This window comes from Rhabdobacter roseus (genome assembly GCF_014202275.1).
GTDB classification, from domain to species: domain Bacteria; phylum Bacteroidota; class Bacteroidia; order Cytophagales; family Spirosomataceae; genus Rhabdobacter; species Rhabdobacter roseus.
This window is the reverse complement of sequence record NZ_JACHGF010000009.1, coordinates 230686-272555: the sequence shown is the minus strand read 5'-3', so window position 1 is coordinate 272555 and position 41870 is coordinate 230686. Positions and strand designations below refer to the sequence as shown.

The window sequence follows — 41870 nt, the reverse complement described above, 5'->3', positions numbered from 1 at the left end:
CTCTTCGACTGAAAATTTTCTCCTTGACATAATCCTACTAATTTAAGGGGTTTAATTAGTAGAATCCAGTTCCAGGTTTTTAGGGGGCTAGTACACATTGACGGAGTTGCATAAAAGACACTGAATGGCTGTCTCCCACCGGGACTTTTATTTCAAACTGACACGTAACTAAAAAATATTGTTCTTTCAAAATTTATGTTCGACATCGGGGAACAGTAATTCAGGTCTAAAAGGACTTGCTAACAGGCTGATAATTATCCTACAGCCTTACAACTAACGATTATTTTTTTAAAATAGATGAGTAACAACAGACAAGTAATTCTTTACATCGCAATGAGTTTAGATGGTTACATCGCCAAACCAAATGACGACCTGAGTTTTCTATCAATAGTTGAGAAAGAAGGAGAAGATTACGGTTATGCAGACTTCGTTTCGACCATTGATACTGTAATACTCGGACGGAAAACGTATGATTGGGTAATGAAACAAGTTTGTGAGTTTCCACACGCTGACAAAAACGCCTACATCATTACCAGGACAGCAAGACCAACAATCGGCAAGACAGTTTTTTACACAGGTGACCTGACAGAGTTGGTAAGACAATTAAAAAGCGAAAACGGAAAAAATATTTTCTGTGACGGTGGAGCAGAGATTGTAAACGAACTTTTGAAAAACAACTTGCTTGACGAGCTAATGATTTCGGTAATTCCAGTATTGATTGGTAATGGAACTAGACTTTTCAAAGACGATAGACCTGAACAAAAAATTAAACTTATCAACGTAAAAACATTTGACACAGGGCTAACTCAACTTCATTACAAACGTGCAAACAACTAAAACAAAGCTGACGAAAGACAGGTAGCACGTTGCTAAGAGCGGTTTGCCGCAAGCGAGGGTTCACTGCTTCGATTGACAGTTTTTCGAATAATTGAAGTGAGGTTTTCCAAAGGAACGGTAGTACTGAAAACCCCGGCTGCGGCAAGCCGCCAACCGTTCAAGGTACCTCTCCTACATGCATTTGTACCACTAGGCGGGCGATGGTCGCCTGATACACGTTTGTGGCAGCTACATACTTATATTACCAGGTACCTGTAAAGTACCTGGCTGCTGGCTACCGCAGGCCGCCGGTGATTTCTTGGAGTAAATTAAAAAACTGCTTCTTCCGCTCTGAATTAATGCCCCAATCGACGGGGACGGTCTGGTAGCCCTGCGTCATGGGCTCCTCTTTGCCGCGGAAATCAAAGTACCCCCAGGAGGTGTAGCTCTGCACGGCGGCGGTGAAGTTGTTGGTTTCCTGCTCGAAGTTGAAGTGATCGTCCTCGTTGAAGAGGATCGGTTTGGGCGTGTAGCCTTCCACGGCGCGGGTACGTTGCACCATGCTGGTGATCTTGGCGGGATCAGAGACGCCATTGCCGTGCAGCAGGATGAAATCCGAAGCCCGCACCACGTTGGGCAGCGGAATGAAGCCACCGCCGTAGCTGGTACCGACCAGGTACCTATGGCCGTTTTGCTCCTTTTTCTTCACGAGCTCGATGAGCTCATGCACGCGGGCGGGCTTAAGGATGTCGTGGTCGTAGCGAACGTTGGATTCGTTGTTGACCTCAATGAGCACGTGCCGGTAGTTTTTGGCGTGCAGCCAGTCTACCATGCTGCTGACGGCCCGCACCACGGCGGCCTCGTCGCGCAGGCGTTCGTCTTGCCCGAAATAGAATAGCCCCAGCATCGGTACCATCCCCAGGGCGTCGGCGCGGTCCAGGATGCGCGCCAGTCGGGCCAGGTACTCGGGGCGCGGGGTGCCGTCGGGCGTGTAGCCGGCGTTGTCCCAGGGCTGCTGCGACGAGTAGCCATAGGGGCTCCCGCCCTGCATGTTGATGGTAAAAGACAGCAAGCCGTAGCGGCGCCAGGTTTCCATTTGGGCCACAAACTCGTCGGTATTGCGGTCGGCGTCCCACTTTTTGGTGTCGGGGTAGGCCCAGTTGGCGGCGGTTTCGGGGTTGAGGTCGTCGAAGATACCCTGCACCATGCGCGAGTTCATGAGCAGTCCCTCTATGTTGTGGCCTTTCCAGCGGCGGTTGGGGTAGGTTGGTTTTCCGTTGATAAAAAATTGCTCGCCCCGGATCGTCACCTGCGTGCGCGGGGTAGTTTGGGCAAAAGCAGAGAAGCTGGCCAGTAGCGCAAGCCCCAGAAAAATACGGCGGTTGAAGTTCATAACCCAGGTAATTGATAACGATAAGTACCCCACTAAAGGGACCAGGCGCGCGATCCTACTCCTGGGTACTTTGGGCGCTGCCTTAAGGCCGCTTTTACAAACCATAACAACTCCTTCACATTGGCTTCACACGCCCAAGGTACCTTCGCGGGTACTTCCTTGGCTTTCAACTACCCTATTATTGAGGTTTATTTTAAAATGAAAAGACGCGATTTTTTTAGAAATTCTTCCCTGAGCCTGCTGGGTACTTCGTTGCTCTCGTCCCGAAGTGAAGCCTGGTCGGAGCCACTTCGAAAAGACAAAGTGGCCCGAAACGTTATTTTTATGGTGAGCGACGGCATGAGTGTCGGTACGCTGACGATGGCCGATCTACTGCTGCGCCGCCGGGAGGGCCGGGCCAGTACTTGGGTGGGTTTATACCAGGACAAACGTGTGCGACGCGCGCTGATGGACACCGCCTCGGCCAATGCCCTGGTGACGGACTCGGCGGCGGCCAGCTCAGCCTGGGGCGGTGGACGTAGAGTACCTAACGGCTCCTTGAATGTAAACGCGGACGGAAGCGCCAATAAACCCATTCTGCAAAAATTCAAGGCAGCGGGCAAGGCCGTGGGCTGCGTGACGTCGGTGCCCATTACGCACGCCACCCCGGCGGGTTTTTGTATCAACAACCGCTCGCGCGGCGACCAGGCCGAGATCGCTGAGCAGTACCTGGGGCTGAAGTTTGACGTGATGCTGGGCGGCGGTCGGGAGTTTTTTGACAAAACCAAAAGAAAAGACGGCCGGGACCTGCTAGCAGAATATGAGCAGGCGGGCTACGGGGTATTGCTGGACCGCGCCGCCCTGCTGGGCCTGGACGCGCTGCCCGCCAAGCCGCTCCTGGGGGTCTTTGCGGACAACGCCCTGCCCTACGCGCTGGATGCCGCGCAGGATGCGGAGCTCCAGAAGGGGGTACCTTCGCTGGCCGAAATGACCAAGGCGGCGATTAACCGGCTGCGTAAAAACAAGAACGGCTTTGTGCTTCAGGTGGAAGGCGGTAAGGTAGACTGGGCCGCGCACGCCAACGATACGGCGGGCCTGCTCTACGACCAGCTCGCGTTTGATGAGGCCGTGCGCGAGGTACTTTCGTTTGCCCAGGCCGATCAGGAAACGCTGGTGATCATCACCACTGACCACGGCAATGCCAATCCGGGCCTGTTCTCGGACCGCCACTTCGACCGGATTCAACACTTCAAACATACCAACGACTGGATTCTAAACGGCATCGATGCCCACACTACTCCCGCGCAGCTCATCGAGCGGGTGGAGGCGGCGCAGGGCTACGCAATCCGAAAAGAGGAGTCCGAGACGTTGCTTAGCTTCTACCGCCAGCGCGACGAAAGTGGGCTGTATAATCCGGCCAAACTACCCTTTAAACCGCTGGGGGTGATCCAGTCGGCCTATACCGGTGTGGGTTGGGCCGGTACCGACCACTCTGCCGACTACGTGGAGCTAACGATGCTTGGCCCTGGCAGCGAGCTGCTGAAGCCTTTTGTGAAAAATGACGAACTGCACGACCTGATGCTGTTGGCTACGGCGGTAGCTTCGCGGCTGTAGCCCAGGTAGTTTAGTCTTAGCGGGTGCGCGCGTTTGAAACGCGCGCCTCGGCGAAATTCGCGTTTCAAACGCGAAAGAGCTTGCCATTGCCAAAAAGTTTGCTCAATATCGGGGTAGCGAACTGTGCAAGCGTAAAGCATCCTTACCCCAGCTAGCGACAAGACTTTTTGGCCATGAAAAAGAAAGAATGCCCTTCCTGCGCCATGCAGATCGACGACCAAAGTACCACCTGCCCCATTTGTAGTTACGAGTTTCCCCGGCAGAGCCGCTGGGTGCAGTGGGTGGCGATTCTGCTGGTCCTTTTAATGCTGCTTTCGCTGCTCAGGTAGGGTACTTGCCGTGATGCCTAACGGATGCTTAAAGTACCCGCTCCCGGCTATTTTTACCACTTTGGGTACTAAAAGTACCACCTGCGGGACGGAGCGCCGCCCCAATTTAGCTCGTTTGGGTGGTGGTATCTTTTTTGTGCTTGGCTGAACTATGAAATTTCATCCAACAAACCAAAAAAGAGCCATGAAAACTAAATCACCATACATAGCCATGCTGGCCCTGGGACTACTCATCGCCACCGGCTGTTCGCGCCAGGCCGCTAAACGGGCAGATCGGGCCAATGCAGCCAACGAGGAAACGGTTAATAAAACCGAAGGGTACTTTTACCACGACAACAATACCCAAACCGCGCCCGGCGATACAACCCAAAAGAATAATTAGGGGCGCTTAGACTGTAGCGTAGGGGTAAAGAAGGGCGTCTGGCGTCATGGCCTTGCATTCAGTAAATTATATAACTAATTTGCTGGTTCAATAGTATCATCCACAAGCCTGGACACGCATGACCCAATCTTTACCCTTTTAATCGGATCACCCCCCATGCCTCAGTTGATTGAGCTAAGTACCTTTAGTTCGGAATCAGGTAATCTTACGGTTTTTGAAAAAATAATTCCCGGCGCGATTAAGCGCGTTTTTTACATCTACGGAGCCAACAATTTGCAGCGGGGCGGGCACAGGCATCACAAAGCCTGGAACGCCCTGATCTGCGTGCACGGCAGTTGCCGGGTGTACTCGCACGATGGCGAAGAGGAAACCTACTACGTCCTGGACAGTCCTACTACCTGCCTCATTCTGGAGCCTAAAGATTGGCACATCATGGATTCGTTTTCCGAAGATGCCATTTTGCTGGTACTTTCCAACGAGTACTACGACCAGGCCGATTACATCGATGAGCCGTACCCGCTGCAATCCAAGCTCGCCCAATGATCCCCTTCCTGGATTTACGTCAGATCAATGCGCCCTATCAGGAGGCCATTGAAGAAGCGTCGCTGCGCGTGCTGCGGTCGGGCTGGTACGTCTTGGGACAGGAGCTGAAAGCCTTCGAAGAAGCCTTTGCTACCTACTGCGAAGCGGACTTTTGCGTCGGGGTAGCCAACGGCCTGGATGCTATCCAGCTCATCCTGCAAGCCTACGGTTTCCCGGACGGGAGCGAAATCCTTGTCCCGGCCAATACCTACATTGCCACGGTACTTCCCGTTAGCTACCTACAGCTGGTACCCGTGCTGGTGGAGCCCGATCCGGCTACGATGCTGATCGACCCGGCCCGCATCGAGGCGCACCTCACGTCGCGTACCAAGGCCATCCTGACCACCGACCTCTACGGGCGCAGCTGCGACCTGGAGCCGATCCGGGCGCTGGCCGATAAGCACGGCCTGAAGGTAATTACCGACGCCGCCCAGGCCCACGGTGCCCGCTACCAGGGCCGGAAAGTAGGCGGCCTGGCGGACGCCACGGCGTTCAGTTTTTACCCTACCAAAAACCTGGGTGCCCTGGGCGACGCTGGAGCCGTAACGACCTCCGACCCCGCGCTGGCGGAGCGCATTACCTACCTGCGAAACTACGGCTCCCGCGAGCGCTATAAGAACGACTACCAGGGTGTCAACAGCCGAATGGACGAGCTCCAGGCGGCCATTCTGAACGCCAAACTACCCTTCCTGGACCGCGACAACGACCGTCGGCGCGCCTTAGCTCAAAGGTACCTGCGCGAGCTACGGGTTTCTGAGCTGGTACTTCCGCCCGCGGACGCGGTACATGACGACGCCTGGCATTTGTTTGTGGTGCGGCATCCGCGGCGCGCCGAGCTCGTCAAGTACCTATCTCAGTATGGCATCCAGACGCAAATTCACTACCCCGTGCCCATCCACAGGCAGGTGGCCTACACGTCGCTGAGCCACCTCCGGCTCCCCATTACCGAGCAGATTCACGAGCAAGTAGTGAGCTTGCCGTTGCATCCGGTCCTGACCGACGCCGACCTGACCTACATCATCGACACCATCAACCAGTTCGAGGCCCAGCCATGAAGCTATCCGTCATTATTCCGGTCTATAATAGCGAACATACGCTGGGTACCTTGGTGGAGCGCTTGCAGCAGACGCTGGCGTTGATTCCGTTTGAAATCGTGCTGGTCAACGACGGGAGCCGGGACCGCTCCGAGGCTGTAGGGTTTCAACTGGCTCAAAAGTACCCCAACGTCCGGTTTCTGTCACTGCGCCGCAACTACGGCGAATTCAACGCCGTGATGTGCGGCCTCAACTGGGCCTACGGACAGTACTGCGTCATCATCGACGACGATTTCCAGAATCCGCCGGAGGAGATCCTGAAGCTGGTGGAGACCGCCGAAACGGGCCGCTACGATGTGGTGTACAGCCACTACGCCAAAAAGGAACACGCCACCTACCGAAACCTGGGCAGCAAGGCCGTCAATTGGCTCACGAGCTATCTCCTTCAGAAGCCCAAGGATCTTTATTTGTCCAGCTTTAAATTAATAAGGCAGGAGGTAGTACAAGAAGTGATCAAGTACCAGGGCCCGTACCCCTACATTGACGGGCTGCTACTGCGGATCACTCGTCATATCGGAACCGTACAGGTGGCGCACCAAAAACGCGAAGAAGGTACCTCCAACTATACCTGGCGGAAGCTCATCTCGCTATTCCTGAATATCCTTTTTTGCTATTCGTCCCTTCCCATTCGGCTGTTTATGCCCGTGGGGTTGGGTTTGTTTGGGCTGGGATCTTTGCTCCTGCTCTTTTTATTTTTTCAGTGGGTCATCGGTCCCGATCCCAAAGGCTGGCAGGTGGTCACGGCCACGCTGATCTTCATCGGAGGCATTCAATGTACCCTACTGAGCGTGCTGGGCGAGTACATTGGCAAGAGCTTCATGGCGCAAAGTGGCCAGCCGCAGTACGTGATCAAATACAACAGCTCCGACAAACCACTATGATCGAGAACCGACTGGAATACCAGCGCATGTACGACGTGGAGCGAAAGCTCTGGTGGTACCAGGTACTTCACCGAAAGGTACTTCGCCACCTTCAGAAACACTTCCAGCAGGAAGCGTCCCGATTGAAGGTACTTGACGCAGCCTGTGGTACCGGTGGCCTGCTCTCGTTTCTGCGCGAAAAAGGCTTTCAGCAGCTCACGGGTTTCGATTATTCCCAACACGCCATTGACTTCTCGCGCGAGCGCCAGCTGGACGTCCACTTTGGCGACCTACGCGCGGTGGAAGATTTCCGGCCGGGCGAAACCTACGACGTCATCTGCTGCAACGACGCCCTGTACTTCCTTACTGATGAGGAGATTATCCGGGCTTTGGGAGCTTTCAAAGAGCGCCTCAATCCCGGCGGGCTGCTTCTGATCAACATCCACGCCTTTGAGACCTTCGCCGGTACCCACGACCTCGCCGTAGGTAGTTCGCGGCGGTTTCGGTTTGAAGATTTTCGGCGTTACAGCCAGGCGGCGGGTCTCACCGTTCGGTACCGTACCTACTGGCCGTTTGGACTTTCGGTACCGATCTGGGCCGTGCGCCAGTGGCAGCGCTACCAGTTGCGTCGGCACGCTCCCGATCCGGCCCAGCTCGACTCAGACGTAAGCTACCCCGGCGATGTACTCAATGCGCTGCTAAAAGGAATTACCCGAGCCGAGGAGATACTGCTGCCCCGAGCCCCGTTCGGGAGCTCGCTTTTTATGGTACTTCGTAAATGAAAGTACCCTGGTTGATACACATTTAACCCGCTGGTTCGCGTTTGCAACGCGAACTGGTTAGTAGGACCGTAGATGGATGAACCAAAGTCACTCCGTTAGTAAATGAAGTACCCTGGTTAATTTGCAAGTGCAAATCAACCAGGGTACTTTAAGACCAAGGTACCTCCCTACTTCTTCTGCTGCGAAAGGAAAGTAATCAACGACGCCAATTCTTCGTAAGAGAGAGAATTGGCGAGCCCGGCGGGCATCATGGAGGTTTCCATTTCCTCCCGCTTCACGACGTCCGACGCCTTGATGCGGTATACCTGTCCGGTGATGTCGCGAAGTACCAGGCGGTCGGCGGCCTCCTCCGTCACAAAGCCGACGTAGGTTTTGTTGCCTTTGGCCGTGATTTGTACCGTAGCAAAGCCCTGTGAAATGGACGCATTGGGTTTAAGAATGGATTCGGCGATCTGCTCGCGGTTCATGATGGAGCCAATCTGGCCCATGAAGGGACCCTTCATGGTTTCGCCCCGGTCGATGCTGTGGCAGGCGGGGCAGCCCTGGCTCACGAAAAGCTTTTTGCCCAGCGCCGGGTCGCCCGGAATTTTGGCCATGGCCAGCATCACGTCTTCGATGGAAGCCTCGCCCACCTGGCCCTTTTTATTTTTGATTTTTTCCAAATCTACCTTAACTTCCTCCTTGGCCGCTACCACGGGCTCGTCGGTACCTAGTTCCGGAATGCCCAGGCGCAGGCGGCTATTGAGCTCCCGGAAAAACGGCGCGTCGGTGGAATTCTTCGCCTCTTGCACCAGTAGGTTGCGGATCTGAGGCGACGACGCCCACGTAATCCCCTTGTAGTAGGGGCCGTGCGTGTCGGGTCGGGTGCTCCACCACCAGGAGCCGTCGTAGGGCGCTTCTTGCTGGTAGAGCCGGGCGAGGGTAGCTAAAATTTGTTTTTTTAGGGGTTCCGCCTGGGTACTTTGGTAGGCACGCATCAGGCCCTCTACTGCTCTGGAAGAATGCATATAGCGCAGCGCCCACAGGGCTAGCGCAGAATTTTGGGTACCTATGGCTTGCACACATGCGTCAACAGCCTGGAGGTTCACGAGGGCCTTGACGGCCAGGTGGGGCAGGATAATGGCCGCATTGGGCGTGGCGTGGGGGCCTTCGGTGCCCGGCGCCGGAGAAACGAACGAAGCCGGGACGGGGGTACTTAGCAGGGCCTGAACGGCCTCCTGGCGTCCTAGCCGCCCCAGTCCGATGATAGCAGCGCTTTGTACGCGCGGCGAAGAATCGTTCAGGGCTTTGAGGAATGGCTCCACAGGTACCGACGCCGCGACGGACTGGCGGTCGGCCAGGGCGCGCAGGGCGTGTTCGCGCATGGCGGGTTCCTCGGTGAGTTGGGCGAGGTTTTTGATCCCGCCCGCGCCGGTTAGTTGCGTGTAGGTATACAGAGCCGCCACGCGCACGGCTAGCGGTTGAGTACGGTCGGCGGTAAGTTTCCAGGCGGCTGCCGAGGCCGATTTGGCCGGGCGGGTGAGGAGCTCCTGCTGGGCCGCCAGGCGCGCCGCGCCACTACCCGATTGCAGGGCGGCTGTGAGCTGCTTGATCGAGGCTTTTTTAAGATCCGGGAAAGCCTGGTACTTCCAGTTTTTGGGTACGGCCCGCACCACAAAGCCCTTGCTTGGATTGCCCGAGTACCCGGCCCCGTCCCAGGCTGAAAGGTACATGCGGCCCGAGGCGTCGATGTCGACGTCCGTGATCTGCGCCAGCTTAATAAACTCCTCTTCCTGCTGGGTATAGCTGGGACCGTTGGGCTGAACGCGGTGAATGTACAGCTGGCTGCGGCCCCAGTCGGCCATAACGGGTACCTGGTTGTATTTCTCGGGCCAGGTGGGATCGTCCAGGAAGAGCGCGCCCGTACCCGAGCCGCCGCCGACGTCCACGAGGGCGGGGATTATTTCTTCGGTAAAATGCTTGAAAAGAACCGGATAGCCGTACTCGCCTGACTGGATCTGGTGGCTAAATCGGATATTCCAGCCACCGCCGTCGTTGGTATTGCCGCGCGTAAATATATTCATGAAGGGGTCGATGGCCACGTCGTAGATGTTGCGCAGGCCATGGGTGTATACCTCCATCTCGGTACCGTCGGGGCGTACGCGCACAATCCCCCCTCCCAGTTGGGTTAGCTTTTTGCCCGAACGATCCACGGCATCGTGAAAGCCGAAGTCGCCCACGGCAATGTAGATCCAGCCGTCGATGCCCATCCGGATGCCGTTGGTGGCGTGGTCGGTACCGCGGCTTTGCAGAAACTTCGGCGAGCTGATGTTCTGAATCAGGGGTTTGGAAGGTCCGTCGGCCACGCCATCCCGATTTTTATCCTCAAAAACCACCAGATCCATGCCCGAAGCAATGCCCGTTTCGGTCGAAAAGGTCGTATGCAGCACAAAGAGCTGGTCGCCCCGGACGATGATGCCGCGCGGGTTGTCGACCAGCGCGAAGGTACTGTGCGTATCGAGTTTACCGTCGTTATTAGAATCCACCAGCTTCACGATGCGCCCCAGTCCCGGTTTTTTGCCCAAAGACCCCATCATATCCACGCCCACGTACACCTCACCGGTGGGAGCCACGGCCAAACAGGCCGGACTGGGCGTAAGGTCCGGACCGGCAAAGTGCGTTACTGCGAGTTCGGCGGGCCATTTGGCGGCGTTGGGCAGGGAGTCGACCGGGGTGATGGGTACTTTGCCAGAGGTACTTTGGTAGGAGGTGTTTCCTCCAATGGGAAGCAGGTAAAAAAGCAGCGCAAAGAGCAGACTTAGGGAGAGTTTTAACATACCAAAAAATAGCTAAGAACGGGGATTAAGGTACCTTGAAGGAAGTGCAAGACCAGCCCCCCCTTCTTTAGAAAAGCAAAGAAAGCACAAAACTACCTTTTAGAAGGAGTTTCCCGGTAAAACGCACTACTGATTATTTTACGCGGAAGCGTCACAATTTCCGAATCTGGATGGGTACTTCCGGTTGGGTATCGACCGCCAGGGTATTTCTCAGAGCCCGACCCATGCCTTCCCACTGTACCATCATCACATCCTGCGCCCGAAGTGCGATATTCTCCCCAAAACTAAAGGCATCTGCGCCTAAGAAATGTACGTGCAGGTCGAGCGGAAGGCGGTGGTTGGGGTACTTGAAGTGGTGGTACTCCAGGTTTTGGAGGCTGTGCGCCATGTTGTTTTCGCCGGTTTTGATGGCTTTTTCCCAGAGCGTTTGGCCGTTCCGTTCGATGGCTACTTGGCCGGAAAGGTCCGCGATGGCGTCGGTCAGGACCAGCTCGGGGCCGATGGCGCAGTTCCGGATTTTGGAGGGGGCCAGGTACAGGTAGTTTTGCTTCTCCATGATGTGGTCGGAGAACTCGTTGGCCGTGGCGAAGCCCAGGCGGTAGGGGGTACCTTCGCGGCTGTTGAGGTAGATCGCGGCCAGCTCGGGCTCTTCGCCGCCGTCCTGGCCGTAGCAAGGTACCTTCAGCGTGGCATTGTGGGCTTTCAGCACGCTGCCATTGCCCTTATAAAACCACTCGGGCTGCGTGCCGATCTGCCCCGGCGCGGGCTTGCCGCCTTCGACGCCCCATTGGTAAATCTTCATGCTATCGGTCAGCTGACTTTCGGCCTGAGCGTCGTGCATTTTCTGGCGGTTCTCGGCGCTGGCTTGGTGCGTGAGGCCGGTCCCCGAAACCATGCAAAAGCGCGGGTCGAGCGGGTGGTCGGCGGCGGGCAGAAGCTGCCAGTCGGAAGTGCCTGCGTACACCTCGTCGTAGGGCAAGCGCTCGTGGGAGGTACTTTCCCGGATCAAGTTTTCAAGCGAAGTACCCTGGTCAAGGGACGCCACGGCCAGGGCGTACACACTTTCAAAACCATGGACAAGCAGCAGGTCGGGTTCCTGCACGACGGCCACGCGGCGGCCGTACCGGGTATTCATGAGCTGGACAATACGCATGGGGGTACTTTTTCTTCTGAAAAGCGATTTTATGGCGAAATCTACGGGTTTTTATCTTGCGAATGAATCCAAGCGGGCGCTGAACAGGTACCTTTAGCCTTGTTGATGAATGAGTAAGTCAGAAACTATATTCTTATAAATGGGGTACTTGCGCTCTGTACACGCGCGCGGCGGGAAAGATTTATGAACTCATTCACCCGCTATACTCATGAGCCGAATCAATGCCGTAGGCACGCGATGTTTATAGCTAAAAGGCCCTCCCAAGTCCGTACGCGTGCCGCTAGGTATGCAACGAGCGGCTGAGGATCAAGTACCTAGCGGCACGCGGATTCCCTACCTAAGTCCTCTTCTACCTACCTTTGACCGCCACGCGGCCACGAATTCTGCAAAAAAAAAGAATACGGGTTAGAAGTTTTAGATTTATAGCCTGGGTTGAAAATCCTTTTAGCCTATTCCTGGCTTACTTCCCTTGTCGCCTTATACTCCGAGGGAAGCATATTGAACTTTGATTTAAAGGATTTCGAGAAATAATTCGGGGTGGCAAAGCCGGACGCGAACGCGATTTGGGATATATTCATATCACTTTTCTCAAGTAGGATAGCGGCCTTTTCTAGCTTTATAGCCCGTATAAATTCAATGGGTGTTTGCCCGGTAATCTCCAAAAGTTTACTGTAGAGCGTTCCCCGACTCATCCCCAGATGCTTGCTTAATTTTTCAACGCTGATCGGGGCATTGTTGATAAGGTTTTCGTCTATGTACAGCACGATGTCTTTTACCAGTTTCTCATCCGCCAAAATAATGGATGGCTCGGTGCATGTAATCTCGATGTGTTTGGAATAGGTACTTTTCAGGAGTCTATTGAGCAAGAGCAAATTGCCGATTTTGGCATTTAAGATGTCAAAGTTAAACGGCTTGGTGAGGTAGTCATTCGCTCCCGAGTTCAATCCGCGGAGTTCCTGTTCTTCACCCGATGAGGCTGTTAAAAGAATGATGGGTATATGCGCAGTCCGCTTATCAGACTTAATTTTGTGGCAGAGCTGTATTCCATCCATTTCGGGCATCGCAATGTCGCTCACAATTATTTTCGGATGGTGGCTGAGGGCCTTTTGCCAACCTACTTTGCCATTTGCCGCTTCAATTACGTGGTAGAAGGGGACAAGGTTATTGCGCAAATGGTGTCGGAATTCTTCATTGTCTTCAATGACCAGGATCTCGGCCGAAAGATCCTGACGCGTTTCCTTAGAAGGTAGATATTCTTCGGTATTCGTGGGTTTGCCGTATACATTTCCTTCGGGAGGTAGGGATGAGCTGGCTACCTGGGCGTTCAACATGGCGGATGATGGATTAGGAAGGCCCACGGTAAAGGTACTTCCACTTCCGGGTATGCTATCCACCTTTATAAAGCCCTGATGCATCTGCACGAATTCTTTTACAATGGAAAGGCCAATCCCACTGCCTTGGTTCAATACGAAGGGAGCGGAATCATGCTGAAAAAAGCGTTCGAAAATATGTTCACGCTTGTCCGCCGGAATGCCTACGCCCGTATCGGACACCTGGATGTATAGCCATTCGCGAGGCTGGGAAGAATCGGACCTGGATAGGGAAAGCGTAACCATGCCTGCCTTGGGAGTAAACTTAAAAGCGTTTGAGAGCAGATTGAAGACAATCCGTTCCAGCTTGTTGGCATCAAAGTCCATATATAGGCTGTCGACCTGGCTGTTGACCACGAATGTAACCCCATTTCGTTGGGATAAGTACCGGAAAGATTCGGCCGATTCTTTTATAAAAGACACAATCTCGCCACGTGACGGGTCTAGTTTTGATTCTTGCTCCAGAAGGTTCTTAAAATCTAGCAGTTGGTCAACCAGGTTGAGCAACCGTTTGGCGTTGCGCTTGATGCCCTGTAGATAGGTCGTATTTTCGGAGCTGGTGGCAGGACTTACGTGGTCCAGTGGGGCTAAAATCAAGGCAATAGGTGTTCTCAACTCATGGCTTAAATTAGTAAGAAACTTGATCTTCATGGCATCCATTTCCCGCTTTCGCTGCTTCTCTCTTTCGTGTTGCTCCTGTTTGAAGGTCGCTTTGAGTTTTTGGATACCCCGGTGCCGGATGAAGAATAAAAGGCCGAAAAGGGCGATGCCATAGAAGAGGTAGGCGTAAACGGTCATGTAAAAGGGAGGGCTTACAATGACTTGAATATAGGCACGCTGCTCGGGCCAGTTGCTATGGTACTCTTTGGCCTGAACTTCAAATTGATAACTCCCTGGGCTGAGGTTGGTATAACTGGCCGTGTTAGCCAAGCCGGCCTCGTGCCATTCGGTGTCAAAGCCAACCAGGCGATAACGGTAAACGGTTTGCAGAGGGGTAGAGTAGTTCAGGGCAGCGTACGAAATGCTGAAGTTTTGCTTATAATCCAGCTGGATGGACTTGGCAATGGAAATATGTTCCTGAATCACCGCGGAATCGGCCGGGGTGATCGTTTTGTTGCCCACGCGTAGTTCTTTCAGAAGAACCGGCATTTGGTTGGTATTGTGCTTCAACGTATGGGTGTCGAGGTAGTTAATGCCTTGCACTCCCCCAAAAAAAAGCAGGTCGTCGCTGGTGCGGAGGCCCGCCCCCAACACGAAGGTATTGTTTTGCAGGCCATTGGCTTGCGTGTAGTTGATAAATCGCCGGGTGTGGGGGTCTAGGTAGCTGACCCCCTGATTGGTACTGACCCAGATGCGGCCTTGGGCGTCTTCGAGAATCTTGTTGATCACCCCGCTGGATAAGCCCTCGTTTTGCCCATACAGTATAAATTTCCCCGTTTTTTCGTCAAATGTGGCCAAGCCATTACCGCCGGTACCTACCCAAATTTTTCCTCTGATATCCTCATAGATGGCTAGCACAATATTGCTGGGTAGGTTGCTGTTTTGCTTGTCAAACTGCAGGGATTTTTGCTGCTTTGGGTCAAAAATAGCGAGCCCCGTGCCGTGGGAACCAACCCAGATGCGACCCTTCCTATCCTGATGGATAGCCCGGATAAATCCGTTCAGGGGGATAATACGCTCGGCCATGGGAATATTCAGATCGAAGTACCGGGCAAATTGCTGCGTACTGGGATCAAATACATTGACCCCCCCGCCGTTGGTGCCAATCCAGAGTTTGCCTTGCTTGTCGGTGGTTAGGCAAAAAATATCATTGCCGCTCAGAGAGGAGGGGCTGGTACCTTGGGTATATTGCTGATACCGCCCCGTCGCTGGGTTGAGGGCAAAAAGGCCATCCTGGAAAGTACCTATCCATAACCGGTCGGGTGAGGAAAGCTCCAGCGACAAAACCACCAGACCCGTGGAAGCGAGCTTGTTCTTAGGGGAAATAGGGATTTGACTGAACACGTGGGATTGGCGTTGGTAGAGGTTTAACCCGCCCCCATCCGTACCCACAAAAAGATTACCGTCGCCTTTTTCGGCAAAGGAGGTAACAAAAGGTGCACTCAAGCCAAAGGGGTCGTAAGGTTCCGAACGTATCAGCCCAAACCGAGTTACGTTTTTATCGTACTTATTAACCCCACCTTTATAGGTACCTAGCCAGAATATCCCCTGCTTGTCGATCAAAATACTGCGAATCGACTTATTCGTCAGGCTGAAGGGCCTTCGGGCATCCGGTGTATAGCGGCTGATTTTCCCGGTACTGATTTCTAATATATTTAGGCCGCCATCCGTGCATATCCACAATTTTTCCCGATTTTCGAGGGCCAGGGCGTAGATCATGTTGCTGTTGAGCGACTGCTCATGGGCCGCCTGGTACCTGAACGTCTGGAGTAGCTCTCCGTCGGGTGAGAGCTTATGCAGGCCATTGGAAGTCCCTACCCACAACGTACCTGACGGATCGCCCACTATGGCTTTGACCTGGTTTTTAGAGTTTGACCCGTTCCTCTCTCTTTCATAATAAACCCGGCGGAATCGTTTATCCTCGGGACCAAAGCGGTACAGGCCCGTGTAGGTACCTATCCACATGCGCTTTTGATGATCTTCGTATAGGCTCAAAATCTGTTGGTTGGCAATCGGGTCAGGTACCCCCCTTTGCTGGCTGAACCGAACTACCTGGCGCGTATCTGGATCTACGGTCAGCAGACCCGTCATGGTGGCTACCCATAATTTCCCGCTTCGATCGCTGGTGATGGCGGTCACGCTCACCTGATCGACTACGGTAGTAAAAGAATCTTTTTTTCGATCGTATAGAGACAGCGAACCCTGAATGCTACCTACCCAAACCTGGCCTTTTCGATCTTCATAGAGTGCCGAGACATCATTAGAGCCCAAGCTGGCCGGGTTTCCCTTCTCGTGCCGGTACACGATGAATTCGGTTCCATCGTACCGGTTGAGTCCATCATCCGTGGCAAACCAAAGTAACCCCTGGCGGTCCTTCATGATGGCCTGTACCGTGTTAGACGACAACCCATCCAGGGAGGTCAGGGCGGTGAACGTAGGCTGCTCCGCGTTGGCGTGAGTAATTGTATATAGGGCCATCACCCCAAGTACCCATTTACTAAGTAATAAATAAAGGTATTCCCTCCTGATTGACATGACACCGTCCAATTTTATACCTTATTTTTTATGAAAATCCCCCTTCTTGAACATTTGTTACATTAGTTTCAACAAATGTTCTCACCTAAAATTGACCGGACAACCTACTTTTGTTCCGTGATTCGTTAAATGAATTATTAAAAAAGTGATGAAGCTTGCGGCTTCTTCTCTATAGAAGTACGTTGCGTGAAAAATATATTGTCTTTTTGACAAATAATCGGAAAGCGCACGACGCTTTCGAGGGAAAAAGGGCAATCCGGCGGTACTGCGGGCAATAGAATTTGGAAGGTCGGGAAAAGCTATCTCTTCTACTATGCGCCAATAATCAATTCCTTGTCGCCCCCCCTTGGGGCCTGGCAACGGCTTGTTGCCTGATGTACGTATACATGTACCCGTTAATAGTGAAATTGTAAACCCCATGAATCCACATACTCTATGACTCCATGAATTAACCCACGGCCACGACTCCGCCAGGCAGAGTCGAGCCTCACTGCCCATGCTCATGCACCATGCTGTAATCAGTCCTATGGCTTCTCTGCTCACCCGGCAGAAGCACAAAATAAACCTTTTGCGAAAAAATTGGATGTTACATCCCTAAATTCTATCCCCTATGAACCATCATTCCATACAATTTTTTGCCCTAAATAGGATCAGAAAATGGCCCTGCCTGGGTTTATGTGCCCTCGTGCTGCTAGCAACTCCCAGTATCGCGGGCCCCAACGGGACTGTCTCGGAAAAACGCCCCCGTACGACTTCTGTGGATGTCGATATTACGGGAAAGGTTACCGGAGAGGGGGGCGAAGGGCTTCCCGGTGCCAGTATCCTGATCAAAGGAACTACCCGAGGCACCATTACCGATCAGGACGGGAATTTCCGCCTCACGATCCAGGGTAGCGAAACCGTGTTGGTTTTTTCCTTAATTGGCTACGCGACCAAGGAGATCACGGTAGGTACTCAGAATGTAGTCAACGTGGTACTTTCAACGGACAATAGATTGTTGGAAGAGGTAGTTGTGGTAGGCTATGGTACCCAGCGGCAAGAAGCCGTAACAGGTTCGGTGGTTTCGGTTACCGGAGACGTGCTGCGGGAAGTACCCTCCGCCAACCTTTCGCAGGCCTTACAGGGCCGGATCGTGGGGGTTGACGTTTCGCAGACTTCCACCAAACCGGGCGCTGCGATGGAAATCCTCATTCGTGGCCAGCGCTCCCTAAGGGCTGACAACAGCCCCCTGATTGTGTTGGACGGAATACCCTTTTCGGGATCCATCACCGATATCAATGCCAACAACATCAAGAGCATCGATGTTTTGAAAGATGCTTCGGCTACGGCCATCTACGGCTCCCGGGGCGCTAATGGGGTCATTCTCATCACCACCAATACGGGCAAGAGGGGGCAAAAAGCACAATTCTCCTACAACGGGTTCCACGGCCCCAAGGTCGTTTTTGCAAGATACCCCATGATGAACGGGCCCGAGTTTGCGGCTTTGCGCGCAGCCAGTATACAGCGATTCCAAAATACAATCGATGAATCCAACGATGTCGATACCGACTGGCAGGACATGGTTTACCGGACCGGCCTAATGGCCAGCCATGATATTGGCGTGTCGGCGGGGACCGAGCACGGCAGCTACTCCTTCGGCCTGGGCTACTACCGGGAAAACGCGGTGGTACCGCTTCAGGACTTCACGCGATACTCCCTGCACGGGTCCGTGAATCAGGACATCAACAAGTATGTCCGATTGGGTTTTTCGACTAACTCCAATTTTACCATCAGTAACGGGAATAACATACCTGCCGTAGGAATGGCGCTGGCCAGATCGCCCATCGCGAATCCGTATAACCCCGATGGAACCATGAAAACCATCATCCAGGAGCAGACCTCCGGCCCCCAATGGGTACCTTCCCGGGAGCGCTTCAATAGCCTGGGCGACAGCTACATTGACCAGACCAAGGCGTATGGCTCCTACAATACCCTGTTTGCCGAGCTGCAAATTCCGGGGGTGACGGGTTTGAAGTACCGCGCCAACCTGGGCTTGAATTTCCGGCAAAGCAGCGGCGGGAACTACACCGGGCAGGGGGTATTTAGCGGCAACGTGCAGAATGTCTCCACGGCGGGCATCAACAATTCCCTGACCACCAACTGGGCCATCGAAAATCTCCTGAGCTACGACCGTACCTTCGGAAAGCATGAAATCAACGCGGTGGGGCTCTACTCGGCTCAGCAAAATACCTTCAATTCATCGTCGATAGCGGCCCGGGATATACCATCCGATGCCTTCCAGTTTTATAATTTGGGTCGGGCCGATGGCATCATTACGGTCAATCCTGCTAATCAGGGGTATAATCAATGGGGCTTGTTGTCCTACATGGGCCGTGTGATGTATTCCTACGATGACCGGTACATGGTGAGCGTGACCTTCCGTGCTGACGGCTCATCCCGGCTCGCACCAGGCCACCAGTGGAACGCCTACCCAGCCGTATCGGTGGGCTGGAACCTATCGAAGGAGCAGTTTATGAGTAGCGTTACTCAAATAAACCAACTGAAACTACGAGTGGGTTACGGACAGACCTCTAACCAGGCCGTAAACCCTTACGAGACGCTAGGACTACTGGCCACCCGGCCTTACAATTTCGGGGATGATACGTATGCCACCGGTTTCTATGTTTCCAACGCTCCTAATCCGCGCCTGGGATGGGAGTTCTCGAATACCCTGAACTTTGGTCTCGACTTTAGGGCCTTCAGCAATCGTTTGTCAGGAACGGTGGAATACTACGAGCAAAGAACTGAAAATGTCCTTTTAGGGGTTGGGTTGCCGCCTACCTCGGGGGTAGGTGGATATACCGCCAATATTGGGCAAACCCAAAACAAAGGGATCGAGCTAAACCTCAATGGTGCCCTATTGGATAACGTCAACGGCTGGTCATGGGATGTAGGGGTGAATATCTACGCCAACCGCAACAAACTGGTGTCGCTGTCGTCCGGGCAGCAGCGTGACGAAGGGAACTGGTGGTTTGTGGGGCATCCCATCAATGTCATTTTTGACTATGAAAGAATTGGCCTCTGGCAGGCCGACGACGCCTTCCGGGAAGTTTATGAACCCGGCGGTAACCCGGGCATGATCCGGGTAAAATATACGGGCGACTACCAATCGGACGGATCGCCCACGCGAGCCATCAATGCCGATGACCGCCAAATCCTCGATATGCAGCCCAATTTTCAGGGTGGATTCAATACCCGTGTGGCTTACAAAGGCTTTGATCTGGGTATTGTGGGCGTCTTCAAAAACGGAGGCTTGCTCAATAGTACGCTCTATGGCTCTTCGGGCTACCTCAATAACCTGAACTCGCGATCCGGAAACAACGTAAAGGTGGATTACTGGACGCCCGAAAACACGGGTGCCAAGTACCCGGCCCCCGGCGGGATTGGAGGAGACAACCCCAAATACGGGAGTACGCTGGGGTACTTTGATGCCTCCTACCTGAAAGTACGCACGATAACGCTGGGGTACAACCTGAACCGAGCCCTGCTGGATAGAATAGGTGTGACTAATTTGCGCGTGTACTTCACGGCTCAGAATCCCTTCGTGATGTTTTCGCCCTACCACCGGGAATCTGGAATGGACCCTGAAACGAACTCCTATGGCAATGAAAATGCCGCCGTACCACTCTCTTCGGCTCTCCGACGTATCCTCACCATTGGGACCAATACTCCCTCCACCCGCAACTACCTTGTTGGCGTTAATCTGACTTTTTAATTAAATCATTATGAAACGTATATCTGTAAAAAATCTGAAGGCAGGCGTTCTATTGCTGCTGTTGCTCACGGGTTGTACCGACATTCTTGAAGAGAAACCCCGGGCCATCTATACCCCCGATTACTTCAAAACGGAGAAAGGCGTGTACGGAGGCCTGACCGGGATGTATGCCCACCTCCGCTGGATTTTTGGAAACGCCTACTACTATAACTCCTGCCTGACGGGAACCGACGAAGCCACCTGGGGAGCCAGTGGTGGGGGAGGGGGCTTTCAAATCTTCGACCTTTCCGGCAACCAGCTCATTACCCCGTCCAACAGCGATGCGAGCAACCTCTGGTACAATGCATTCCCTAACATCAATACGGCCAACGGAGTCATTGAAAACGCCACGGCCGTGGGGATTTCGGAGGCACTGATTGCCGAAGCCCGCTTTTTCCGTGCCTTCGACTACTTCATGCTGGTACAAACCTTTGGTGGGGTACCGCTGGACCTGGGCTCGGGCGAGCTTGCCTTTAACGTGTCTACCCTGCGGACGTCCGTACGCAATACGGTACCTGAGGTATATACAAAGGCTATTTTTCCCGATCTGCTGAAAGCCGTCACCGATTTGCCCGTAAACGGCCGCGTAACCGGAGGAGTGACCAAGACCCTGGCCCGCCTGTACCTGGCCAAGGCGTACCTTACCTACGGCTGGTGGCTCGAAAACCCCAACAACATCCCCACCTACCCGCAAACCAGCCGTACCGATCCCGCCGGGCACAATGCGCAGTGGTACTTTCAGGAGGCCTACAAGGTAGCGATGGAGGCCATTGACAATCCAGGCCCTTTCCGGCTCCAGGAAACGTACTATGACGTTAACCTAGGATCAAACGACCGGAACAGTGAAATGCTGCTGTACGCCGATCATACCGAGACGAGTGAGTTGTTCAACGGATCAAGCCTTACCTGGGGCAACGGGGGCGACGCCGATAATTTCGCCGTTTGGATGCTGACCTGGAACTACACTAGTATAACCAGCTCGAAGACCAACTGGAGTGCTCCCACGACGGTTAATTCCGTGCAGCGCGAGGCCGTTCAGGCGTTGGGACGTCCCTGGGTTCGGATGGCCCCTCCGCACGGGATATTCACCACGACCTTTGCCGACAAAACGAACGACTCCCGCTATGACGGTACCTTCACGACGGCCTACCGCGGCAACTGGCCCAGGGCGGGGGTTACCAACGAGTATTTGTACAATGCCAACAACCTACAGGTTCGTCCGGGCGATGCCATTCTCACGTTCCTGAATGAAGAGCCCACTACGCCCATCGATTATTCCAATTCGGTATATAAGAGTGGCATGGGTCTCGGTGTACTACCCGGCCGGGCCGACTACGTCGTAGCACCCAGTGGGATAAGCCGACTGGTTTACCCGGGCCTTTGGAAATTAGGTACCTATCGTACCGACAATGGTACCGGCCTGGGGCAACCCAACGCGGCCAACACGCGCCCCTTCAACATTGCCAAGTTTTCGGAGCTGTACTTCGTGGCCGCCGAAGCGGTGCTGAAAGGAGCTACCCCACAACCGGGCAAAGGTGCGCGGGATTTGATCAACGTGATTCGGGCCCGCGCCGGAAAATGGCGATGGGATAATCAAGGAAATACGGAGAAGATGGAAGACCGAAGTGCGCAGATGATAGCGGCGACCCCCACTACCATTGATATAAAGTACCTCCTGGCCGAGCGGTCGCGCGAGTACTACGGCGAAGGATACCGGTGGTACGATTTGGTGCGCACCCAAACCTGGAAAGAAGTGGCGGCGACCTACCGGATTTGTGGCCCTAATGTGGGCGACCATACGCCCGCGACTTTCACCCGGAAGATCGAAAATTACCACTATTTGCGCCCGATCCCGCAGGGGCAGCTGGATAATATGGACATGACCCCCGAAGAGAAGCTGGCCTATCAGAACCCCGGGTACCTTTAAGGTAGGTTTTGGGTACTTAGGCTCCCTCGACGAAAAATAGGTCGTCTTACGATAAAGACGCAGGAAGTGGCGGTAATCTGCTTCCTGCGTCTTTATAGTAAGGCGGAAAGGGAGTAGATTTGAAGAAACCAGCCCTTTACAAACAAGCGAGGGAAGATCGGCGTTGCTGCTTTTGGAGTGAACAAAGCACTGCCTGCCCCTGGACTTTGACAATAAAGAGTAATGAAGGGTGAATAAAAAAATGAATAAACGGGAGCACTCAGGAGCCCAGATTAACGTCAGTCTCATCCTGACGCTCACAACCTAACTAAAAAAGCAATGCAACTAGAACGACGAGAATTCCTATCCTCCCTGGCGTTGGCCGGAGCAGCCACTTTGTTTTCGGGCAACCCCCTGCTGGCCTCGACCGCAGCCGCCAAAGATAAGCTGGGTATTGCCCTGGTAGGACTTGGGTACTACAGCACCGACCTGCTGGCCCCGGCGCTGCAACAGACCGAAAAATGCTACCTGGCGGGCATCGTGACGGGTACCCCGGCCAAGGCGGAAGCCTGGAAAGCCAAGTACCAAATCCCCGATAAAAATATTTACAACTACCAGAATTTCGACCAAATCGCCAACAATCCCGATATTGATGTGGTGTACGTGGTCCTGCCACCGTCGATGCACCGCGAATTTGTGGTTCGGGCGGCCAAGGCGGGCAAGCACGTCTTCTGCGAAAAACCCATGGCCCCCTCGGTGGCCGACTGCCAGGCGATGATCGATGCCTGTAAAAAAAATAAGGTGAAGCTGGCCATCGGCTACCGCTGCCAGCACGACCCCAACATCCAGGCCGTTATGAAGGTAGCCAAAGCGCAAAAGTTCGGAAAGGTAAAAATGATCAACAGTGCGGCGGGGTACTTTGACGCCCGCACCAACCACTGGAAGCAGAACAAAGCCCTGGGCGGGGGCGTCATGGGGGACATGGGCGTGTATGCCCTGCAAGGGGCCCGACTGGCCACCGGCGAAGAGCCCGTGCGTGTGATGGCCCAAGCGTCCACGACCCGCCCGGACATTTATAAGGAAGTGGAAGAGACCATGATGTTTATGCTGGAGTTTCCCAGTGGAGCCCGGGCCGCTTGCCAGACTAGCTTCGGGATCAACATGAACTACTTGCAGGTAAACTACGAAAAGGGCTGGCTGAAGCTAGAACCACAGTCGGCCTACAACGGCAATAAAGGGAGCATGTCGGATGGCACGGTGATCAACTTTCCCATCAAAAGCCAGCAAGCCAAGCAAATGGACGAAGATTGTGCGGCCCTCATGAACAACACCGAGCTGATTGCGCCGGGAGAAGAAGGCTTGCGGGACATCCGGGTTGTGGAGGCCATCTATAAATCAGTAGCCTCAGGCAAAACGGTAACCATTTAGTAGTCAGGCAAAAATACAGCCAAAGAATCACAGATTTCAATTTGATAAAGTACCTCTTTTGTTACTCTTGATTAACGGCGAGCGATCTTCAAGAGACAACGGTAGCCAGCGTGATCTAAGGAGTTAAAAAGGTCCTCCTCGTTTCGAAGACTTTCCGAAACGAGGAGGACAAGAGGAGGTACTTACATAAAAACTTATAGCACCAGGTTCCAGCCGTCGCGGTACTCGCGCTTCACAAACTGGTTGGCCAGGTCGTAGTTGGTGATCTTCATGTTTTCGGCGTCCCAGTAGAGCTTCTTGCGGCCGTTATACTTCTCGTGGGTACGATTGGCAGTCGGCTTATCGCGGAGCATCCAGCTGCGCAGCGCCAGGTTACCAATCAGAATACTCTCCGTGAACGGACCCGCATACTCGAAAGGTGAGCTGGTGGTGGCGTTGCCATAGCCCGCCAGGCAAGCGTTGACCCACTGCAGGTAGTGGTCCTCGTTGGGTACGCGCGCGATCGTCTCCGGAATATTCAACGACTCATTGGCTTTCAGCGGCAGCAGGCGCGGGTTGGCTCCGTAGCAGTCGGCCATGAGCTTGCCCTTGCTGCCAATGAAAAGTACCCCACCGTCGGAGTTGCCGAAGGCTTCGCCGGGTTGTAGCTCCTCGGGTAGTTCGGGCAAGATGCCGCCGTCGTACCAGCTTACCTTGATGTTGCCCTTGCCGTCGTTGCGGGGGTAGTCAAGGTGGATGGAGGTAGAGAATGGCGTCCAGTCCGGATTGTCGTCTTTTTCCCGCAGGGTGAAGGTCCAGGTACCTGCCACGCTACACTCCACGGAGGTCGGGTAGAGTATAGGCAGGATGCGGTACACGGGGTCCATGATGTGGCAGGCCATGTCGCCCAGGGCACCGGTGCCGTAGGGCCACCAGCCGCGCCAGTTCCAGGGGAGCACATCTTTGTTGTAAGGTACCTTGGCGGCGGGTCCCAGCCAGAGGTCGTAGTTGAGCTCGCTCGGGATAGGGTCTACGCGGTCGGTGGGTACGGCCTGCGGCCACACGGGGCGGTTGGTCCAGGTAAGTACCTTGTGGACGTCGCCGATGAGCCCGCTGTCGTAAATTTCCTTCATGCGCCGCACGCCGTTGCCCGAGCCACCCTGGTTGCCCATTTGGGTCACCACCTTGTACTTTTTGGCGGCTTGCCCCAGGATACGCGCCTCGTAAATATCGTGCGTCAGGGGTTTTTGGGTATACACGTGCTTGCCCAGCTGCATGGCCGCCAGCGTAGCCACGGCGTGGGTGTTGTCGGGCGTGGAGATGGAGCAGGCGTCGATGTTCTTGTTCTCCTTAGCGAGCATCTCCCGAAAATCCTTGTAGTACTTGGCTTTCGGGAAGTTTTTGCGGGAATCCACGGCCTGGCGGTCGTCTACGTCGCAGAGCGCCACGATGTTCACGTTGGGGCTTTTGGCAAAAGACGTCAAGTCGCTTTTTCCTTTGCCGCCCACGCCGATCCCGGCGATGTTGAGCTTATCGCTGGGAGCAATGTACCCCTTGCCCAGTACGTGGCGAGGTACAATGAAAAAGCTCGAAGCGGCCAGCGAGGAAGTTTTGATGAAATCCCGACGGGAAGGGTTCAGGGTTAAGGGTACTTTCTTCTTCATAGATCGTTAGGAAAATAGGATAGGAAAGATTCAAATTGGCTTGGCAGATAAGAAAGAACAGGCTTTCCCCTACTCAAAGGCCTGGAAAAGCGCCACTTACTCTAATACCCTCAAACACCACGGAAGGGCTAGTGCGCGGCTAAAAATAATTTTGGGGAAAGGTACTTCACCGATAGGCTCCGCCAGATCGAGCAACCGGCCGTAGGGGAGACGTTGCTGTAGAGGGTACTTGAGTCAGGATGAAAAAGGCTTAAATGTACCGTAGCTCGGTGGCTTTGTGCACCAGCGAGGCGGAATTAGTAACCCTGAATTTCTGCAATAAATTACGGCGATGGCTTTCGACGGTCAGAGGACTTACAAAGATTTTCTCCGCAATTTCGGGCGTCGTGAGGCCCTGAGCCAGTAGGTGAAGTACCTCTTTTTCGCGGCGCGTCACCATGGGTAGTTCACCGGTTTCGGTATTTTTTCGGATTTCCTGGATGGTCGTACTGAGCGCGGTTTCGCCCCGCATGGCGCTTTTGATACAGGCCAGAAGCTCTTCGGTCGCGGCATTTTTCAGGATATACCCCGCAGCCCCGCTTTGTAGCATGCGCTGGATAATGCTGGCCTCGTTGTTATTGCTGATCGCCAGTACCTTCGAGGCCGGGTGCCGCCGGACGATCTCCTGGCAGGCATGGATGCCGTTCATGTCTGGCATATTGATGTCCAGCAGTACGACGTCTACGGCTTGCTGAGCCAGAAACTCAAGCCCATCTGAAGCGGTGATGAAGGTACCTAGCAGCTGGATGTAGGCAATATCCTGAAGAACATAGGTGAAGCCTTGCAACACAATGGGATGATCGTCGATGATGATCACCGATATATTAGTTTCCATACAGGGGAATGTCTATGTGGAAGGTCGAGCCCCGACCTACCTGCGAGTCAATCTCCAGGGTTCCGTTCAGGATCGACACCCGATTTCGTATGTTGGATAATCCAATACCATTTTGGCTGGCTTGGGCCGCTTCAGGGTCAAACCCCACGCCGTCGTCCTCGACGGTAATATACAAATGATCCCCGTTTTCGCTGCATTGCACCAGGATGTGCCTGGCTTGGGCGTGTTTGAGGGCGTTGGTAAGGAGCTCCTGTACAATGCGGTACACCGCTATCAACAGGGCCTGCTCGTAGGCATTGCGAAGATCGAACGCCTGAAACTGCACCGCCGTGCGGCTAGAGCTTAGCGAGCGGCATAAGTCACGTAGCGCGGGCTCCAGGCCCATGTACAGCAGCGACTCCGGCATCATATTGCGGGCAATACGCCGAAGTTCATCGACTGACTGGTCCAGTTGGGTGATGACTTTGTAGAGTTCCATATCGGGTGTTTTTGCTTTTTCGGATTCTTTGGTAGCAATGGACGAAAGCCGGAGCTTTACTCCCGCTAAGAGTCCACCCAGGCCGTCGTGCAGGTCCCGGGCAATGCGGCTTCGCTCTTTTTCCTGTCCCTGAATCATGGCATTGAACAGCCTGATCTGCTCTTGCTGACGGAGCGTTTTCAGCTCACGCTGGTGGAGTTGCTCCCGCTGGCGTGCGGTTTCTTTATTTTTTCGGATAAGCTTCCAGCCTAGGTACAACAGCAACAGCGTGAGCACCAGCCCCAGGGCCAGCGCGGCAATCGACCAGCGGTTGCGTTCTATTTTGGCCAACTGGTGGTGGGTCTGGTTGCGTAGCTTCAGGATTTCGTTCTCTTTTTCTACCGTCTGGTACTTTTTTTCCAATTCAAGAATGGCCAGCTGGGCGTTTGCTTCAAAGACGCTGTCAGACAGGGTCGTGTACTGATCGAGCCACTGAAAGGCGAGGCGGTAGTTGCCCAGCTTGGCGTCGAGCTGGGCCAGTTCTTTTAAGAGCAGGCGACGATTGTGCGTATTAGCCGCTTTGGAGAAATAAGCGAAGGCTTCCAGCAGCACCACCCGCGCTTGGCCGTAGTCGCCCATATCCCGAAATACCCCGTACTTTTCGAATAAAATATCCGAGATATAAAAAGAATCCTCGTATGTGCGGGCTGCCTTAAGGCCCTGATCGAGCAGAAGGAGCGCCTGCCGGAATTGTTTCTGGTGCCGGTAGTAGTTGCCTTCAGTACGGTAGTAGGCGGGCGCATACAGCGAATGTGGAATGATGGTCATTTCGCGTTGGGCGCTGTCGAGGTACTTCCGGGCCGCCGGAAACCGCCGACCGTACACCGCGTTTTTGGCGGCGTTGACGTAAGCCGTCAGTTTTTGTTCGTGCGCGTTGGGGTAGTTGGTAAGTTGCTGCAAGGCCAGGCGGTAGTACTGGTCGGCCTTGGCATAGTCCGTGGTGTTCATCAGTACCAACGCCAGGTTGTGGTGGTAGTCGGCCAGCAGAAGGGTATCCCGGGCCTTGATAGCCAGCGGAATCGACTTTGTGAGCAAAATAGCGGCGTAGGTTTTTTCCTGGTCCTGCATCTGCAGCTGGATACCGTAGTTGTTCCACGTGCGGGCCCGAAAACGGTACGCCTCCGGGTGCGAATACCGCTTCAACTGGCGCTCGGCGAGCTGGTATTCCCGTTTTGCTCGCTCAATATCTTGGCCGAAGTAGATCCCCGCCGTATAGAAGTGTAGCAAGCCCTGGTAGTACCCGTTGGCTTTGGGCATGCGCTGAGCGGCCTGCCGAAGGTAGGCGAAAGCCTGGGTGGTGTCGTGGTCTGACCAGAAGTTGCTCAGCTCCAGCAGGTACCTGATGCGCAGGCTGTCATTGGGGGCGGCCTGCGCCAGCTGCAAAAGGCTATCGGCGTAGAAAGTACCCCCTTTTTCCTGCGAAAGTGAAAAAGTACTTCCTAAGCATAGCAGTGCCACAATGACGCTTTTCTGTCGATTAGGACTCATTCTTTGTAGCGGTTCGGTGGGGACGTTTGGATCACCATGATAACGAAGCCTGGGCCGGATAGAGCTTGATCATGGCCGAAAGTAGGTTTTTTGATAAAATACCCGGGCAGGTAGCTAGCTACCCACCCAGGCTGTTGTGTCATTGATGAAGTGTAAAGCAAAGGTAAGGGGAGGACCGGGTTTGGGTCAATCCACGAAAACCAGGACTTTTACCTTCTGGGTCATTTTTTCTTGGCACTCGCGGGTAAAGCTTTTATGGGTTCGGGGAGCATAAAGAGGCCTTTGCTTTTTTGCTGCGTTGGCGGGGAAAGGTACCTGCTTCGCTTAGGGGGAAAAACTGCTTGTCCAGCCCGGCTTTCAGCAGTACCTTATTTATGAGGTACTCAGAGCAAATCCCGCGCGGCCATCGCGGCCCCGATGATCCCGGCGCGGTTGCGGCTCTCGGCGGCCAGAATGGGTACATCCACCGTAAGCATATCTTCAAACTTCGCCAATTTTTTGCTGGCCCCGCCGCCCAGGATGAACAGGTCGGGGGAGAAGAGACGGACCACGTGCTGGAGGAAAAGATCGAAGCGGCGGCCCCAGGCTTTGTAGCTGAGGCCCTTGCGCTGGCGGGCGGCATCCGAGGCGTAGAATTCAATGGGCTTGCCGTCTTTGTGCAGGAGGCGTCCTACCTCGAAGTTGGGGATCAGCGTGCCGTTGTAGAATACCCCTGACCCCAGGCCGGTGCCGATGGTAATCACAAAAACGAGGCCCATCTGGCCCTGGCCCGCGCCGAAGTGCATCTCGGCCAGGCCGGCGGCGTCGGCGTCGTTGATGACCCGGAACGGAAGCCCCGTACGCTGGCTAAACAGCTCGTCCACCTGCACGCCTACCCAGCTGGGGTCCATGTTGCTGTGGTAGCGGGCTTGGCCGTGGGCAATCACCGTCGGGAAGCCGCAGCCCACGGGTCCTTTCCACTGAAAGTGATCCACCAGCGTTTTGACGGCGTCGGCCACCTGCGCGGGCGTAGAGGGCTGGGGCGTAGCTACGCGGTAGCGCTCGGTGAGTAGCTCGCCGGTTTTGATGTTGACCGGCGCGCCTTTGATGCCCGATCCGCCAATGTCGATTCCCAAGATTTCCATTCCTGCTTTGGTTTTCAGATACAAATTTTTGATAAACGCGTTTATTCTGAGCTCAAATCGGACTGATCCGGCGGGTACCTGCTGGCGGCCCCAATGACCAAATATAACGACTAGCCTCATGCAGGCAAGCCATCGGGGCTGAAAATAGACCCAGCCAGGAAATAAATCAGGTACCTGGCGCTAGCCTCGTACGATCCGCTCGATGTCGATGCAGTACATTTGCCGCCCCAGCCCCTCGTGCGTGGAGTCGAAGAAGACCCGCTTGCCTTGCTGGTCGCAGCGGGGGTGGAGGTCGCAGCGCCACTCGCCTTTGTAATCCGCGGGCGCGTGAAAAGCGCCCAGTACGACCTTACGTTTGGATGGAATGTGGTAGAGGTAGAGCGTCTGAAGGCGCTGCTCGGTTTGGGGGTAGGTGTCGTTGAGTACCCACTCGTGGTTGGTGTGGGGTACGTAGGTATTGTGGCCGTTGACGAGCATGGCTTCCGCCCCGATCTTTTCGCTCTCCTGGGTTTTATCTTTCAGGAGCCAAAAGCCGTTTTCTTGGCCCATGGGTTTGGTCCAGACGAAGATATGGCCCGGATCGCGCCAAACGAAATGCGACGAAAAACCCGACGGATCGGCGATGTACCGGTCCTGGCCGTCGGTACCGGCCGTAACCATACGCGTCACGAAGCCGGTGGCGGCCATGCGCTGCCGGTCGGTCAGCTCCGGGCGCCAGCGGTGCAGAAAAAGTACCCGCTGGCTGTCGGGGCTCACCAGCAGGTGGTTGAACCAGTGCCAGTTGTCACGTACATCTTTTCCCTGGTGGGGCGTGCGGGCCATCTCGGCAATGGAGATCAGCAGGTTATGCTTCCCGGTTTTGAGATCCATTTTGTACAACCCAATGGCCTCCGGGGCTTTCTCGGCCTGGTAGGGATCGGGCAGACCTGCGTAGCCGTAGCCGGGGCGGAGGTTCTGGATGCGGTTGAATTCGGTACCTACCGCAAACTGGCCGTTGGGGGACAGGGCGTAGATGGCCTTGGGCAGGGTACGTTGTTTTTTGGTACGAATGTTCACGATCCGGCTCACGTAGGCACCGCCCTCCCGGTCGTTCCAGATCACCTCCTCGCGCGAGCCCGGTATCCACTGGAGCATACAGCCTTGCTGCCAGCCCCAGGCCCGCGAAGTACCCAGCTCGGTCCAGCGGTTTTGGTTTTTCAGGTCAATGAGTCCAATGCTTAGCTTGTCGGTGGCTTCGGGCGTGCGGCCTTCAAAAGGTACCCTGGCCCCCAGCGCGTAGCGGCCCGTAGGGTCAATCTGCCACTTGTCGTAGTAGCCAAACCAGTGGAAATGCTGGCCGTCGGTAATGCGCACGAGGGGGAATTCTGCCCTGGGAAAAAACATCGGCCCCGAAGCCAGCGAAAGGCCCCCTACCAGCGATTGCTTCAAAAAAGTACGTCGTTGCATGAGAAAGGTACTTTTGCGTTTAGGAAAGATCAGTACAAATAAAGCAAGTACCCTAGCGTTTCTTTCGGGGCGGGTGCTGCATCCAGTGGTCGATGCGCCGCGTCACCTGTTCTACGGGCATTTTTTCTACCAAATGAAAGTGCCCCGACTTCGTGGCGTCCCAGGTATTGGAGCCGTCGTCTTTGGTGACGATGCGGCCGGGCGCTAGCGTGTAGTAGGGCTCAGCCCCGAGGGCTGCTACCAGCACGGCGGTTTGGTCCCAGCTCATGCGGCCCGCCTGGTCTTCTTTGGCTTTAGGAATGCAGAGCGCAAAAACGTCCTGGACGGGACTGCTCTGAATCGCGGCGTTCTGGATGAGCGGCAGGCCGGTTTTTATTTTTTGCCCAATCTCAAACCCACTGAACACGATCTCCGTGGGCCACTGCTCAAATACCTTTTGGGCGGCGGGGGCATCTTCGTGTACGTTGAACTCCCGGCCCTGCGGAAACTTCCCGGCCATGCACACCAGCCGCCCTACCTTTTGGGCCACCAGCTCCCGCCCCGACAGCCGCGAGTACTTATCGGGCTTGGAGTCCAGCAGGTTGGCGAGGTTGGTCAGGAAGCCCACCGTCACGATGGTGACGCTGCGGTCGGCGCGGCGGGCGAGCTGCTGGCGGTACACGGCCACGGCGTCGGGTAGCTGGTCGTTGGGCTTGGCGTGGTGGGGGTACCTTTCAAGCACCAGGTCCGACCAGCCCTGGCTATCGCGGGTACTTACGGCTTTCCCTTTAGGTACCCCAATGGGTAGTTCGGGCCGACCAAAGTAGGTGTTGAAGGCGTGTATGACTTGCCCCACGCGGGGGTAGTTGGTGCTGGCTACGGTGGCCAGAATCTCCACCTGCGCGCTGTCGGCGAAGGCGTGCAGCAGCGCAATGGCCCCCACGTCGTCGTAGTCGGGGCCGAAGTCGGTGTCAAAAATGAGCGGTACGGGGCGCGTTTGGGCCGTGGTGGCTGTAGGGCCCAGTAGCATCAGGCCTAGCAGCAAAAGGCAGGTACTTCGCATGAAGGTAGGTTTAGGTAGGTTGGGTAGTTACCCGAAAAAGACCATGGAGGTACTTTTATACCGTCGCAAAAAGTACCTCCGTGGGTTGAAAAAGTAATAGACCCCCAAGTACCTTACTTCCGCAGGCTTTTGAGGTAAGCGATGCTCTGAGGTACCTGCGTGGCAATGTGGCCGCTTTCGTCCTCGATGTAGTAGTGCTTCACGCCGGCCTTGCGGGCGGCGATGAGGATGGCCGGGAGATCCAGCTGGCCGGTACCCAGGGCTACGTCGTTATCCTTGTCGGTACCGCCCGACAGGTTGCCCTGCACGCCCTTTTTGAGGTCTTTGAGGTGCATGAGCTTGAAGCGATTGCCGTACTTGTTGAGCAGCGCCACGGGGTCAGCACCCGGAAAGTACGTCCAGAGGATGTCCATCTCGAAGCTTACGTACTTGGGGTCGGTGTTCTGAACAATGTAGTCAAACAAAGTACCCTCGCCGTGCGGCTGAAACTCGAAGCCGTGGTTGTGGTAGCAGAACGTCAGTCCGTACTTGTCCTTGAGCGTTTTGCCAAACTGGTTGAAGTCGGCCACGGTTTGCTTGGCCATATCGAGCGTAAAATCGCCTTTGTGCGGTATCCAGGCCACCCGTACGTACTGCGCGCCCAGGGTTTTGGCGTTCTGACCCACCTGGTCTATTTTGTCGGTGAGGTCGGGGTAGCCCACGCCAAACGACGAGCACTTCATACCGCGCTCGTCCAGTAGTTTGCGCAGCTCCTGGGCGGTTTTGCCAAAAAGATTCGAAAACTCCATGTCGGTAATACCCAGGGCTTTGATGGTGTCGAGGGTCGCGGCTACGTCTTTCTGAAAGCTGTTGCGGTAGGTGTACGACACCATGCCGGGCATTTCGGGAAAGATCGCCTTGCCTTTCTGCGCCCAAAGAGGTACCGCCACCAGCACGGCGAATAGTAGGGTAAAAACTGATTTTTTCATAAAGCGTGATTAGGTAGTTTTTAGAATGAGCAATATACGGAAATTAGTCTTTGAAGTACCTTTCAATGAGTTCCTGCGGCTGCCAGGGATCGGGCTTGCGCTCGATGGTGCGGTAGTCCCAGTGGCGCGGAAGTACCTTTTCGGCGGTGAGCGGGAGGGTGTCGCCGTACTTTTTTTGTTCTGTTTGCAGCAGCGCGAGCAGGGCCTGCACGCGCGGGGCGTGCTCGGGTTTTTCGGCCAGGTTGCGCAGCTCGTAGGGGTCTTGCCGGAGGTCGAAAAGGAGCGTGTGGTCAATGGCCGGGTACCGGATGAGCTTGTAGCGCGCATCCCGCACCGACCGCTGGAACTGCATGTAGGCCGTCATCAGCTCCGTACGCACGCCTTTGGCTTTGCCCTGGATCACCGGCCAGAGTCCCTGCCCGTCGAGCCCGCCGGGCACGGGTAGGCGCGCGTACTGGCAGAGCGTAGGGAAAAGGTCGAAGAGGTAAGCAAAGGCGTCGGTGGTTTTGTTTTTAGGAATACCCGGCCCCGCCAGGATAAGAGGTACCCGTACGGAGTGCTCGTAGACGTTTTGCTTGCCCAGCAGCCCGTGGCTCCCCAGGCCCAGGCCGTTGTCGGAGGTGAAAATGATCAGCGTATTTTTATCCAATCCCTTTTGCTTTAATTTCCGAATCAATAGGTTAACCGACTGGTCCAGGTGGGTGATCAGCGCGTAGTAGGCGGCGGTTTGGGCCCGGATGACGTCCGGCGTGCGCGGAAAAGCCGCCAGCTGCTCATCGCGGATGGCCATGGAGTTGCCAAAACTAAAGGGATGCAGCGGCATGAAGTTGGGTGGCAGGGGCACGCCCTGCTCGTCGTACTGGCGAAGGTACTCGGGCAGGGGCGAGCGCGGGTCGTGCGGGACGGTGTAGGGCACATAGGCAAAGAACGGTTTTTGGCCGTCGTGCTGGTCGAGGAAGTCGAGGGCAGTATTGGTAAAAATATCCGTAGAGAATCCCTTTTTTTCGGGCTCGGTAAAGGTACCGTCGGGCTTCAGGTCGCGCACGGGTACTTCAAAGTGATTGGCCATGCCGCCCAGCATCACGTTTTGGGCGCGGTCGAAGCCCGCCGCCACGGCCTCGCGCTCGTTGTGCCACTTACCGGTCAGGAAGGTAGTATAGCCGTGCTGCCGCAGGTGCATGGGCAGCGTAAGTACCCCGTTGAGCTTATCGCTCACCCGAAAAAACGACTGACCGCTCAGGAGCATGGCCCGGCTGGGCGCACAAACGGCCCCCTGGTCGCCCCCCAGAATGTAGGCGTTGGCGAAGGAAGTACCCTGGCGGGCCAGGCTGTCGAGGGTAGGGGTACTTACGTACGGGTTGCCGTAGCAGCCCAGGGCGTCGGCGCGGAGGTCGTCGGCGAAGATAAACAGGATGTTGGGACGAGCCGACTGCGCCCGCACTCCACCGAGCGGCAGCAGGTTTAGGAATAGTAAGAAAAGCGAAAGTCGTTTCTTCATTTTTTAAAGGATTATCCGGCGAAAGGGTACTTTAAATAGAGTCGCTCCAAGGCAAAAAAAACGCTATCCCCGGGCCTTTCTTCGCCGGAAAAAGGGCGTTTAACGAAGGTGCTTTACGGATAAAGTACCATCTGCCCGCCGCTACTCACATTCCCGGATCAGCATCGCGACGCCGCCCGAGGCCAGCAGCGAGGCTTTGAGCGAAGTACCGGCTTTTACTTTTTCAACGCGTTTCCTGACTTTCCCGGTGCCGTCGTCTTCGTAGAGCGTGGCGAGGTACTTTTTACCTTTTTCCAGGAAGTTCAAATCTATTTTTAGCGTGCGGGCTTCGGTGTTGGTGATGCCACCCAGGTACCACAAAGTACCCTTCCGGCGGGCTATGCTCACAAAATCACCCGGCTGGCCGTCGAGCACGCGCGTTTCGTCCCAGACGGTGGGAATGCCTTTCCAGAGCTCAAACTCCTCGGTATTGGGAAAATGCTCGGGCTTGCCGTACCAGTAGAGGTACTGCAACGGACTGAAATACAGTACCGGCAGGGCCAACTGGTGCGCCTGGGTCGTTTTGCTTTTATCGGGCCGGATGAGGTGGGTATTGAAGCAAAAAGTATAGTCGGCGGCGCCGGCTAGGTACCTCGTAAAGGGCAAAATGGTGTTGTGCGTAGCGTCGGGAAAACCTTCGTTGCCCAGGATGCCTTCCTGCGTGAGGAGGTTGGGGTAGGTGCGGCTAAAACCCGTGGGGCGGTAGTCGTCGTGGATGTCGAGCACGAGCTGGTACTTGGCGGCTTTCAGCACGGCCTCGTGCATCCAGGCGGTCCAGCGGTGCGAGCCCGTGTGCACAAAACCGTACTTGATGCCCGCCACGCCCCAGCTTTTAAAGAGCGGCAGCAGCGTGTCCAGCTGTTTTTCCAGCGCGCGGTGGTTTACGTACAAGATCACTTTTTTGCCCTTGGAAGCCGCGTAGCGGATAGCCTCCGGCAAGTCCAGATCACCCTTGGGGTTGCGGCGCGGATCTACCGTAACGGTGGTGGCGTCGGAGAGGTGGTCGTACTCGTAGCCGTACCAGCCCGCGTCGAAGTGGATGTAGTCGATCTGCTGCTGCACGGCGAAGTCCACCAGGCGGCGCGCGCCCTCCGTCGAGAGCGTTACCTCGCGCATCACCGTGCCGGGTTTGATCCAGCTCGGGTCCGCGATGGCACAGGGCGGGTTAAGGTTCTGAATCAGGTAGTTATTTTCCAAAAGCTGCCCCGGCCGCTCGGCCACCAGCACCACCCGCCAGGGCGTGGCGTAGGGCGACGTCTCGACTACCTCGCCGAAGAGCTGGCTCCGCAGTACATTTTCCTGAGCCGTGGTAGCCAGCTGAATGCGGGGGTAGTTGACCTGCTCGGCCTGGGCAATGCTGGCGTAGAGGCCGCCGGGCAATTCGAGTGTGACGGGCAGCTCGGCGTTGCGTTTCCAGTCGCGCAGGGGTACTTTCTGGTAGGTTTCCTGGGCGGCGTGCGTGTGCCAGGCCTGGGTACCGGCGGGCAAGGCAAAGTGCGTCTGCTCGTCGGCGAGCTCCAGTACCTGCGTATGGGAATGCTCCGGGAAGTGGTACCGGAACGCCACGCCCTCGTTGTAAGCCCGGGCGATGATCTGCACAATCCCCTTGCGCAGGGTGTCGGTGAGCTGAAAGGTCGCGGTAAGCTCGTTGAAGTGGTCGGGGTAGGTTTCCTGCTCGCCGAGGAGGGGCTTCCAGGTACTGTTCTGGTTGCGGCGCTCCACGCCAGTGATTTTAAACCCCCGGTACCAGTCGGAGTTGCGGTGGCTGTGGGGTACTTTTTTCAGGCCCAGCCGTGAAGGCAGCACCACCGCCCGGCCCTTGTAAAGTACCTCGTAGCAGGGTACGGCCAGGTCGCCGTCGAGGTCGCGCAGGGAGAGCGCCAGCGACAGCTGGCCGTCGGGCGAAAGTACCCGCAGCGTATCGGGATTTTGCGCAAAACTACCCGTTGATAAAGCGAAAAAGAATAGGCAAACGAAAGTACTTGGTTTCATGAAGTAAGCGGGCCGAGGGTTAGGTTCGTGCCGGTAAGAGGGGGTGCGGGGTACATTCTACTTACGCAGTACTTTGAAAGTACCTTTATTCCTAAGACGAAAAAAAGGATACTTTCCCTAACGGCCTGATGCCATTTAAGCCAATTATTGATCAGATCACGTACCCGGCGGGGTACTTCGCCGGTCGCGGGTACTTGTCTGGGTTGATATTTCTATAAACCTGCGACCCCGCTGGGGTCGTAGGTACTTGTGGGGTTGAATATTTCTATAAACGTGTGACCGCCCTGCGGTCATCGATTTGTTAGTTAAGGGATTGACTTACAGTATCAGACTGGACATTGCTACGCCTCGACCCCAGCGGGGTCACATGTTTATAGCAACGCAGTCACCCCACCACTACTCCGACCCCGGCGGGGTTGCACCTCGCCGGTCGCACCTCGCCGGCCGCATCAAGGTACCTTTCTTTTTTGCAAAAAACAGAATGCCTGAAAAACAAGAACCCCAGCCGCAGCCAGGGTTTTTGTTACCTAATCATTTTCAAAAAGTACCTCAATCAATTGGGCATGTGCTCCAGGCGCTGCTTGTCTTTGAGAAGCTGCGCGCGCAGGGTACCGTAGTCGATGTCCTGCACGGCCTGGTTGGCGTCGATGGCCTGCACAGCGGCGGCGGCGGCACTTTGGCCCAGGATCATGAAGACGGGCTCCATCCGGATCGACCCAAAGGCGATGTGCGAGGCCGACAGGCACACCGGTACCAGCAGGTTTTGGCACTCTTCTTTTTTGGGAATAAGCGAGCCGTACGAAATCCGGTAGGGTACTTTGGCCGACACGCCGATGTCGCCTTCGTTTTGTACAAAACCATCTTCCTTCACGTAGCGCTGGGCATTGTGGGCGTCGAGGGTGTAGGAGCCCATCCCCACCGACTGCGCCACGGGGCGTTTGCTGAGGGTTTCGTGCTCGGTCATGACCTCGTGGCCAATCATGCGGCGCGCTTCGCGCACGTAGATCTGGTGCGGCCAGCCGCCGTTGTCCTTGAATTCATCCTTGGGCAGCCCCCACTTTTGCATTTCGGTGCGTACGTCCTGCGGTACGCGCGGGTCGTTGGCCAGGAAGTACATCAGGCCCTTTTGGTACAGCTCGTGCTCCTTCAGGATTTCGCGGCGGCGCTCGTAGGTGGCGTCGGGGTAGTCGTAGTTCATCCCGATGTTGTCGGTGCTGAAGGGGCCGTGGTTGTTGGTGTCAGTTTTGCGGTTGGGGATGTCGTCGTACTTCTCGAAGGTTTCGTCCCAGCCCGCTTCGTACACCCGCGCCAGGAGCTCATACTGGCTCACGTCGTAGCCCGCGGGCTTGGCAAAGGGGATGCGGTTGTCGGGGTGGTTGGAGAGGCACATGCGGTAGCAGTAGGCCTGGATCTTGTCGTCGCCCTGGCCTTTCACGCCGGGGTGCTCGCCCGAGACGCGCGGCAGCAAGCCGCTGCTGGGGTCGCCGGGTACTTTGTAGGGGCTGATATTCTTGGCAAACCAGTGCTTGTGGTGCAGTACGCCCACCTGCACGCCGTTCCACTCTTCGCCGTACACGCTGTTGGCCTCGCGCCCCACGTGGTACTTCACGCCCGCAGCGGCCATCAGGTCGCCTTCGTAGGTGGCGTCGATGAACATTTTTCCGCGGTAGGTTTTGCCGCTCAGGGTCGTGAACGAAACAATTTTGCCATCCTTCTTCACCAGGCCGCTTTCGCGGTTGAGCCATTCGTCGCGGTGTACGTCCAGGTTGTTTTCTTTGACAAAATCCTCAAAAACCTGCTCGGCCACGTGCGGCTCGAAGATCCACATGGTGCGTTCGGCGCCGTCCATGGCGGGGATGCCTTGCCCTTTGTTGCCGTACTCCGATTTTTTCTGCCAGGCCCAGGCGTCGTCTTTTTGGTAATGCATGTACACGCGGTGGTAAAATTCCCGCGCCAGCCCGCCGATCACGGATTTGTTGCCGGTATCGGTAAAGCCCAGCCCGCCCGACGAAAGCCCGCCCAGGTGCTTATCGGGCGAGACGACGATTACGGACTTGCCCATTTTTTGGGCCTGCACGGCGGCCGTCACGGCGGCGGAAGTACCTCCATAAATGATGACGTCGGCCTCGTACTGCTTTTGCTTGTCCTGGGTGTTGGTGGTAGCGCAGGAAAAACTACCCAGCATCAGTACTACAAGAAAAAAAAGTTGCTTCATAAGGGTTTTGAATAAATAAAAGAAAAAACGGAAGATTAGTTAAAATCAGGTACCCAAAGTACGGCATCGGCCAGCACCAGCCCATCGGCCCCCTGGGTGGAAATTTCTACGTAGGCTTTCTGGCCCTTAGGTACATCAAAAGTACCCAAATGGTACCACTCGCCGGAGGTTTGTCCCTCCACTACAATGTCCGATGCCTTCACGGTAAGCGACTTAACGCTGGTTCCGTCGTGTACGTGAAGCGCAATGCTCGACGAAATATCGGGTAGTTTGGGAAAGTACATGTAGGCCCGGTACTTGCCTTTTTGGGGAATATCCGGCGTAAAGCGTACCGACTGCAGCTGGGTACTTTTGGGGTCGGAGGCTAGCGCGCTAGGTCCGTAGGTACCCCGCTGGATGGTGGTCCAGTGACCCTGGCGCGTCACCTGCGTGCTATCCTCGTTGTCGACGAGTACTTCCGGGGTACTTCGGTTGGCCAGCGGGTTGGTTTTGAGGGCGTGCTGGAGCCTTGCGATATTGATTTGCTGCACCGGCAGGTTGCCGTCAATGGCCAGGGTGGCCGCCACGGCCGCCGACTGCCCCAGTACCATGAAGACGGGCTCCATCCGGATCGACCCGTAGGCGATGTGCGTCGCCGACAGGCAGACGGGTACCAGCAGGTTCTGGCATTCGGTTTCTTTGGGTACCAGGGAGCGGTACGAAATCGGGTAGGGACCAAAGCCACCTACTTCCACGTTGCCTTCGTTTTTGACCATCTTTTTCCCGTTCTTTTCTACCACGATCCGCTGGCAGTTGTGCGAGTCCATGGTGTAGGCGGCCATACCCACGCCGTCGGTCACCACTTCCTTGCCCTGGCAGTTGGCCTGCGTCATGACGTAGCTGCCTACCATGCGGCGCACTTCGCGCACGTAGAGCTGCGGCGACCAGTGGCCGTTCTCCACGTACTCGTCTTTGGGGTAGCCCCATTGGAGCATCTCCTGCTGTGCCTGCTTGGGTACGCGCGGGTCGTGGCCAAAAAAGTACAGCAGCCCTTTGGTATAGCTCTCGTGCTCCTTGATGATCCGTGCCCGCTCGGCGTAGGAGCCGTCGGGGTAGTTGTAGTTCATGCCGATCATGTCGGTCGAGAAGCCGTTGCGGTTGTTGATGTCGGTTTTTTGGTTGGGCATCCGGCTCCAGATGAAGTAGTCGTTCAGGCTGGTTTTGGTGGGCTGCTTTTCAAACAAACGCACCAGCAGCTCGTACCGGCTGGGGTCGTAGCCCTGGGGCTTGGTGATGGGTACCTGGTTGGCGGGGTCAGCGCTGAGGCAGATCCGGTAGTTGTAGGCCTGTACTTTTTTGTCGCCGGTGCCGTTGGCGGCGAGCTTCTCGCCCGAGATGCCCCACAGCAGCCCGCTTTTCGGCTTGCCGGGTACTTTGTAAGGATCGATGCCGTCGGGGAACTGGTGACCACCCATGAGCTGCACGCCGTTGATGGTTTCGTTATAGTCGGCATTGGCTTCGCGGCCTACGGCGTAGCTTACCCCCGCCCGCGCCATGAGGTCACCTTCGTAGGAGCAGTCGATGAACACTTTGGCGGCGACGGTCCGGTTGGTGGCAGCGCTGGGTTTTTGGCTGTTTTCCAGCACGATGGTCCGGATGCTGGCACCCTGTTTCTGGGCGGAGACGATCCGGTGCGAATAAAGTACCTTGAGGTTGGCTTCGTCGAGGTACTGCTGGAGGTACTTCTTTGCGACCTTAGGCTCAAAGGTCCACTGTTCAAACTTGCCGTAGTGCTTGCCAATGCGCCGGTAGAAGTCGCGGGCCAGGCCGGTGATGGCGTACTTGTTGCCAATGTCGGTGTAGCCCAGGCCGCCGGTGGTGAGGCCACCCAGGTGGGTACTTGGCTCAATCAAAAGTACTGTCTTGCCCATCTGCTGGGCAGTATAAGCGGCAATCACCCCGGCCGAACTGCCTCCGTAGATGCAGATGTCGAAGGTTTCTTCCTGGGGTACCTGGGGCGCTCGGTTAGCGGCAAGTAGGACGCAGATCAGCAGAAGAACCACACTCTTCGGGAATTTGGTAAACGCAGGAGACATTGGGTAGAGGTTGAGGTAATGAATAAAAGGAGCAGGGGAGCGAATTCTAACGGAAAACGTAGCAAGTTACATGGTCTGGCGTAGTATCTACCATACTACGCCAGACCATGTACACAATAAGTTCGCTAGTAGTTAGGATTTTGCTGTAAAGCCGGATTGGTTTCGAGCTCGATGCGCGGAATGGGCCACAGCTGGTCGCGGTTCGGATCGAAGAGGCGGGTTTCGATTACGCGCATCTGGCTGGCGTTGGCTACGTTTTCGTAGTGAGGCGTCGCGTGCTCGTCGATGCGCGGAGCGTTGGCAAGAAAGGCGCGCTGTACGCGTCCGAGCAGATTGCCGGGCATTACTTCCTTCATAATACCCCAGCGGCGAATATCAAACAAACGCAACCCCTCGCCGGCCAGCTCGTACTTTCTTTCCCGCCGCACGATGTACCGGAGTTCTTCCTGGGTTTTGCCCGCCGCAATGGGCGGCATGTTGACGGTAGGGCGCGTCCGGACCGCGTTGATGGCGTCGTAGACCGACTGATCGAGCTGATTGAGTTCAATCTTGGCCTCGGCGTAGTTAAGCAGTACCTCGGCGTAGCGAAACAGGATGATGTTCAGGTCGCTGTTGTCGCGATCGTCTTTGTCGCCCACGTCGGCGTACTTGCGCCACAGGTAGCCTGAGAAAGAGGCGTAGGCATGGGTGGCCTCTTCGTTCTGGACGCGGCGCGGCGTACCCGAGGCGTAGCTCCAGGTTTGGAGGCTGTCGGGGTGGGTTTCGAAGATAAAATTGATAAACAACGACTGCGGAAGTACCACCGTGTAGCCCAGACGGGGATCACGGTTGGCGAAGGGCTTGGCCGGATCGAAGACCGTGGACTTATCAATGGACCGGCCGTCGGTAGCTTCGTAGGAATCGACGAGCGCCTGCACCGGAATTTTGTTGGAGTGCCCCAGCGCGATGCGCGAATAAAACTGCCGGGGGGTACTGTGTACGCTGATTCCCTTCAAAAACTGCGTGGCCAAGATGATTTCGGAGGAGTTTTGCCCCGCGTACATAAACAGCTGCCCGTAGTTGTTGTGGAGTTGGTACACGTTCAGCTGCATGAGCTCCTGGGCGGCTTGCGCGGCGGTTTCCCACTGTTGGTTGTAAAGAGCAGCCCGGGCCATGAGCGCCAGCGCCGCGCCACGCGACGCCCGCCCCCGGGCGTTGGTGGCTACCTGGGTAGGTAGGTGCGGCTTGATGGCCGCCAGCTCCGCCAGGATGAAGTCGGTGATCTCGGCCTTGGACGCGCGCGGAATCTGTGACTCGGACAGCAACGTAGGCTGCGTGAGCAAAGGTACCCCGCCAAAGAGCTCGTTGATATAAAAGTAGTAGTAGGCCCTTAGGAAACGGACTTCGGCCAGTAGGCGGTTGTACTTTTCGGCAGGAACGACATCGGCCAGGGGCTCGGCCTTCGACAAAATGTAGTT

The 41870-nt window shown here is 55.5% G+C and carries 27 protein-coding genes (1 of these 27 running past the window's edge); 11 read left to right on the top strand and 16 right to left on the bottom strand.

Going from position 1 to position 41870, the window contains the following annotated elements:
- The first annotated feature begins 297 nt into the window (after window positions 1-297).
- Window positions 298-837 carry a dihydrofolate reductase family protein gene (locus HNQ92_RS22595; protein WP_184177602.1) on the top strand — a complete coding sequence of 180 codons (540 nt, stop codon included), beginning with the start codon at window positions 298-300 and terminating at the stop codon, window positions 835-837.
- Between the two features lie 274 nt (window positions 838-1111).
- On the opposite strand, the gene HNQ92_RS22590 is transcribed toward HNQ92_RS22595, so the two are convergent.
- Window positions 1112-2209, bottom strand: coding sequence for a hypothetical protein (locus tag HNQ92_RS22590; protein ID WP_184177600.1), 1098 nt, complete (start codon window positions 2207-2209; stop codon window positions 1112-1114).
- A gap of 120 nt (window positions 2210-2329) precedes the next feature.
- On the opposite strand from HNQ92_RS22590, the gene HNQ92_RS22585 reads away from it, so the two are divergent.
- From HNQ92_RS22585 to HNQ92_RS22555, 7 genes are all read left to right on the top strand, one after another.
- Window positions 2330-3802: an alkaline phosphatase gene (locus HNQ92_RS22585; RefSeq protein WP_246440677.1), complete on the top strand. Its 1473-nt coding sequence runs from the start codon at window positions 2330-2332 to the stop codon at window positions 3800-3802.
- Between the two features lie 173 nt (window positions 3803-3975).
- The gene (locus tag HNQ92_RS22580) at window positions 3976-4131 is read left to right on the top strand and encodes a hypothetical protein (protein WP_184177598.1); all 156 of its coding nucleotides are present in this window, start codon (window positions 3976-3978) and stop codon (window positions 4129-4131) included.
- 184 nt (window positions 4132-4315) lie between these two features.
- Window positions 4316-4513 (top strand): hypothetical protein, encoded by a 198-nt coding sequence (locus tag HNQ92_RS22575; protein WP_184177596.1) that lies wholly within the window; start codon window positions 4316-4318, stop codon window positions 4511-4513.
- A 156-nt stretch (window positions 4514-4669) separates the two neighbouring features.
- Window positions 4670-5056: a sugar 3,4-ketoisomerase gene (locus tag HNQ92_RS22570; RefSeq protein ID WP_184177594.1), complete on the top strand. Its 387-nt coding sequence runs from the start codon at window positions 4670-4672 to the stop codon at window positions 5054-5056.
- Window positions 5053-6150, top strand: coding sequence for a DegT/DnrJ/EryC1/StrS family aminotransferase (locus tag HNQ92_RS22565; protein ID WP_184177592.1), 1098 nt, complete (start codon window positions 5053-5055; stop codon window positions 6148-6150). Before HNQ92_RS22570 ends, HNQ92_RS22565 begins: the two co-directional genes overlap by 4 nt.
- A complete protein-coding gene (locus HNQ92_RS22560; RefSeq protein ID WP_184177590.1) occupies window positions 6147-7070 on the top strand; it encodes a glycosyltransferase family 2 protein in 924 nt (307 codons plus the stop codon). Before HNQ92_RS22565 ends, HNQ92_RS22560 begins: the two co-directional genes overlap by 4 nt.
- A complete protein-coding gene (locus tag HNQ92_RS22555) occupies window positions 7067-7831 on the top strand; it encodes a class I SAM-dependent methyltransferase (protein WP_184177588.1) in 765 nt (254 codons plus the stop codon). The genes HNQ92_RS22560 and HNQ92_RS22555 overlap by 4 nt, the downstream gene beginning before the upstream one ends.
- A 167-nt stretch (window positions 7832-7998) precedes the next feature.
- On the opposite strand, the gene HNQ92_RS22550 is transcribed toward HNQ92_RS22555, so the two are convergent.
- From HNQ92_RS22550 to HNQ92_RS22540, 3 genes are all read right to left on the bottom strand, one after another.
- Window positions 7999-10647, bottom strand: coding sequence for a DUF7133 domain-containing protein (locus HNQ92_RS22550; RefSeq protein WP_184177586.1), 2649 nt, complete (start codon window positions 10645-10647; stop codon window positions 7999-8001).
- 151 nt (window positions 10648-10798) lie between these two features.
- Window positions 10799-11800 (bottom strand): AraD1 family protein, encoded by a 1002-nt coding sequence (gene araD1, locus HNQ92_RS22545; protein ID WP_184177584.1) that lies wholly within the window; start codon window positions 11798-11800, stop codon window positions 10799-10801.
- A 449-nt stretch (window positions 11801-12249) separates the two neighbouring features.
- The gene (locus tag HNQ92_RS22540; RefSeq protein ID WP_184177582.1) at window positions 12250-16308 is read right to left on the bottom strand and encodes a hybrid sensor histidine kinase/response regulator transcription factor; all 4059 of its coding nucleotides are present in this window, start codon (window positions 16306-16308) and stop codon (window positions 12250-12252) included.
- Window positions 16309-17050: 742 nt separating this feature from the next.
- Here HNQ92_RS22540 and HNQ92_RS22535 point away from each other — a divergent pair.
- The 3 genes from HNQ92_RS22535 to HNQ92_RS22525 all read left to right on the top strand — a co-directional run bounded on the left by HNQ92_RS22535 (window position 17051) and on the right by HNQ92_RS22525 (window position 23492).
- The gene (locus HNQ92_RS22535) at window positions 17051-20119 is read left to right on the top strand and encodes a SusC/RagA family TonB-linked outer membrane protein (protein WP_343063033.1); all 3069 of its coding nucleotides are present in this window, start codon (window positions 17051-17053) and stop codon (window positions 20117-20119) included.
- A 10-nt stretch (window positions 20120-20129) separates the two neighbouring features.
- Window positions 20130-22085 (top strand): RagB/SusD family nutrient uptake outer membrane protein, encoded by a 1956-nt coding sequence (locus HNQ92_RS22530; RefSeq protein WP_184177578.1) that lies wholly within the window; start codon window positions 20130-20132, stop codon window positions 22083-22085.
- Between the two features lie 318 nt (window positions 22086-22403).
- Window positions 22404-23492, top strand: coding sequence for a Gfo/Idh/MocA family protein (locus tag HNQ92_RS22525; protein WP_184177576.1), 1089 nt, complete (start codon window positions 22404-22406; stop codon window positions 23490-23492).
- Window positions 23493-23686: 194 nt separating this feature from the next.
- Here HNQ92_RS22525 and HNQ92_RS22520 read toward each other — a convergent pair whose 3' ends face one another.
- The 12 genes from HNQ92_RS22520 to HNQ92_RS22465 all read right to left on the bottom strand — a co-directional run.
- Complete coding sequence (locus tag HNQ92_RS22520) at window positions 23687-25135, bottom strand: Gfo/Idh/MocA family protein (RefSeq protein WP_184177574.1); 1449 nt, start codon at window positions 25133-25135, stop codon at window positions 23687-23689.
- 250 nt (window positions 25136-25385) lie between these two features.
- Window positions 25386-26009 (bottom strand): response regulator transcription factor, encoded by a 624-nt coding sequence (locus HNQ92_RS22515; protein WP_184177572.1) that lies wholly within the window; start codon window positions 26007-26009, stop codon window positions 25386-25388.
- Window positions 25999-28014, bottom strand: coding sequence for a tetratricopeptide repeat-containing sensor histidine kinase (locus HNQ92_RS22510; protein WP_184177570.1), 2016 nt, complete (start codon window positions 28012-28014; stop codon window positions 25999-26001). The genes HNQ92_RS22515 and HNQ92_RS22510 overlap by 11 nt, the downstream gene beginning before the upstream one ends.
- Before the next feature lie 383 nt (window positions 28015-28397).
- A complete protein-coding gene (ppgK, locus tag HNQ92_RS22505; RefSeq protein WP_184177568.1) occupies window positions 28398-29138 on the bottom strand; it encodes a polyphosphate--glucose phosphotransferase in 741 nt (246 codons plus the stop codon).
- 180 nt (window positions 29139-29318) lie between these two features.
- Window positions 29319-30584 (bottom strand): hypothetical protein, encoded by a 1266-nt coding sequence (locus HNQ92_RS22500; protein ID WP_184177566.1) that lies wholly within the window; start codon window positions 30582-30584, stop codon window positions 29319-29321.
- 52 nt (window positions 30585-30636) lie between these two features.
- The gene (locus tag HNQ92_RS22495) at window positions 30637-31626 is read right to left on the bottom strand and encodes a nucleoside hydrolase (protein WP_184177564.1); all 990 of its coding nucleotides are present in this window, start codon (window positions 31624-31626) and stop codon (window positions 30637-30639) included.
- A gap of 113 nt (window positions 31627-31739) precedes the next feature.
- Window positions 31740-32594, bottom strand: coding sequence for a sugar phosphate isomerase/epimerase family protein (locus HNQ92_RS22490; protein WP_184177562.1), 855 nt, complete (start codon window positions 32592-32594; stop codon window positions 31740-31742).
- A gap of 43 nt (window positions 32595-32637) precedes the next feature.
- Window positions 32638-34092, bottom strand: a complete 1455-nt coding sequence (locus tag HNQ92_RS22485) for a sulfatase family protein (protein WP_184177560.1) — start codon at window positions 34090-34092, stop codon at window positions 32638-32640.
- A gap of 141 nt (window positions 34093-34233) precedes the next feature.
- Complete coding sequence (locus HNQ92_RS22480) at window positions 34234-36123, bottom strand: glycoside hydrolase family 97 protein (RefSeq protein WP_184177558.1); 1890 nt, start codon at window positions 36121-36123, stop codon at window positions 34234-34236.
- 553 nt (window positions 36124-36676) lie between these two features.
- On the bottom strand, window positions 36677-38308 hold the full coding sequence (locus HNQ92_RS22475; protein ID WP_425504310.1) for an FAD-dependent oxidoreductase: 1632 nt from the start codon (window positions 38306-38308) through the stop codon (window positions 36677-36679).
- Window positions 38309-38373: 65 nt separating this feature from the next.
- A complete protein-coding gene (locus HNQ92_RS22470; protein WP_184177554.1) occupies window positions 38374-40413 on the bottom strand; it encodes an FAD-dependent oxidoreductase in 2040 nt (679 codons plus the stop codon).
- A 125-nt stretch (window positions 40414-40538) separates the two neighbouring features.
- A protein-coding gene (locus tag HNQ92_RS22465; protein WP_184177552.1) for a RagB/SusD family nutrient uptake outer membrane protein crosses the window boundary here: on the bottom strand, window positions 40539-41870 show its 3' portion. Its footprint extends 336 nt past the window's final position; only the last 1332 of its 1668 coding nucleotides appear in the window; its start codon lies off the right edge, out of view — the gene reads right to left on this strand; its stop codon occupies window positions 40539-40541.

Excerpts from the sequence above, each read along its gene's own strand:
- HNQ92_RS22590 (WP_184177600.1), bottom strand. The coding sequence starts at position 2,209 with ATGAACTTCAACCGCCGTATTTTTCTGGGGCTTGCGCTACTGGCCAGC.
- HNQ92_RS22565 (WP_184177592.1), top strand. The coding sequence starts at position 5,053 with ATGATCCCCTTCCTGGATTTACGTCAGATCAATGCGCCCTATCAGGAG.
- HNQ92_RS22520 (WP_184177574.1), bottom strand. The coding sequence starts at position 25,135 with ATGAAGAAGAAAGTACCCTTAACCCTGAACCCTTCCCGTCGGGATTTC.
- HNQ92_RS22540 (WP_184177582.1), bottom strand. The coding sequence starts at position 16,308 with ATGGCCCTATATACAATTACTCACGCCAACGCGGAGCAGCCTACGTTC.
- HNQ92_RS22485 (WP_184177560.1), bottom strand. The coding sequence starts at position 34,092 with ATGAAGAAACGACTTTCGCTTTTCTTACTATTCCTAAACCTGCTGCCG.
- HNQ92_RS22595 (WP_184177602.1), top strand. The coding sequence starts at position 298 with ATGAGTAACAACAGACAAGTAATTCTTTACATCGCAATGAGTTTAGAT.
- HNQ92_RS22495 (WP_184177564.1), bottom strand. The coding sequence starts at position 31,626 with ATGCGAAGTACCTGCCTTTTGCTGCTAGGCCTGATGCTACTGGGCCCT.
- HNQ92_RS22560 (WP_184177590.1), top strand. The coding sequence starts at position 6,147 with ATGAAGCTATCCGTCATTATTCCGGTCTATAATAGCGAACATACGCTG.
- HNQ92_RS22475 (WP_425504310.1), bottom strand. The coding sequence starts at position 38,308 with ATGCTGGGTAGTTTTTCCTGCGCTACCACCAACACCCAGGACAAGCAA.
- HNQ92_RS22480 (WP_184177558.1), bottom strand. The coding sequence starts at position 36,123 with ATGAAACCAAGTACTTTCGTTTGCCTATTCTTTTTCGCTTTATCAACG.
- HNQ92_RS22500 (WP_184177566.1), bottom strand. The coding sequence starts at position 30,584 with ATGCAACGACGTACTTTTTTGAAGCAATCGCTGGTAGGGGGCCTTTCG.
- ppgK (WP_184177568.1), bottom strand. The coding sequence starts at position 29,138 with ATGGAAATCTTGGGAATCGACATTGGCGGATCGGGCATCAAAGGCGCG.
- HNQ92_RS22525 (WP_184177576.1), top strand. The coding sequence starts at position 22,404 with ATGCAACTAGAACGACGAGAATTCCTATCCTCCCTGGCGTTGGCCGGA.
- HNQ92_RS22510 (WP_184177570.1), bottom strand. The coding sequence starts at position 28,014 with ATGAGTCCTAATCGACAGAAAAGCGTCATTGTGGCACTGCTATGCTTA.
- HNQ92_RS22570 (WP_184177594.1), top strand. The coding sequence starts at position 4,670 with ATGCCTCAGTTGATTGAGCTAAGTACCTTTAGTTCGGAATCAGGTAAT.
- HNQ92_RS22555 (WP_184177588.1), top strand. The coding sequence starts at position 7,067 with ATGATCGAGAACCGACTGGAATACCAGCGCATGTACGACGTGGAGCGA.
- HNQ92_RS22530 (WP_184177578.1), top strand. The coding sequence starts at position 20,130 with ATGAAACGTATATCTGTAAAAAATCTGAAGGCAGGCGTTCTATTGCTG.
- araD1 (WP_184177584.1), bottom strand. The coding sequence starts at position 11,800 with ATGCGTATTGTCCAGCTCATGAATACCCGGTACGGCCGCCGCGTGGCC.
- HNQ92_RS22470 (WP_184177554.1), bottom strand. The coding sequence starts at position 40,413 with ATGTCTCCTGCGTTTACCAAATTCCCGAAGAGTGTGGTTCTTCTGCTG.
- HNQ92_RS22575 (WP_184177596.1), top strand. The coding sequence starts at position 4,316 with ATGAAAACTAAATCACCATACATAGCCATGCTGGCCCTGGGACTACTC.
- HNQ92_RS22490 (WP_184177562.1), bottom strand. The coding sequence starts at position 32,594 with ATGAAAAAATCAGTTTTTACCCTACTATTCGCCGTGCTGGTGGCGGTA.
- HNQ92_RS22580 (WP_184177598.1), top strand. The coding sequence starts at position 3,976 with ATGAAAAAGAAAGAATGCCCTTCCTGCGCCATGCAGATCGACGACCAA.
- HNQ92_RS22550 (WP_184177586.1), bottom strand. The coding sequence starts at position 10,647 with ATGTTAAAACTCTCCCTAAGTCTGCTCTTTGCGCTGCTTTTTTACCTG.
- HNQ92_RS22515 (WP_184177572.1), bottom strand. The coding sequence starts at position 26,009 with ATGGAAACTAATATATCGGTGATCATCATCGACGATCATCCCATTGTG.